This is a genomic window from Streptomyces prunicolor (genome assembly GCF_045162825.1).
GTDB classification, from domain to species: domain Bacteria; phylum Actinomycetota; class Actinomycetes; order Streptomycetales; family Streptomycetaceae; genus Streptomyces; species Streptomyces prunicolor.
Map to the genome: position 1 here is coordinate 3,474,753 of NZ_CP108676.1, position 56,972 is coordinate 3,531,724.

Below are 56,972 nucleotides of genomic sequence, written 5' to 3' on the forward strand. Positions count from 1 at the left end.
GACGTTCGGTGTCTCGCGGGCGACGACGCATCGCCGGTTCACCGCGCGGACCCGAGGCATACCGTTGACGACTCTCTCCCGCTGCGGTTGCCGGCCGGCATGTGCGTGGTGACGCTGTGCCGCGGTTGTCCCCGGAAAGGGGTAACCGCGGCACAGCACGCGTGGTGGTGCCTGGTGGTTGTGTCAGTGGCTACTTCATGTCGAGCGCGTATTCGCAGTGCACCTTCTGGGTGTACTTGGTGCTGCCTTGTGTGTAGTTCACGCGGCAGCCGCTGAGGTGCTTCTTGATGCGCCCGACAACCTTCACCTTGACCATTGCGTAGTAGTCACCACTGTCCTGATGACTCCGTATCACGATGGGTTTACCGGCGTAGTTGGGCATTTTGGTCATGTCCCTGGATCCGGATACGTCTTTGTCTCCCTCCTCACTGTCCAGGATGTATCCGTTCGTGTCCTTCATGGAATAGACCGGGTATCCCTCGACCCGCGCACCGGACGGAACATTGTCCAGCCGCACCGAGGTGATCCGCAGCGTCGTCTTCGAGTTGTTGGTGAACAGCGGGAAGGCGAATCTCCAGACGTTTCCGATCTTGGCGTTGGGAACACCCAGAATCCCGACAGAGGGAGGACCCCCCGCCGTGAGAGCGTGCCCTGTCGCAGGGGAGGAACTCGCCGGACCCGCACAGGAGGCGAGCAGGGTGGCGGCGACTCCCAGCAGCACGCATCGGCCAGTACGAGTAAAACGTGCCGGGCTTACCATAAAGTGTTCCCTTTGCTCCCCGGATGGCATGGTCCTCGGCCTTGTTTCCGGCCTCGATCTTCTGGGTGTGGGTGCCGTTGTATATCGTCTGCGAGGAGATACCGATACCGAAGACGGTGGCCCCCACGGTGTAGGTCATGGAATGCCCCGAGGAAAGAGAGAAGTACGTCCCGGGCCTCACGATTCCCCGGCGGCTGTTGGGCGCGTTGACATAGCCGTGGGATCCGTCGTACTTGGTGACTGTCTTGCCGTACTCGGCCACGGCGCCGCCGGAGGGAATCTTGTAGCCGAGAGGGCGGATCTCGTACGTCGTGCAGCCGCCGACGTGCAGGCAGGTCACCTTGGTCCGTACGTAGCCGTAGTTGATGGGCACGCGCCACTGGCGAGCGAAGCACGGGCCCTTCCCCGTGTACCCGGTGGAGTGCCCGGTGGACTTGGTCTCACTGACACTGCCGGAGATGGTCCAGCCCTTGCCGTCCGTACATCTGCAGATAGCTGCCCGACGAGGTGGCGTTCACCGCGGTGATGTCCACCGAAACGGCCGATACCCCGGAAGACGGCACGCCGCCCTGCCCGAGTACCTGGAATGAGCTGGTGGACGTCGCGCCGAGTGCGGCGCTGATGCCGAGGACCGAACGAGTGTCGACGATCTTGGCGGAAGGAGCGACGGGGAAGGAGTCGCCGCCGGAAGCAGTGGTGGCACCGGGTGCGTCTGGCCTGCGACATATGTGAACTCCCCTATGCATTTATGGACTTCACCTACCCGAACGACGACGACGCCGTGCCCTTCGGCTACAAGCAGCTCGTCGACAAGTACGGCTGGAACTACCTGGCCAAGCTGGTGAAGCAGAACCCCAAGTTGATCCGTGGCGTCCCGGGTTCGGCCGCCGGCGTGGCGAGCGGCGACTACCTCGCCTCCATCGCGGTCGGCGGCGACGCCCGCCCCAACGGCACCCAGGTCTTCTCGAACTCCGAGCGCTTCAACTCCTGGGCCCAGCGGGGCGCCATCTTCAAGAACGCGCCCCACAAGGCCGGCGCCAAGCTCTTCCTCAGCTGGCTCGACTCCCAGGCCGTGCAGAAGAACGCCATCGCCACCTGGACCTGGTCCGTCCGCAAGGACGTCGCCCCGCCGACCGGCCTCAAGCCCCTGGCCTCGTACAAGAACACCGACCCCGACGCCTTCGCGAAGTTCATGAGCAACCGCGCCGCCGTCGAGCGCTTCCGCTCCCAGGTCGAGCTCTGTTTCGGCCAGGTCAAGGGCGCCGACCCCGGCGACCCCGACGGAACTCTCGGCCGTACGCCCGGAGCGTTCTGACCCCTGCTCGTGCCAAACCCGGAGCGGTTCCACCACGGCAACGACGGTGGAACCGCCCTGCGGCATGCCCCCGTGACGTCCAGGGTGTACGGGCAGCTCATCCATGGTGTGGATAGGCGGGATAGAGGATTCGGATCACGCGGAGGATGGCGACCGGGCTCCTGACGACCGATAGTCGTTCCTACCCGCACGCCGCTGTCCGGCCAGCCGCCGGTGTGCGGCCGTCCCCGGCATGCCGTGCGTCCTCGGCGCCCGTGTCAGGCATGCCCGCTCCCGTACACCGTCCCTGGAGTCGCCATGCCCGGTTCCGTTCCGTCGCCGTCTCCCACCGCGGTCGACGATGCCGCTCCGTCCTCTGTCCCCGTCTCGGGCCCGGCTCATCTGCTGCGCGTGAGCCTGCTGATGGCGGGCAGTTGTCTGCCGATCCTGGGAGCGGTGCTCATCGCCCCGGTGCTTCCGAAGATGCAGGACCACTTCGCGTCCGTGCCGGGAGCCAAGGCGTTGGTGCCGCTCGCACTGACCGTTCCGGCGCTGGCACTGGCCCTGTTGGCCCCGTTCGCCGGGGTGATCGTGGACCGGCTCGGCCGCAAGCGGCTACTGATCGTGGCGACCCTGCTGTACGCCGTGTTCGGCACCGCGCCGCTCTGGCTGGACTCGCTGGGGGCGATCATCGCCAGCCGCGCCCTCGTCGGTGTCACCGAGGCCGCGATCATGACGTGCTGCACGACACTGATCGGCGACTACTACTCGGGCCACCGGCGGGTGAAGTACCTCGCCCTGCAGACCATGTGCGCCTCCGCATCGGCCACCGTCTTCTTCGTGCTCGGCGGCGCCGCCGGATCGGCGGGCTGGCGTGTGCCCTTCTGGGTCTACGCCGTGAGTCTGGTACTCGCCCCACTGATGGCCACCGTCCTGACCAACCCGGCACCCCGCACGGCCACCGAGGACACCTCCACCACAGTCAGGCTGCAACGCACCTTCCCCTGGCGGCAGTTGGCGGGCATCTGCGCCCTCACCTTCTTCGGGGCGATGGTCTTCTACACCGTCCCGGTCGAGATGTCGTACCTGCTCGACGACCTGGGGGTGGAGAACTCCGGCGTGATCGGCCTGGCCACCGCGATCGCGAGTGCCGCCACTGTGGGTGGTGCGGTCGCCTTCGCCCGGCTCAAGCGCTCTCCCGACCCGATGCTGCCCGCCGTTCTCGCACTCTGCGCGGTCGGCTTCGGGGTGATGTTCCTGGCGGGGAACGCCCCGCTGCTGGTCGTCGGGGCCGTCGTCAACTGCGTGGGCACCGGCCTGCTGCTGCCCGCCCTCCTCACCAGCGCCATGTCCCGGCTGGCGTTCGAGGACCGCGGACGCGGCACGGGACTGTGGATGGCGGCCTTCTTCGGCGGCGAGTTCATCTGCCCACTCGTGCTGCTCGCCGGGAAGTCGGCGGTGGGCAGCCTCGCCGGCGCGGTCGGCGTGCTGGGGCTGGTCGCCGCCCTCGTCGCGGCCGGATTGTGGGCATCCCGGCGCCGGGCAGGCACGGTCGATCCCCGACCTCTGCCGGAGCAACTGGCCTGACCTCAGCTTGACTCCGAACCGGGCGCTTCGGTCGTGCGTGTCAGCGCTCGATCCCGTCACTGTGTGGTCATGCCGGGGGACAGCGGTGCCGTAGATGACAGAGGTTCGGGCCAAAAGCTGTCAGGCAGACAGCAGGTAGCGCACCGCCGTCTCTGCCAGATCGGCGATGAACGCGTCGTCCTCGACAGGCACCGGCCGGGCGAATCCCGGGCCGTAGGCGACACGGATGACCGCCGCGGCGAAGACGGTGCTGAAGCAGGAGTGCACCGCGGTCTCGACATCGGGGAGCGTGATGGCGTCCGCCACCCGAAGGACCACCCTGGCGAATCCGTTCCCGAGCTCCTGGCTGTAGCGGGAACCTCGGCGCCGGATCTCAGGATGTGACGCGGAGGTCAGGACGACGGCCCGTAGGAACCGTTCGTGGCGCAGGAACATGCCGACCGTTTCGGCCACTGCTGCGCGGACGAGTTCGGCCGCGGACAGGTCTGCCCATCGGCTGTTGTCGGAGAAGACCTGCTGCTCCGCGCGCAGGTGCTGGATGCCGTGTTCGTAGACGGCAAGGAAGAGAGCGTCCTTGCTGGTGGTGCGGGCATAGATGGCCGGCGGCGCGACCTCGGCCCGCTCGCATACGGCGGCGATGGTGAACGCCTCGTACCCGCCGTCCTCCAGGATCGACACTCCGGCATCGAGCACCCGGTTCCACGCCTCGCGGCTGCGCCGCTGCTTGGGCGGCCGGATCTCCAGGTCGGCCGCTTGCGCTGCTTGGGCCTCGCCCATGGCCTCAGCCTCTCGTTCCCCGGGGTGCGTGCACAGGTCTTGACTGAACCGTAGTCCACACTACAGTCTGCGACCAACAGTAGTGCTCGCTACTGTTTCCTCTCGATGACGCGAGGTGTCCCCATGCTCATGCAGAACAACCCCGGTGGCCGAGTCGCCGTCCTCGGCGCCGGTCCGGCCGGTATGGCAGCGGCCCTGTCCATTGCCCAGGCCGGTCATGAGGTCGCCGTCTACGAGCGCTACCGCGAGGCGCGGCCGGCCGGCAACATCCTCAACCTGTGGCCGCCGCCCCTGAAGGCGCTCCGCATCCTCGGAGTGGACACCGAAGACCTCGGCTCCCCCACGGATTCCGAGTTCCGCAACCTCCGGGGCCACGTGCGCGCGCACGTCAGGCAAGACCCGGAGACCAAGCGCGCATACGGCGGCGGGTTCATCGGACTGCTACGGCCCGAACTGTACGAGCGGATGCTCGCCGCCATCCCACCGGACACCCTCCGGTTCAACCAGCAGGTGACCCGGATCGAGCAGAACGACCACGCGGTCACTCTGCACTTCGCCGACGGCACCACAGCCGAGCACGACGTACTGGTCGGCGCAGACGGCATCGACTCGCTGGTACGGCGCACGCTGTGGGGGGATACACCCAAGCGCGAGCACCGACTGCACATCTTCGGCGGATTCACCTTCACCGACGTCGACGGCACCGAACCGAACAAGTCCGTCCTGACGCACAGCAGGACGGTGCAGGGAAGCTGGACATCGATCCGGCACAAGGGCCGCGACGGCTTCCAGTGGTGGGTGCTCACCGCCACCGACCCCGACGCCCCGGCACCGTCCGACCTCAAGGCCGCGGCCACCGCGTTGGCCGCGGAGTTCCCCGCGCCCCTGCCCGGACTGATCGCCCGGACAGAGCCGGACAACGTCCAACGCTGGGTGCTGCGCGACCGGCCCCGTCTGCAGCAGTGGTCCAAGGGACGGTCCACCCTGGTGGGCGACGCGGCACACCCGACCTCCCCCTACGCCGCCTACGGCGCGGGTATGTCCATCGAGGACGGCTACTTCCTCGGCCGGGCCCTGCGCGGCATCGACCTCACCGACCTCAGCGCCGTACAGCGTGCGCTGCAAAGGTATGAGGACCCGCGCAAGCCCCACACCGCCCGGCAGGTCCAGCAGGCATACGTTCTCGGCCAGGTCTTCCACCACGCGCCGGCACCACTGCGGCCGGTCCGCGACTTCATCCTCGACCACACCCCGCTTCTGCAGAAGGTCGCAGGCGACACCAACCCCCGCGAAATCGAGAAGCAACTTGCCCTCATCCAGGACTGACGTACCGCTGGAGGGGATCTGGTCGATCCTGCGTCGCCTTCACTGAGAAGCCGCTCAACGGATCACGGACGTGCAGCTCGAACAGGGTTCCCGCCGGGGTGATCTTCCGGCGGTGCGCGCATGAAGACAGGGCCTCTCGGTCGCTCGGGGATGCGAATCCGACCGAGCAGTGCTGGGAGGCCCTGGTGTCGTTGTTGTACGCGTTCGAGCCCGTTCAGTTCAACTCGGCTGCTCCATCGTGTGATTGCCTCGCGCATCCGGCTGCGCCGCATGCCCCCACCGCCAGCTGCTGAACGTGATCCGCTCCTTGGCCGCAAGACGCGGCATGCCTCCCGCAGTCCAAGCCAGACCATGCCTGACCGACTGGAATCAATACGTCTCCACACTCGTTGTGGCTCCGCTCAGTCACCGCTCTCCATGAGCGTCGCCCCCACCTCCTCGGCCTTCCGGCGGAGCCAGATGTGGGCGGCGTCCTGGGTGTGCACCGGGTGCCACCACAGAGCTTCCTGCACGGGCACCGCCTCGAACGGGCAGGGCAGGACGCGCACCGCGGCCGAGCGGACCGCCCGGCGCGCCAGGCGCTCCTGGATCATCGCGACCCTGCGGGTGCCCTCGACCATGTGGGGAAGCAGCTGGAAGGTCTGCACCGAGACCTCCACCCGGGGGCTGATGCCGATCATGCTGAGCTGGCGGGCGGCGGGGGCGTCGTAGGGGCGCTGGTAGACGGCCCAGGGCAGACGGGCGAGCTGGTCGAGGGTGAGTTCGTCGCCGACATCGGGGTGGTCGTCGGCGACCATGCACAGCCAGCGGTCCTGGTGGAGGTCGACGGCGGGGAAGCCGTCGATGATGCCGTGCGGCAGCAGCAGACCGTCGACGGTGCTCAGCATCGCGGCGGTGTTCTCCACCGCCGCGGGCGTCGAGTGCTGGAACGCGAGCCGGATGCCGGGCGCCTCCTGATGCAGGGCGCGGGCGAGCGCGGAGCCGAAGACGGCGGCGCCGTAGTCGGAGGCGAGCAGGGTGAACTCGCGGCTCTCGGCGGCCGGATCGAAGTCGGCTTGGCTGGCGAAGACCCGTTCCAGCAGGTCGCAGGCGGTGGCGCTGCGATCCCGCAGGGCCACTCCGAGCGGTGTCAGCTCGTAGGCGTTGCCGGTGCGGGCGAGCAGTTCGTCGTCGAAGTGGCGGCGCAGCCGGGACAGCGCGGCGCTCATCGCGGGCTGGCTGAGTCCGACGCGCTCGCCGGCCCGGGTGACGTTGCGCTCCTCCAGCAGCGCACGCAGCGCGAGGACCAGGTTGAGGTCGAGTCGGGACAGGTTCACCAGGCACCACCAATGCGAGACCTTGCGAGCAAGAACCATCCACGCCATGGATTAGGCGCATCCACAGGATCTATTTCCGTGATTAGTCGATCGAGGCCACAGTAGACCGCAACCCAGCAGGAGGAAATCTGATGGCAACGCTCGCGCAACCTGCCGGCCCGTTCGCGCTCGGCACGTTCTCCGCCGAGGACGGTGATCCGTTTCCCGGCCTTCTGGCGAAGGAGCGCGTACTCGACCTGAGCAGTGCCCTGGACTGGGCACCGTCCGGACTGCGCGCCGTGGTGGAGCGGTGGGAGGAGACCCTCCCCGTCCTGCACTCCCTCGCGGACGACGACACCCTCGAATGGCGACCCCTGGAGGGCCTGCGGGTGCACGCCCCGATCGCGCCGCGCCAGATCTTCCAGTCCGGCGCCAACTACCGCCAGCACGTGATCGACCTGGAGGTCGCCCACCGCTCCCCCGACGACCCGCGCACGGTCGAGGAGGCGCGCGCGGAGATCGCCGCGGTCATGGACCGCCGGGCCGCCGAGGACCTCCCGTACGTGTTCATCGGCCTGCCTAGCGCGATCACGGGCCCCTACGACGATGTCGTACTGCCCTCCTGGGCCCGACAGCCGGACTGGGAACTGGAGTTGGCGGCCGTCATCGCCAAGCCCGCCCACCGGGTGTCCATCGAGGAAGCCCTCGAACACGTCGCCGGGTACACGATCGCCAACGACCTCACCGACCGCGCCACCGTCTTCCGCAGGGACATGAAGGCCATCGGCACCGACTGGCTGCGCAGCAAGAACGCCCCCGGTTTCACTCCGCTCGGCCCGTGGCTCGTCCCGGCCGGGTCGATCGCGGACCCCGGCGACCTGCGCGTCACCCTCAGGCTGAACGGCGAGACCATGCAGGACGAGTCCACCAAGGACATGCTCTTCGGCGTGGCGCGACTGGTGTCGTACGCCTCCCAGAGCGCCCAACTCCTGCCGGGCGACCTGGTGTTGACCGGCAGCCCGGCCGGCAACGGCATCCACTGGGGACGCCTGCTGCGCGACGGCGACGTCATGGAGGGGTCCATCACCGGCCTGGGCGTGCAGCGCACCCGCTGTGTGGCGGAGGGGTCGGCATGACCCTGGACCGCCACGACCCGGAGGGCGCGATCGCCGAGGCCGCCAAGTCGTACTCGAACTGGGGGCGTTGGGGCGAGGACGACGTGCTGGGCACGCTCAACTTCCTCGACGAGGCCAAGCGCCGCGAGGGGGCCGCACTGGTCCGCCGGGGCGTCAGTTTCTCGCTCTCGCAGTCCTTCGACATGGACGGCCCGCAGAAGGGCTGGCGCCGCCGCACCAACCCGGTGCACACCATGCTCGACACCGGCACCGACGCCGCCCTCGGCAACCAGGGCTTCCCGCACGGCATCGGCGGCGCGGACGACGTGATCGCGATGCCCTTGCAGTGCTCCACGCAGTGGGACGGGCTCGGGCACATCTTCGACCACGGCAAGGCGTGGAACGGCCGGCCGGCCGAGAAGGTCGTCACCTCCGACGGCGACCTCGTCACCGGCATCGAACACATGGCGCCGTACGTCGCCGGGCGTGGGGTGCTGCTGGACGTGGGGCAGGTCATCGGTGTCGACGGCGAGTTGCCCGACGGGTTCGCGATTACCGAGGAGCACCTGACCACGACCGCCGAGGCCCACGGGGTCGGCGTCGGCCGCGGCGACATCGTCCTCGTCCGTACCGGACGGCTCGCCCGCGCCCGACGGGACGGCTGGGGCGAGTACGCGGGCGGACCCGCACCCGGGCTGTCGTTCACCACCGCCGGCTGGCTGCACTCCACCGAGATCGCCGCCATCGCCACCGACACCTGGGGCTTCGAGGTACGGCCCAACGAGTTCGACCACGCCTTCCAGCCGCTGCACCAGGTCGCCATCCCCAACATCGGCCTGCTCATCGGCGAGATGTGGGACCTCGACGCACTCGCCGCCGACTGCGCGGCCGACGGAGTCCACGACTTCTGGCTCACCGCCGCGCCCCTTCCCATCACCGGCGCCGTCGGCTCCCCCGTGAACCCCATCGCCGTCAAGTAGCCCCTTCAGCCGCAGGACGCGCCCTTCCCCGGACAGCGAACGGCGTATCCGGCCCGCACCCCGCCCGCACCATGGCCCGCTACTCCCCGGCGGGCGAACCGCACCCCCGCCGCCCGAAGCCGCGCGGCCCAACCCGGGAGGTATCCCCCGACATGGCTGACAGCCCCACCTTCCCCCGGCCTCCGGCCGGGGAGGCACCCACCGTCCTGGTCATCGGCGGGGGCGCTTCAGGAAACGCCATCACCATCCTGCTGCGCCGCGCCGGCATGAACGTGGACCTGGTCGAGGCCAGGCCCGACTGGAACGCCACCACCGGCTCCGGCATCACCCTCCAGGGCAACGCCCTGCGGGTCCTGCGCGAACTGGGCGTGTGGGAACAGGTGGAAGCGTCCGGGTACGCCTTCGGCTCGCTGGGCGTGACCGCCCCCGACGGCACCGTCCTGTTCGTCGCCGAGGACATCCAGACCGGTGGGGAGAACCTGCCCGCCACCCTCGGCATGCAGCGCCCCCAACTCCAGCAGATCCTCATGGACGCGGTCCGCGCCTCCGGCGCCGGCGTTCGCCTGGGCACCACCGCCGAGATCCTGGACCAGGACGCCGACGGCGTCTCCGTACGCCTCAGCGACGGCACGACCGGCCGCTACGACCTGGTGATCGCCGCCGACGGCGTCAGCTCGACCACCCGCGCCGCGATCGGTATCACCGACAAACCCGAACCGACCGGCATGGCCATCTGGCGCATCGCCGCCCCACGGCCCGAGAGCGTGACACGCACCGACCTCGCCTACGGCGGCCCCGCCTACATCGCCGGCTACTGCCCCACCAGCGAGAACACCATCTACGCCTACCTCGTCGAGGCGTGCCGCGACCGCGCCGCCATCGATCCGGCCGCCCACGCCGACGAGATGCGCCGCCTGGCACAGGGCTACGGCGGTGCCTGGCCCGAGATCACCGCCCACATCACCGACCCGACGAAGGTCAACTACACCTGGTTCGACCGCCTGCTGGTCGAGGGCGCCTGGCACCGGGGCCGTGTCGTGCTGATCGGCGACGCCGCCCACTGCTGCCCGCCCACCCTGGCCCAGGGCGCGGCCATGTCCCTGGAGGACGCCGTCGTCCTCGCCGAGTTGCTGAGCAGTGGACAGGACTGGGGCGACGAGCTGTTCCAGGAGTACTACGACCGCCGCATTCCCCGGGTGCGCACCGTCGTCGAGGCATCCGTGCAGATCGGCCAGTGGCAGCTGGACGGCGTGCGCGATGCCGACATGCCCGGGCTGATCGGCCGCACCATGACGATGCTCAAGGAGCGCCCGTGACCGCCACCGCATCCTCCGCTCCGACGATCGACGTCCACGCGCACCTCCTTCTTCCCGAGGTCGAGGAGACCGTCGCCGGTCGTCCCGGCCTCGCCGAGGCCCGCGCCCTCGACGCCCGCCGCAACGGCCCGGCCGCCCTCACCGTGAACGGCCCGATGGTCGGCGCGCGTGTGCCGAAGCTGACGGACGCCGCCGTACGCCTCGCCGCCATGGACGCGCAGGGCGTGGACATCCAGCTGGTCAGCCCGTCCCCGTCGCACTACCACTACTGGGCCGAGCCCCAACTGGCCGCAACGGTCTGCCGGTTGGCAAACGAGGGCACCGCGGCGCACTGCGCGAAGGCACCCGACCGGCTGCACGGCCTGGGCCTGATCCCGCTCCAACACCCGGACCTCGCGGTCGAGTTGCTCGACCACGCGCTGGAGCAGGGACTCAGGGGTGTGGAGATCTCCTCGCACGCGCCCGGCCGCGAACTGTCGGACCCGGCCTACGAACCCCTCTGGTCGCGGGCCGAGGAGACGGGAGCCCTCCTGTTCCTGCACCCCTTCGGCTGCACGCTCGACGAGCGCCTGGACCAGTGGTACCTGTCCAACACCGTCGGCCAGCCCACCGAGAACGCCGTCGCCCTCTCCCACCTGATCTTCTCCGGTGTCCTGGACCGCCACCCGGGCCTGAAGCTGATCGCGGCGCACGGCGGCGGCTACCTCCCCACCCACATCGGCCGCTCCGACCACGCCTGGCGAGCCCGCCCCGACACACACGGCTGCGCACGGGAGCCGAGCAGCTATCTGCGGCAGCTCTACTACGACTCGCTCGTCCACGACCCGTACGTGCTACGGGAGTTGGTCCGAACCGCGGGCGCCGACCGTGTCCTGCTCGGCTCCGACTTCCCCTTCGACATGGGCACGGACGACCCGCTGGCCGCACTGCGCGCGGCGGATCTGACCAACCAGGACTTCCACTCCCTCCGCGGCGCGAACGCCGCCGCCCTGCTCAACCTCGTCTGAGGAGGACCCCCATGAGCAACCGCCTGCTCACCCATCTCCGGCACGTCGACCTCGCCGTGCCCGACTACGACAAGCAACTCGACTTCTACTCCGGCGTCTGGGGCCTGACCAAGGTCGCCGAGGACTCCGGCATCTCCTTCCTCGCCGCCGAGGGCAGCCCCGAGCAGTACGTCGTACGGCTGCGCAAGGCCGACGAGAAGCGCCTCGACCTGGTCTCCTACGGCGCCGCCTCAGCCGCCGACGTGGACACGCTCGCCGAGCAACTCCTCTCCGGTGGGGTCGAGTTGATCTGCCGGCCGGGCAAGGTGGACACCCCGGGCGGCGGGTACGGCTTCCGCTTCTTCGACGTCGACGGCCGCACCGTCGAGGTCTCGGCCGATGTGGAGGTCCGGCAGCACCGCAGGATCGAGGAGAAGGAGTCGATCCCGGTCAAGCTGTCGCACGTCGTCCTCAACTCGCCGGACCTCGACAGGACCCGCGCCTGGTACGAGCAGCACCTCGGCTTCCGGCACTCCGACACACTCAGCTCGCCGTACGTCGGTGACGTCATGCACTTCATGCGGATCAGCAACCAACACCACTCCATGGCCATCGCCAAGGGCCCGCACACCTCGCTGCACCACGTCTCCTTCGAGATGCGCGGCATCGACGAGTACATGCGCGGCTCCGGCCGGGTGATGCGGGCCGGTTTCAAGAAGGTCTGGGGTCCGGGCCGGCACATGGCGGGCGACAACACCTTCACCTACTTCCTCGACCCGCACGGCAACACCGTTGAATACACGACGGAGTTGGAGGAGCTGGACGAGGACACCTGGCACCCCCACGTCTACGACTTCTCCCAGCCCGAGGTCACCGACCAGTGGGGCACCGCCAACCCGATGAACGAGCTGATCGCCAAGGAGTCCTTCAACGACCCCGATCGCGGCGTGTTCGTCGCCCCGCCGGTCTGACCGGTCAGGCCCCCTGCCGCCGGGAACGCGGCGGTCATGCCATGCCCTGGCTCCCCGCCGCACCCCCGGCCGTGTTCCCCCGTCCTCCCGCCGACAGGACCCCGCCCATGCGTTTCGCCACGTACGAGTACCGCAACCGACGCCAGGTGGCCGTCGTCGAAGAGGACGGCACGCTCTACCCCCTGCCCGGTGTCAGCTCACTGACCGGCCTGCTCGCCGAGGGAAGGGGAGGCGGTCTGACCGAACTGCTCGACGCGGGCTCCGCGACGCTCGACGTCACGGCCGGCCCCCACGTCTCCGAGGTGCGACTGCTGCCGCCGCTCCAGCCGCCCACCGTGCGGGACTTCGTCACCTTCGAGGAGCATGTCGAGGGCGTACGGCGGTCCGTGGACGGAGCCGCCGGGGTGCCTGAGCAGTGGTACGCGGCGCCGACGTTCTACTTCGCCAACCCCTACGCGGTGTACGGCCCGCACGACGACATCCCCGTGCCCCCGGGTTCGAGCGTGCTCGACTTCGAACTCGAAGTCGCCGCCGTCATCGGCCAGGAGGGCCGCGACCTCACCCCCGAGCACGCCCGCGACCACATCGTCGGCTACACGGTCTTCAACGACTGGTCCGCCCGCGACCTGCAGTCCGCCGAGATGAAGGTCGGTCTCGGCCCGTGCAAGGGCAAGGACACCGCCACCACCCTCGGGCCGTACCTGGTGACCGCCGACGAGTTGGAGAGGTACCGCGACGCGGACGGCTTCCTCCGGCTGGCACTGACCGCCGAGGTGAACGGCCAGGTGGTCGGCAAGGACCTTCTCTCCAACATGAGTTGGACCTTCGAGGAGATGGTGGCCTACGCCTCCCGGGGTACCGTCGTCCGCCCGGGTGACGTCCTCGGTTCCGGGACCTGCGGCAACGGCGGCTGCCTCGCCGAGCTCTGGGGCGTACGAGGCGAGCAGGACCCGGGCCCGCTGAAGCCCGGCGACACGGTGACGCTCACCGCGGAAGGCATCGGGTCCGTCTCCAACACGGTCGTGAGCGGCGTCGATCCCGTGCCGGTTCCAGCCGGCCGGCGTCGGTCCCGGGAGCGGCCGTGACCGAGCGACTGCTGGGCAAGGTCGTCGTGGTGACGGGTGCGGCCGGCGGCCAGGGGGCCGCGGAGGCCGAGGCGCTCGCCCGCGAGGGCGCACGGGTGATCGCCACCGACGTGAACGAAGCACCCGGCTGCCGCCGCCTCGACGTCAGCAGCGACAAGGGGTGGGCCGAACTCGCCGCCGAACTGAGGGAGTCGTACGGCCAGGTGCACGGTCTGGTCAACAACGCGGGCGTCACCTGGCGGGCACGGATCGACGACGTACGTCCCGAGGACATGGCCCGAGTCCACGCGGTCAACGTCACCGGTCCCCTCCTGGGCATCCAGCATCTGACCCCGCTGATGCGGGCTGGGGCGTCGATCGTGAACGTCGGTTCGTCGGCGGCGCTGACCGCCCACTACCCCGTCGCGTACACGACCAGCAAGTGGGCGCTGCGCGGCCTGTCGAAGACGGCCGCCATGGAACTGGGACCGCGCGGCATCCGCGTCAACACCATCCACCCCGGATTCATCGAGACCACGATGACCGCCTCGGCGGCCCCCGCGTTCCGCGAGGGGAACCTCCGCGAAACACCTCTCGGCCGCACCGGAACCGTCGACGACATCACCCCGCTCGTGGTCTTCCTGCTGTCCGACGACGCGTCCTTCATCACCGGAGCGGACATCCCGGTCGACGGCGGCCTCACCTCGCACGGCGGCACCAAGTCGATCTCGGACGCCTTGCGCGCGGACGCCTGAACCAGCAACAACGTACGACAGAAAGGCTCTTCCGCCATGGACAAGGTCCGCGCGAGCGCCGCGGAGGCGGTCGCCGACATCCCCGACGGCGCGTCACTGGCCGTCGGCGGCTTCGGCCTCAGCGGCATCCCCGACGTACTCATCCAGGCCCTGCACGCGCAGGGAGCGACCGGCCTGCGGGTGGTGTCGAACAACTGCGGAGTCGACGGGCGCGGACTGGGAGTCCTGCTGTCAGCAACCCGGATCACCCGCGTGACGGGCAGCTACGTGGGCGAGAACAAGGAGTTCGCCCGCCAGTACCTGTCCGGCGAACTGGAGGTGGAACTGGTGCCCCAGGGCACCCTGGCCGAACGACTGCGCGCAGGCGGAGCGGGCATCCCCGCCTTCTACACCCCGGCAGGCGTGGGCACGCAGGTCGCCCGCGGCGGACTGCCCTGGCGTTACGCCGCCGACGGCACGGTCGCCCTGGCCTCCCCTCCCAAGGAGACCCGCGACTTCGCCGGCCGTGCGTGCGTGCTGGAGCACGGGATCACCACCGACTTCGCCCTCGTACGGGCCTGGCGCGGCGACCGCCACGGCAACCTCGTCTTCCGCAAATCGGCCGCCAACTTCAACCCACTCGCCGCGATGGCCGGGCGTGTGACGGTGGCCGAGGTCGAACAGCTTGTGGAACCAGGCGAGTTGAACCCCGACCAAGTACATCTGCCGGGCGTCTTCGTCCAGCGGATCGTGGCCCTCAGCCCAGCTCAGGCTGCCGACAAGCACATAGAGAAGAGGACGGTTCGCGCATGAGCACGCCCACGGGCTGGACCCGCGACCAGATGGCAGCTCGCGCCGCAGCCGAACTCACCGACGGTTCCTACGTCAATCTAGGCATCGGCCTGCCCACACTCATCCCCGGTCACCTCCCGCCGGGTGTCCAGGTGCTCCTGCACTCGGAGAACGGCATCCTGGGCACCGGCCCGTACCCGCACGAGAGCGAAGTCGACCCGGATCTCATCAACGCGGGCAAGGAGACGGTCACCGTCCTGCCCGGCGCCTCCTTCTTCGACTCGGCCCTCTCCTTCGGCATGATCCGCGGGGGCCATATCGACACCGCCGTGCTCGGCGCCATGCAGGTGTCCGCTGCCGGCGACCTGGCCAACTGGATGATCCCCGGCAAGATGGTCAAGGGCATGGGCGGCGCGATGGACCTGGTCCACGGCGCCCGCCGGGTCATCGTCCTGATGGAGCACACCGCAAAGGACGGCACTCCGAAGATCGTCAAGGAGTGCGCCCTTCCGCTCACCGGCGAGCGATGCGTCCACCGGATCATCACGGACCTGGGCGTCCTCGACGTCACACCGGAAGGCCTCGCGCTCGTCGAATGCGCGCCGGGCGTGACCGCGGAGGACATCGCCGACCGCACGGACGCGCCCCTGATCCGGAGAGCATGAGCAGTGAACACGTCGGGCGGGCACGGACCTTGGCCCGGGGGCCGGTCGCGGAACGCGGCTACCTGATCGTCCAGGTACTTGGCCGTCGCACTGACCTGTGACTTCGACAGTTGAGTGACGCCGGGGGACTCCGCTGGTTTCTCGACCCGGCGAGTGGAAACGCCCAGCCGGTGGGCGATGGCGACCACCCTGATCCGGGCCTGCTCGGCCCTGCGGCGTCGCTCCAGCAGCCAGTGCGGGAAACAACTGCCCTGACTCAGCTCGAGGATGGCCAGTTCGACGGTTCCGGCACGGGTGTCCCGCTCGCGTGGGCAGCAGCCGTCGCGGTGGTTGAAGCGTTCGTCGCCGACTTGCCCGTATTCGGCGTTGCAGAGGGCATCGACCGCCGCGGACATGAGCGCGTCGGCGAACGTCTTCACCATCGCGTGCAGCAGATCGGGACTCGCCGCGACGCGGGTGTCTTCCGCGAGGACGTGCAGGGGCACACTGCCAGGCGCGGTCATCGTGCTGATCTCCTTCGAGGCTTCGGCACTTCGAAGATCAGCCGGTGGCCGTTCAACTGTGCGGGCACCATCCCCATGCCGGAGCACACCCCCGGATCAGGTCAAACCCGTACACCATCTCCATGGACGCAAGCGGCAGTTCGGCAGGGCACCGGCAGACGCCGGCCCATCGCTCCGGTATCCGTTCCTGTAGCCGGCAGGCGTGGGTCGGCAGCGTATGGGTGTCGAGACCTGCGAGCACGGCGGGACGGATGTGTCACCTCGGGGTGTGCCCGCGGACCGTGTCGCGGAAGGCTATCGGGGTCTGGCCGGTGCGCTGGTGGAAGTACTTGCTGAAGTGGGTGGCACTGGAGAAGCCGAGGCGGCCGGCGATGCGGGCGGCACTCTGATCGCTGTGGGCCAGAAGGCGTTTGGCTTCGAGGACGACGCGGCGGTCGATGAACTCCTTGGCGCCCAGGCCTGCTGCGGCGAGGGTGGCGCGCGCGAGGGTGCGGGTGGAGTAGCCGAGCGCTTCGGCGTAGTCCTCGACCCGGTGGGTGCGGACGAAGTCCTTTTCCACGGCGTCACGCAAGCGCAGGTAGATGGCGTCGGGTTCGGGGGCGGGGCTGCCGGCAGGCGCGGTGAGGTGGGCCAGACGCAGGACGAGGACGGCCAGCAGGTGGCGCAGGGCCGCGGTGTGGATCTCCAGGGGCAGGCGTCCGAGGGCCTGGAACTCGGTAGCGAGGTGGTCGGCGGCCAGCCGCAGGGCCCGGGCGTCCTCGGGCAGGGGGCGGCGCAGGACCGGCGCGTGCGGATCTTCGGTGCGGGCGCCGGTGGCGGTGGCCGGGTCGAGGAAGTCCTGACGGAACAGGATCAGAGTGCCCTCGGCGTGGGTGAGGTCGCCCCACTGCTGCACCTGGCCTGGGCGAACCCACAGCCATGAGCCGGGTTCGAGGGCGTAGGCGGTGAAGTCGACCGTGTGCCACAGAGTTCCGCCGGTGAGAGCGATCAGGTGGTGGAAGTCCGGGCGCTGGGGAGCCGCCAGCCGCTCGCCTGGTACGCGGTGGCGCAGGCCGGCGAGAGAAAGCACCTCGACACCGGCGGGAGTGCCTGCGGGCGCCGCGAAGGAGATCTCCGGGACACCCCGGGCGGCATCATGTCGGTTTTTGACCATCATTAGTCGCCATCGCATCTGATTCACCCTGCTCAACAGCCCTAATTTAGAACTGTCAGCCACCCGGCGTCATTCGATGTCGGAAAGCAGCAATCGAGCGGTAGGAGAGGAGGCGTGTGATGCCTGCGCCGGAACGGGCCTCCCTGACATACGCCTTCGACGCGTACTGCGCCTGGTGCTACGGCTTCGGCCCCACCCTGCGAGCCTTCGCCGAGGACAACGCTCACCGCATCCGGATCGGTGTCGTGTCGGCCGGCCTCTACACCGGTGCCCGCGCGCTGCCTACTGCGGCCCATCCGCACCTGTCGGCCGAACGCGGCACCATCACGCAGCTGACGGGGGTCGCCTTCGGCACGGGTCACGAGCATGTCCTGTCGCGGGGTACGACCGTGCTCGACTCCGCCGCCGCGGCTGCGGGGCCGGCACCCCCCTTGTTGACCACTCTCCGCAGCCGCCTCGTACACCACCCCTGCCCCCGACGCAGTCAGCTGGGGTACCTCGCTGACCCGAGAGCCTCACCTTCATTCTCTGCACGAGTTCATTCTCTGCACGAGTTTGGCCGGCGGAGCAGAGTCTCCCGCTGCGCCCACTCCACGGTCACCGCCCTGAGGGGCGTCCACCGGGGCAGTGCACACGACTCAGTGTTGCGCGAAGCCAGTGTCGGGACGGATGCAGCCACCGGCGAGCCACTCCTCTCTCCCAAGCGGGTCGAGGAGCCGGAGTGTCGAGAAGCATCGAGGCGATCGCCCGGCGAGCGAGCAGGATCCGAGCAGTATCGAGGCGCGACTCCTGCATGACACAGCGGCGTAGGGCCGCCGCCGACGCCGCTCGAAGATCCCAGAGTTCGCGGCAGCCCAGGACTCGCGCGGAGAGCACATCCCCAGCGACTGGTCCGACACCGTCACCTCCGGTTCACCTCCGCTCGCGTAGAGAGCACCGGACAGCCCCACGCTGTACGGGCGGCCTTCTCGCACCAGCCCTCGTAGGCAGTGCTGCCCAGCCGGGCCCGGTACCAGGCGATCGCCCGGTCCGCGCCGCCCAGGACGGCATGCAGCCCGTCGCTCTCTGCGGCCGGGAGCAGGACCTGCGTCGGGGTGGCGAGGACGGGGTCCGCGATGTCGTTTTCGCCAATCGAGCTGAATGCCTCCAGCAGCAGGTCCTCGGACAACTGCGACGGCTCTTCCTTCGCCGCGTCCAGGCCGTCGCGGACAAGGGTGATCTCACTCATGGCATACCTCCATGCAGGTGGGTGGGGAGTCGCGGAGTGGCCGGCTGACCCGGCGGCCCCGCTGACCATCACGCTGCCCCACCTGCCAGGCCCCGCGCACCTGTTGACTCCCCCACTCCTGCCCCGAGTCCGAGAGGCCCCCTGGCCTGGGTTGATCGAGCACCGCGCCGTACGGGGCGTGAAACAAGAAGGGTCCGGCGGAAGGCCGGAGCACAGGCGGGGAGTAGGGGGCGAGCCGGCGGGTGGGTGTGTCGGCTCGGCCGGTCAGGCGGTGCGGCAGGTTGTGGTGGTGGCCTGCTGCGGTCCATGAGTTCGCCGTTGGCGGCACGGACGATCACGCCATGACCGACGGCGACAGGGAAGATCGCGGAGCTCCCGTCGGGCCTTACAACTGCCTGATCTTGAAGCGTGAGAACGCGTCAGCCTTGGTGCTTATGAGGCTCCTGTTTCAGTCGTTCCGTGCCAGGAGGCTCCGTTCCGCTTTGTTGATCGGAGGTGGATGATCGTCAACTCTCAGCCGTCTTTTGACATGCTCTTGATGATTCCTTTAATCGGCAACTTTCGGTCATGCACGCGCCACCCCCTGCCGACAGTTCCACTTCGCACCTAAGTTGGCACCGGCGTTCAAACGTTTGTGCGGATTGGGTGGGGCTCGGGGCGTCCTCCTGGAGGCGCCCGACCAGCGCCATCAATCCGTGTTCGTCCTGCTTCGAGGGGGAGTCAGTAACCATGTTCAAGCTCAGGGCAAGTCTGCGTGCCGTCACCGTTGCCGCGATGCTGGTCTTAGGCCTGGTGGCCGTACCGCAGGCGATGGCCGCCGACCAGCCGGCAGTACCGATCGCAAAGACGGCTGATGCGGCCACCCGGGCCATCGCCAAGGCCGACCCGCAACCCGCGGCGGCCGCGGCCACGGTGTGCGGGACCGGGTACAGCCTGTTCCATGCTGTACCGCTTCCGGAGGGGACGGACCCCAACCAGCGGCTCGCGACGTTGTTCTCCTACGAGAACAACGGCAAGGGCTGCGCCATCCTCGACAACAACGTCGGGGTGTCGCGTTACATGTACTTGCACATGTGCAAGGTGGACAACACCGGCTGCTCCACGGACTCGGGGAACTTCAGCGAATACGCCGGCCCTCTCTACGTAGCCAGCGATGTCTGTGCACCCGTGACCGCGAAGATGGGCGCGACTTCCAGCAGCTTGTACATCAACTACACGACCGAGTACATGTTCTCCTGTGACTGAGAACCTGCCCGGCAGAACCCGGGCCTCCGCGCGCTTCCTGTTAGTGGCGATAGCCGCAGGGCCGCTTGCTCTGACCGCCTGCGGCAACCAGGGAAGCCACCAGGCCGACACGTCGTCCAAACCGCACTCCCCGGCAACTGCCGCGGCCGTGGCCAAGCCGTCAGGCACGGCTGGCGCCCCCAACAAGGCAGCACAGAACGCGGCCGCTCAACGCGCGGCCGCCGCCGCCAGTGGAGATCCCGTCCAGCCGACGAACACGGCTGTCCCCGATCCCAAGGACTACGGATTCGGGAAGGCCGCGGCCACGGCAGCGCACGGTGAGGTCGTCGCGTACACGCCTCGCCTGGTGTCGGGACGGGTCGTGGTACCGCTGACCTTCCACAACAGCAGTGACAAACGCCTGGCTTACACCGTCACCGTGACGGTCGTGGGCGGCAAGCAGAAGTCCCCGTTCTCGGTCGTCGAGAAGGCCGGCAATGTCTGGCCAGGCACGACGTGGCCGACCCAGGCAGACATCACGGTCTCCGGCGCCACGGCGGGGACGAGCGACGCGAAGATCAGCTTGAAAGTCGTCCAGTACGACCCGTTCGCAGACACCCACTGACCTGTCACTCTCACCTCTCAGCGTCACCCACGCCTCGCACGTCGTGCGTAGTGCCACCGGCTCAACTCTCAAGTTCCCGCCCGCCCTTCAGGCCATTTCCGGCCGGGGCGGGCGGCCCCACTCGTGCCCGGTCGGAGGCCCCTGAGGCCATCGTCTGTGCGGCCCTCGACACCACCGGCGACACCCCCGGAAATACCACCGCCCGGCCCTCACAACCTTCGCGGGCCATAGGCGGGCGGAAACCGGCAGCTCAAACGCTCCATGCTCCCCTGCGCGTTCACCTGCATGAACGCCGACCCCGCCTCCCGCACCGACTACGACCGCCGGCGAGGCCGCGGAAAAACCCACACCCAGGCCATCCTCCGCCTGGCCCGTCAACGCATCAGCGTCCTGTTCGCCACGCTCCGAGACGGCACCTTCTACGAACCCCGCAGCCCCCAGGACGTCGAACTCACCGCATGCGCCCCATAAGGCAAACCACCCCAAACCGAAACCGGGCGCCCTGACGAAGGACGTAGAGGCCTCCGCACTCAACCAGTCACGCTCCTGACAGAAATGGTTCAATTCTGTGAGATACAGCAAAAAAGCACGAATATCTCTAGCTGCTATAGCAGCCGGAGGAGTCCTGGTCGGACTCCTCCAGTCCACCGCGTCGGGCCTTGAGCAACAGTCCGCAGACGCCCCTCCGACAAGCACACACCCGGCACACGATTCCACCGCCAGACCCCCCACCAGAATCGCAAAACCGGCCGGAACGTTCGGTTCGGACTGGAAGACGTCTACAGACCGGGCCGTCACCGCAGCCGCGGACAGCGACGGCCTCCATCTGCTGGTCGCCGACAGCGCATCCGCGTACACGTGGAAGACCGCGGCAGTCCTGAACGAACCGGGCATGCCCGGTGACACCTGGATCGGCAACGCGTGCGTCATCGACCACGCCCATGCGGCGGTCGTCTACGCCCCGCGCACCTTCACCAACCACCCCGACATGATGCTCGGGGGAGCCTTCACGGCGATCGTCGATCTCGACAAGGGAGTGGTGAACAAGCTTGCGTTCACCGCGTCTCTCGCCTACTTCAACCCCACCTGCAACCCGGCTACGCACACGGCGGCATTCACTTCGCAGCGGGACGACGAGTCACGACTGATGACGGTGGACACGTACGGCCGCACCGTGGCCGACACCGTCGCACAGGGGCAGGTCACCTCCCCGGTCCCCGTGAGCGACGGTGTGATCGCGGCGCTCGGCAACCAGCTCGTGCACATCGACCGCAAAGGCAGCACGAAAACCCTCGTCAAAACCAGCCGGGCCCCGTACGACATTCACGCGCTGCCGGGCGGGAAGATCACTTTCCTCGACCGCACGGGCAACACCACGACACACGCCAAGACATACACAGCGGGCAAGGTCGCCACTGTCGCCACCGGCAAGCTGGAGCAGCTCGCCCTGAAGCAGGCCGGCACCAGCCGGGTGTTCCTCACCGGCAAGCCCTCCGGCGCGACGCGTCTGTCGGGCAGCGGGGTAAGCCTGCTGGACGCGCCGGCAGAAGCCGACGTGTCGAGCCTGGGCCGACTGGCCGTCAACCCCGTCCTCTCCGATGCCGTCCAGAGGGGTCTGGACAACGTCAAGAACGCGGGCAAGGGCTTCACCAAGGGTGGTGAGCCCGTTCCCGCCGAGCCCGGCCACGCCCTCACCGTCACCGGCGTCGCGACAGCTACCGGGAAGCCCACCACACAGCTCGCCGCCGAGCCCGGCACGGCAGTGGGGGGCGCCAAGCTGTCCCCGGCCCTGGCCGGCACTCCCAGCGCCAAGGCATCGGTAGCCGCGGCCAGTATCGAGAACGACCCGGTGGACACCGACCGCTGGTGCTCGGTCCCCCGCAACGACGTCAGTCAGCTGGCCCTGCAGCCCACCCCCAACCAGGTGGAATGGGCCGTGGACATGGCAGTCCGCGGAAACCTGCGCTCCAACTACCTCACCCAGGGCGGCTGGCGCTCACAGACCGGTATCGGCACGATCGACCCGCAGGGTCTGTTCCCCATCCCGACCCTGAACGGCGGCAACGGCAGCGGCCGTATCCCCGCCCAGGTCGAACTCGGCATCCTGGCCCAGGAGTCCAACCTGTGGCAGGCGGAACAAGGCTCCATCCCGGGGCAGATGGGCAACCCGCTCGCCGCGGTCGACGGCTTCTACGGCCATGACGGCAAAGCGACCACGCTGGCCGCCCACTGGAAAATCAACTGGACGAAGTCCGACTGCGGCTACGGAGTCGGCCAGGTCACCGACGGCATGCGCCTGGCCGGTTACGAGAAGACCGACGACAACGGGAACAAGGAGACCGCCCTGTCGCCGACCCTGCAAAAGGCCGTGGCGCTCGACTACGCCACCAACATCGCCGCCTCGCTGAAGATCCTCGCCGACAAATGGAACGAGGTCCACACCAGCGGCCAGATGGTCACCGCCAACAACGACGACCCCTCGAAGCCGGAGAACTGGTTCACCGCCGTATGGAACTACAACCTCGGCTTCAACAAACCCGGAGCGGACACCAACTGGGGCCTGGGCTGGTTCAACAACCCCGCGAACCCCGACTACCCGCCCACCCGTAAAGCTTTCATGAACACCGACCTCGATGCGTTGGCCATCAAGGACGCGGCGCATCCGCAGGACTGGCCGTACGAGGAGAAGGTGCTGGGATGGGCCTCCTGGTCCATGGACAGTGGCCACTCCTATGCCACTTCCGGCCGTCAGGACTGGCCGGGCGAGTCCGGATTCTCCTCCGCCGGCTTCCGCCCCGCGTACTGGAACGGCACCGACCGGACCGTCGTGGACATCAACAGTGCGAAGTACAACCGGGCGCACGCCAACCCGACGCTCGATACTTTCTGCAACACCAAAAACAACTGCAGCGTGACCAGTCCACCCGACTGCCCCGACGCGGACTGCTACAAACAGTACTGGTGGCACGAGTCCAACGTCACCTGGAAGTCCGACTGCGCCACCACCTGCGGCTTCGAGAACATCAAGTACGTGACTTTGATCAGTGAGCCCGGCCGCGGCACCCGCCTGCAGTACGGAACCCCGCTCTGCTCGGGCGCGGCCAACGACGGCCGGCCCAACGGCTCCTGGTTGGTCGATTCCGTACCCGACGCCACCGAGACCTGGAGCAGCTGCGGGAAGTCCTATTCGAGTGGAACCTTCAAGTTCGCCTTCAACGCGGACCCGGCCGCAACCGGTCCCGGCCTCGGCCCGTTCGAGTCCAAGGCTGATCTGCATCAGGTCGGCGGTGGCTACCAGGGGCACTACTGGTACGCGCACACCCGCGATACGCCCCATCTCGGTGGCGCCGACGGGGCGATGACCATGAAGGGCACCTGGACGCTCAACCAGAACCTCAGCTGGGCCCGCGTCCTGGTGTATCTGCCCGACACCGGCGCCCAGACCCGGCAGGCCACCTATACCGTCGGGGGCTCGGACAGCACCAGCCCGGACAGGGCCATACTGCAGCGCGCCGGCGGCTGGGTCAGCATCGGGGCGTTCCACTTCACCGGGACGCCGACAGTGTCCTTGTCGAACTCGACGGCGGACGGCACAGGGGACGAGGACATCGCGTGGGACGCGGTGGCCTTCCAGCCCCTGACCGGAAAGCCGGCGAACTCCATCGTGGCAATGGGCGACTCCTACTCTTCGGGCGAGGGCGCCAGCGGGGCCGGCGGCACGGACTTCTTCCCGGAGACCGACCACATGGACAATGTGAACAGCGAGCTGATCGACAAGTGCCACCGCTCCAAGCTCGCCTGGTCCCGGCAGGCGACGCTGCCCGGCTCCGGCACGTCCATCGGAGCCCTGGCCGACAGCCTCGACACACAGACGGACTACCACTTCATCGCCTGCTCAGGTGCCCGCACCTACAACATTCTCACCAGCGGGCAGTCCCACGAAGTGCCCCAGATCGACGCCGGCTATCTCGACCAGAACACCACCCTGGTCACCCTGTCGGTCGGCGGCAACGACGCCAGGTTCTCGGATGTGTTCAAGCAATGCGCATACGGCGCTGTAACGGCGCAGTGCCAGAATACGGCGATAGGGAACAAGGACCCGATCACAGGCCAGGACGTTGCCGGAGACACCGGACCGCTCAAGGACTGGGCTCCCACGTGGCTGCACGACCAGGTCCGGCCACGCATCAGGGCGGTGCTGACGCGGATTCACGATGTGGCGCCGAACGCGAAGATCATCCTCATGGGATACCCGGAGCTTCTGTCGGGGGCCAAGGACTGCGTGGCGGGAATCGGCATGGAAGAGGAGGCTCCTTGGCTGAACTCGGTCGCAGACATGCTGGACACGGAGATGGCCGGCGCCGCGTCGGACGCCAAGTCCCAGGACGGGATCAACGCGGTGTTCGCTGATCCCCGCAACACGTTCTATGGCAAGACGGCGTGCGGGAATCCGGAGGATGTGAACGGCATCGTGGAAAACGGGCGCTCCCAGGTGGACAACGATGCACCCGACCCCGCCATGGCGTCGTTCCATCCGAAGATCGCGGGAGCCCGCCTCTACGCCGACGTGCTGCAGCAGTATCTGCCGTAGAGAGGTGAGGAAGTCCGGGGGAGGGGCCGAGTTCCAGGCCCTTCCCCCAGGCCGGGGCCTGAGTACGCGTACTCGGGCCCCGGCCATCCCCGCCCCCGAGTCGCGGCCGAGTTCGAGGGGCAGGCACGGAAGCTCACCGTGCTGATCACCGACGGCGAAACCGATCTCAAGGACCACGGCGCCTGTACCACTGGATCTTGAGTGCTTGCCACGGATCCTTGACCACGGCGCGTGGGAGTGTCCCATCACACCCCCGCACCCATTTTAAGTACGGATACTCATGACACCGCGTGCCTGCCGGACGGATTCTGACCGGGTGAGTACAGATCCTGAAAGTACTGGTCGGGCCGTGGCCATATCCGTGGGCCTGGCTGTTCTCGAGCTGTTAGCCCTGGGCCTGATCTGGTTCTTCTGGATTGCGTCCTACTGGTCGTCCTTTGGCGACCAGGCCTACGGCGCACCGCCGGGTCCCTACCTGCAGAAGGCTCTGTTCGTGGCCGCAGCCGCCCTGGTTGCGGCTGTCGTAGCCGGAGTCCGCCGGGTACCTGTGGTTGCTGTCACCCAACTCGTCATGGTCCTCGTCATTTGCGCGGCCCTGACCAGCGCGAAGACCGCCGGTGAACGCATTTACGACACCTCCTACCGGAATGCCTGTCTCTCAGGTCTGGACTGTGACGCACCTTCGCCCCCGCGATGAGCTGTTCCTGACGCAGATCAGGCTCCCACCGATCCAGGCACGTTGGGCGCTGCGGCGGGCCCGACGGCCACAGACCCGCCTCGGACTGCCTCAGCGTCGTCGGCCCCCCGATCTCCGCTGCCGACGACGCCAAGTCCGGGACACTAAATGACGTCCTGTAAGCGGATGTTGGAGAAGGCAAGTGCGGCGCCGAGGTGACGCTGATCCTGAAGTGCTCTCCGTGCGAGCGGAGGTGATCCGACGCGTCGGTACACGAACCGGCGGACGCTGTGGTGCTCTCCGCGCGAGCGGGGGTCAACCGGCCCCGGCTCACCGCCCGCTCCCCCAGGCCCTTGCCCTCCACAGGGCCGACGGATACGTACAGATCCTCGGCTCGGGCCAGGACAGCGCGGGCCCCCCAGACCGCAACCACAGCGAGCAGGACCGCGTCACGCACCGTAACAGCGAGATAGCGGGGGATCTGCCAGGGGAGAGACACCGCCCCGGAGCCCTGCAACACCGGCCTCCGCAGACGTTCGTCAGCACCACCGTGCTGACACGTCAGCACGGAAAAACGGGACCAAGAACCCCCATGACTGCATTTCCGCAGGTCAGAGGGGTACATCTTGTGGAGCCTGGGGGAGTCGAACCCCTGACATCTGCCATGCAAAGACAGCGCACGCCACTTGAACACACGGGAAACGGTCGCAGCCATCCCCGGGCCCACACCCCGCAGCAGCCGATCGGCCTGCACCCTCATGGCCGACTTCCCGGCCGAACGCGGCAGGACAACCTGCCCAGGAGAAAGGGCAATTGAAAGACGTCCTTGAACAGCACCGGTGGCCGGTAGACGGCACGTGGGACCGCGCCAGGACGCTCCCACGGGACACAGCGGGGAAAACCACAGGTCACAGCCACGCAAGCGTCACCCTGGGCGTACGCGAAGCAGGATTCGCTGCACCACGCGCAGCGTTCGCTGCACGCCACACACCCTAGGAAAACCGCATCCTCGCAGGTCAGAAGGTTTCTGCTCGGGTAGCGAAGGTGGGGCGGGTGGGACTCGAACCCACGGCCGACGGATTATGAGTCCGCTGCTCTAACCGGCTGAGCTACCGCCCCATTACGGCGCGTCGCGCACATTTGTACGCGCCGTCTGCCGCAGCATAGCCGCTCATACGATCTCCTGCTTCGGATGGTCGACTTCGCACGACCATGAGGACTGCCGCACGTCACGAGCGGTTCCGGGGGACATGAAAAAGGACCCCAACGGGGTCCTCTTCACTGCTTCCTCACTGTGCTCTCCCGACTGGACTCGAACCAGTAACCTGCCGGTTAACAGCCGGCTGCTCTGCCAATTGAGCTACGGAAGATCGAAGCTCCCCCGACTGGACTCGAACCAGTAACCTGCCGGTTAACAGCCGGCTGCTCTGCCAATTGAGCTACAGGGGAATGCCTCGTTGCATCGAACCTACCTCCCTGGGTATTCGCCAGGGGGCGTGCGCTCGCTGCGACACATACATTAGCGCAAGCAGGGGGGTGCTCCGCCAATCGGTTCCCCCGGCACCGATGCCGCGCCGGAGCCCCGGAGCCCACGCAGGGGAACCTACGCAAGGGAAGGATGGCCGTCATGCGCTACAAGCTCACGTTCGTCGTCGGACTGGCTCTGGGTTACGTGCTCGGCACGCGGGCCGGACGCGAGCGCTACGAGCAGCTGAAGAAGTCGGCGCGTCAGGTCGCGCAGAACCCCGCCGTCCGCAACACCGCCGAGACGGCGGCGCAGCAGGGGCGCCAGTACGCGGGCAAGGCGTACCACGCGGTCAGTGACAAGATCGGCGACCGGGTCCCCGACTCGGTCGCCCAGCGCGTACGGTCCCTGCGTGAGCGCAACGCGAACGGTACGAGCGAGGACGACTGGGGCACCAGCAACACCTAGGGAGTCCCGACCCGGCGCCGTCACCTCCCGCCGTACGGCAGAATTTCCGCCATGGGGATAGTCGCCGGGTTGGACAGTTCGCCCGATTTCACTCGTATCGTCGTCTGCGACACGGACACGGGGTCCGTGCTCAGGCAGGGATATGCGCCGCATCCGGTCGAAACCGAGACCGAGGGCGGCGGGCGGCCCTCCGATGTCGATCCACAGGCCTGGCTGTTGTCGCTGGGCGAGGCGGCCGGCGGGGGGCTGCTCGAAGGTGTGCAGGCCATCGGCGTCTCCGCGCAGCAGAACGCGCTGGTGCCGCTGGACTCGCAGGGCAACACCGTGCGGCCCGCGATGGTCGGCGGTGACAAGCGGGCGCAGGTCGCGGCGGCCGATCTGATCGACGCGCTCGGCGGGCGCGAGGCGTGGGCGCAGGCGGTGGGCTGTGTACCGCAGGCCGCTCAGCCCGTCACCAAGCTCCGCTGGCTGAACCGGACCGAGCCCGACAACGCCCGGCGGACGACCGCGCTGCTCCAGGCTCACGACTGGCTCGTGTGGCAGCTTCTCGGGCGGCCGGTGCGCAGGACGACCGATCGGGGTGGGGCCTCCGGGACCGGCTACTGGTCCGCCGCCAGCGGTGGTTACCGGCCCGATCTCGTCGAACTCGCCCTCGGCCACCAGGCCATGCTCCCCGAGGTGATCGGTCCCTCCGACGCGGCCGGTACGACCCCGGAGGGGCTGCTGATCTCCGCCGGTACCGGCGAGACCATGGCCGCGGCCTTCGGGCTCGGGATCGGGTTCGGGGACGCGGTCGTGTCGCTCGGCGCTTCCGGGTCCGTGATGGCCGTGCACCACGAGGCGCTCGTCGACCAGAGCGGGATGATCACCTCGCTGGCCGACGCGACCGGGATGCATCTGCCGGTCGTCACCACACTCAATGCCGTACGGACGCTGCGCGGGGCCGCCGAACTGCTCGGGCTGCCCGACCTGGAGAGCCTGTCCGAGCTGGCGATGAAGTCCACGCCGGGGGCGCACGGGCTCGTGTTCCTGCCGTATCTGGAGGGTGAGCGGACGCCCAATCTGCCGCACACCGCCGGGACGTTGGCCGGGCTGCGGCGGGAGTCGATGAAGGCGGAGCATCTCGCGCGGGCCGCCTTCGAAGGCATGTTGTGCGGGCTCGCCGACGCGCTGGACGTGCTGCGCGGACGAGGTGTGGCCGTACGCCGGCTCTTCCTGCTCGGGTCGGCCGCCGAGCTGCCCGCCGTGCAGGCCGCGGCGCCCGCGCTCTTCGGGACCCAGATCGTCGTACCGCAGCCCGCCGACTACGCCGCGCTCGGCGCCGCCCGGCAGGCCGCCTGGGCGCTCGGGGTCTCCCAGGGCACCCTCGACCCGCGCAACCCGCCGCCCTGGCAGGGACCGGTCGCCCAGGTCTTCGAGCCGGGTGACGAGTTGGCCGTAGGGCAGGCCGTGCGGCAGCAGTACGTGTCCGTACGGGAACAGACCCATCCGGGCGCGTTCCGCTCGTAGGGACGCACAGTCGGCGGCGCGAATAAGGCACTTAAGGGTGCATAAGGGGCCGTAGAGCACTGCTGTTGGCTTAATCGGTTGAGGTAACGCGGGTGGAGTGTTCGACGATGGGGGCGAGGGGCACACCGCCCGCCCTCCACCCGCCGACTCCGAGAGACCCAGCGTGCTCATACGACTTCTGCGGACCTATCTCAGGCCCTACAGGAAACCCATCACTCTGCTGGTGCTGCTGCAGTTCCTGCAGACCTGCGCCACCCTCTACCTGCCCACCCTGAACGCGCACATCATCGACAACGGTGTGGTGAAGGGGGACACCGGTTACATCCTGTCGTTCGGCGCCCTGATGATCGGGATCTCGCTGGTCCAGGTCGTGTGCAACACGGGTGCCGTCTACTACGGCGCGCGCACCGCGGCGGCCGTCGGCCGGGACATCCGGGGTGCCATCTTCGACCGGGTGCAGTCGTTCTCGGCCCGCGAGGTCGGCCAGTTCGGCGCGCCCTCGCTGATCACCCGGACGACCAATGACGTCCAGCAGGTCCAGATGCTGGCCCTGATGACGTTCACCCTGCTGGTGTCGGCGCCGATCATGTGCGTCGGCGGGATCATCCTGGCGCTCGGTCTGGACGTGCCGCTGTCCGGGGTGCTGATCGCGGTGGTGCCGACGCTGACCATCTGCGTGACGATCATCGTGCGGCGGCTGCGGCCGCTGTTCCGGTCGATGCAGGTGCGCCTGGACGCGGTGAACCGGGTGCTGCGCGAGCAGATCACCGGCAACCGCGTGATCCGCGCCTTCGTCCGGGACGAGTACGAGAAGGACCGGTTCCGGAAGGCCAACAGCGATCTCACCGAGATGCAGCTGAAGACCGGCAACCTGCTCGCGCTCATGTTCCCCGTGGTCATGACGACCGTGAACCTGTCGTCGATCGCCGTCGTGTGGTTCGGCGCGCACCGGATCGCCAGCGGCGGGATGCAGATCGGTGATCTGACCGCGTTCCTCGCCTATCTGATGCAGATCGTGATGTCCGTGATGATGGCCACCTTCATGTTCATGATGGTGCCGCGCGCGGAGGTCTGTGCCGAGCGCATCGAGGAGGTCCTCGACACGGAGAGCAGTGTCGTGCCGCCGGTGGCTCCCGTCTTCGAGCTGCGCCGGCACGGGCATCTGGAGGTCCGCGGGGTCGGCTTCTGCTACCCGGGCGCCGAGGAACCCGTACTGAAGTCCATCGACCTGGTGGCCCGCCCGGGCGAGACGACAGCCGTGATCGGCTCGACCGGCAGCGGGAAGTCCACCCTTCTGAGTCTGGTCCCGCGGCTCGTTGACGCGACCGACGGCGAGGTCCTCGTCGACGGAGTCGACGTGTCGACCATCGACCCGGTCCTGCTCGCCAAGACGGTCGGCCTGGTCCCGCAGAAGCCGTACCTCTTCGCGGGCACGGTCGCGACCAACCTTCGCTACGGCAATCCCGACGCGACGGACGAGGAGTTGTGGCACGCGCTGGAGGTGGCGCAGGCCAAGGGCTTCGTCGAGGGGCTGGAGAACGGGCTCGACTCCCCCATCGCGCAGGGCGGCACGAATGTCTCCGGCGGTCAGCGGCAGCGGCTCGCGATCGCGCGGACACTCGTGCAGCGACCGGAGATCTACCTCTTCGACGACTCCTTCTCCGCCCTCGACTACGCGACCGACGCGGCGCTGCGGGCGGCGCTCTCGCGGGAGACCGCCGAGGCGACCGTGGTGATCGTGGCGCAGCGGGTGGCGACGATCAGGGACGCGGACCGGATCGTCGTACTCGACGAGGGACGGGTCGTGGGGACGGGGCGCCATCACGAACTGATGGCGGGCAATGAGACGTATCGGGAGATCGTGCTCTCCCAGCTGACGGAAGCGGAGGCCGCCTGATGGCCGGGCCCATGGGGCGGATGATGGCCGGGGCGGGCCCCGACGCCCGTTCGATGGAGTTCAAGGTGTCCGGCAAGCGGCTCATCGGCCAGTTCAGGCCGGAGCGGCTGACCATCGGCATCCTGCTGGTGTGCGTGGTGATCAGCGTGGGGCTGAACGTGGTGGGGCCGAAGATCCTCGGCAACGCCACCGACCTGGTCTTCGCGGGCATCATCGGGCGGCAGATGCCGGCCGGGACGACCAAGGCGCAGGCCCTCCAGGCGATGCGCGACCGGGGCCAGGGTTCGGTCGCGGACATGCTCAAGAGCACGGACTTCACCCCGGGCAAGGGCATCGACTTCACCTCGGTGGGGCATGTGCTGCTGCTCGCGCTGGGCACGTTCCTGGTGGCCGGGCTGCTGATGGCGGTGGCGACCCGGATGGTCAACCGGGCGGTCAACCGGACCATGTTCCGGCTGCGCGAGAGCGTGCAGACGAAGATGTCGCGGCTCCCCCTGTCGTACTTCGACAAGCGCCAGCGCGGTGAGGTGTTGTCGCGTGCGACCAACGACATCGACAACATCGGCCAGACCCTCCAGCAGTCGATGGGCCAGCTCATCAACTCGCTGCTCACGATCATCGGCGTGCTCGCGATGATGTTCTGGGTGTCCTGGCTACTGGCCCTGGTCGCGCTGGTGACCGTGCCGCTGTCGTTCCTCGTCGCCACCCGCATCGGCAAGCGCTCGCAGCCGCACTTCGTGCAGCAGTGGCGCTCGACCGGCAAGCTCAACGCGCACGTAGAGGAGATGTACACCGGTCACACCCTGGTGAAGGTCTTCGGCCGCCAGGACGAGTCGGCGCAGCTCTTCGCCGAGCAGAACAACGCGCTCTACGAGGCGGGCTTCAAGGCGCAGTTCAACAGCGGGGTCATGCAGCCGCTGATGATGTTCGTGTCGAACCTCAACTACGTGCTGGTGGCCGTGGTCGGCGGCCTGCGAGTCGCATCGGGCTCACTCTCCATCGGTGACGTGCAGGCCTTCGTCCAGTACTCGCGCCAGTTCTCCATGCCGCTGACGCAGGTCGCGTCGATGGCGAACCTGGTGCAGTCCGGCGTCGCCTCGGCGGAACGGATCTTCGAACTCCTCGACGCCGAGGAGCAGCAGCCCGACCCGATGCCGAGCGAACGCCCGGAGGAACTCCGCGGCCTGGTCGCCCTGGAGCACGTCTCCTTCCGCTACGACCCCGACAAGCCGCTCATCGAGGACCTCTCGCTGACGGTGTCACCGGGCCACACGGTCGCGATCGTCGGCCCGACCGGCGCCGGCAAGACCACCCTCGTCAACCTCCTCATGCGGTTCTACGAGGTCTCCGGCGGGCGCATCACCCTCGACGGCGTCGACATCGCGCGCATGTCCCGGGACGAACTCCGGTCCGGGATCGGCATGGTGCTCCAGGACACCTGGCTGTTCGGCGGCTCCATCGCGGACAACATCGCGTACGGGGCCTCTCGCGAGGTCACCCGGGGCGAGATCGAGGAGGCGGCGCGGGCGGCGCACGCCGACCGGTTCGTCCGTACGCTGCCCGACGGTTACGACACGGTGATCGACGACGAGGGTACGGGGGTCAGCGCCGGTGAGAAGCAGCTCATCACCATCGCGCGGGCGTTCCTGTCCGACCCGACGATCCTGGTCCTGGACGAGGCGACGTCTTCGGTCGACACCCGTACGGAGGTGTTGATCCAGAAGGCGATGGCCAAACTCGCCCATGGGCGTACGTCGTTCGTGATCGCGCACCGCCTCTCCACGATCCGGGACGCGGACACGATCCTCGTCATGGAGAACGGCTCGATCGTCGAACAGGGCGGGCACGCGCAGCTGTTGGCGGCGGACGGGGCGTATGCGCGGCTGTACAAGGCACAGTTCGCGCAGGCGGTTGCCGAGGTGGACTAGCTGCGCTGCGGTGAGTGCCACGAGGGGTCGTCGTGCGTGTGACGGCCCGTCGTGGCTGGTCGCGCAGTTCCCCGCGCCCCTAAAAGAACGGGGCTGGCCCGAGTTTTCAGGGGCGCGGGGTGCCCCTGAAAGAACAGGGCGGGCCCGGGTCTTTAGGGGCGCGGGGGCCCTGGAAGAACAGGGCGCGCCCGGCGTTTTTTAGGGGCGCGGGGAACTGCGCGACCAGCCCCCACCGGGCCGCACCCGGCATCAGTCCAGATAACCCCTCAGCTGATCCGCAAAAGCATGATCCCGCAGCTTGTTGAGCGTCTTCGACTCGATCTGCCGGATCCGTTCCCGGGTCACGCCAAAGATCCGCCCGATCTCCTCCAGCGTGCGCGGACGCCCGTCCGCCAAGCCGTACCGCAGCTGTACGACCTTCCGCTCCCGCTCCCCCAGCGTCGACAGCACCGCTTCCAGGTGCTGCCGGAGAAGGATGAACGCGGCCGACTCCACGGGACTCGTCGCGTCGCCGTCCTCGATCAGGTCACCGAGGGCAACGTCGTCCTCCTCCCCCACCGGCGCGTGCAACGAAACCGGCTCCTGGGCAAGGCGCAGCACCTCGCTGACGCGCTCAGGCGCGAGGTCGAGATGGTCGGCCACTTCCTCCGGCGTCGGCTCGTAGCCGCGCTCCTGGAGCATCCTGCGCTGGACCCGGACGACCCGGTTGATCAGCTCGACGACATGCACCGGGACGCGAATCGTGCGGGCCTGGTCGGCGAGGGCGCGGGACATGGCCTGGCGGATCCACCAGGTCGCGTAGGTCGAGAACTTGTAGCCGCGGGCGTAGTCGAATTTCTCAACTGCCCTGATCAGGCCGAGGTTTCCCTCCTGGACGAGGTCGAGCATGGTCAGGCCGCGCCCGACGTACCGCTTGGCGACGGACACGACGAGCCGCAGGTTCGCCTCGATCAGGCGGCGCTTGGCCATCCGGCCCATGACGACCAACTTGTCCAGGTCGAGGGCGAGTTGGCTGTCCAGATCGGACGCGCCGGCGAGCTTCTCCTCGGCGAACAGGCCGGCCTCCACGCGGCGGGCGAGGTCGACCTCCTCGGCCGCGGTGAGCAGCGGGATGCGGCCGATCTCGCGCAGGTACTGCCGGAACAGGTCCGAGGAGGGCGCGCCGTTGTCGGCGGCGACCCGGCTGCGGGGCCGTACGGCGGGCTCGGGGGCCTCGGCGGTCTCCACCGCTTCGGCCGTCGGTTCTTCGAGCTCGGGCGGGCTCTCCGCCTCCACGGTTTCGAGGTGGTGCGCGGCACGGCTCTGCGGAGGGACGGTCGCGAGGACATCGGTCTCCGCTTCCGGTTCCGCGCCGTCCGTCGTGCTGGTCTCGGTCTGGTCGAGGGTCTGGGTCTGCACGGGGGCGACCTCCAGGATGATCGCTGCCAGGGGGTACGGCAGCGGTACTTCAGGGGCGGAGTGGGCGGCCTCGCCGCAATCCGTCCCGTACTCGATGAGCGGAACCGCGGGGGTGAAGGACCCGCTGGGAACGGATCGGCCGCGCTCCGAGGACTCAGGCACCGGAACCCAGTGTGGAGTACGACACATCGCCGCCACGAGGGGCGTGCGGTGACTTTTTGAGTCCGATCCGTGACTACGTGCTCAGAGCGCTGAGGCGCCGTGCACCTGGAGTGCCTGGTCGTACTGCTGAAGTACCCACAACTCGTTCTGTACGGCGGCCAGTTCGGCCGAGTCTCCGTGGCTGCCGAGGCGGGTGAGCGTGCCCTGGATGTCGCCGATGCGGCGTACTACGGCTCTTCGGCGGACGGTGACGAGCTGCTCGCCCGCGTAGTTCTCGTCGACCGTGCGGCGCATGATCGCCTCGACGGCCAGCTCGGTGACCATCGCGCGGACCGTGTCGTCCGGTGCCGCCTCACGGACGCGGACCAGGTAGTCCTGCGCGTCCTGGAGGCCGTACTCGGCGCCGCCCGCCTCGATGATCGCCTCGCGTACGGCCGCGTAGGGCGGGGCGGTGAACTCGTCGACGCCGTACGCGTCGAAGGCCGGGGAGACCAAGTCGGGGCGCTGGAGGGCGAGTTTGAGGAGTTCGCGCTCGGTGGCGAAGACCGGGTTGCGCAGGGTGAGGGCGGGGCCGCCGGTGGGGGTGCGGGGGGTGGTGTCGTACGGCTGCTGCTGTTGTCCGCCTCGGGTCGGCGCCGGGCCCTTGCCGCCGCGGTCGCGGGCCCAACGGGCCAGCTGGGCAACGCGTTTGACCACGAACTGGGTGTCGAGGATGCCGAGCATGCCGGCGAGCTGGACGGCGACCTCGTGCTGGGCGCCGCTGTTCTTGATGTGGGCGACGATCGGGGCGGCCTCGTCCAGGGCGGAGGCGCGGCCGGCGGGGGTGTCGAGGTCGTAGCGGACGACGATCTGGCGGAGCGCGAACTCGAAGAGCGGGGTGCGGGGTTGGACCAGGTCGGCGACCGCTTCGTCGCCCTTGGCGAGGCGGAGTTCGCAGGGGTCCATGTTGTCGGGCGCGATGGCGATGTACGTCTCGGCGGCGAACTTCTGGTCGTCCTCGAAGGCGCGCAGGGCCGCCTTCTGGCCGGCGGCGTCACCGTCGAAGGTGAAGATCACGCGGGCCGAGCCGTTGTCCATCAGGAGCCTGCGGAGGATCTTGATGTGGTCGGTACCGAAGGCCGTGCCGCAGGTGGCGATGGCGGTGGTGACTCCGGCGAGGTGGCAGGCCATGACGTCGGTGTAGCCCTCGACGACGACCGCGCGGGAGGACTTGGCGATGTCCTTCTTGGCGAGGTCGATGCCGTAGAGGACCTGCGACTTCTTGTAGATCGCGGTGTCGGGCGTGTTGAGGTACTTCGGGCCGTTGTCCGACTCGTAGAGCTTCCTCGCGCCGAAGCCGACGACCTCGCCGCCGATGTCGCGGATCGGCCACATCAGGCGGCCGCGGAAGCGGTCGATGGGGCCGCGGCGGCCCTCCTGGGCGAGGCCGGAGAGGAGGATCTCCTTGTCGGTGAAGCCCTTGCCGCGGAGGTATTTGGTGAGGTGGTCCCAGCCCTGCGGGCTGTAGCCGACGGAGAAGTGCTCGGCGGCGGACTGGTCGAAGCCGCGCTCGGCGAGGAACTTGCGGCCGGTGTCCGCCTCGGGGCTGACGGCGAGCTGCTCCACGTAGAAGTCGGCGGCGACCTTGTGGGCCTCGACCAGGCGGATGCGCTCGCCGCGCTGATTGGCGGGGTTGTACCCGCCCTCCTCGTACCGCAGCGTGATGCCGGCCTGGGCGGCCAGGCGCTCGACCGACTCGGAGAACGTGAGGTGGTCGACCTTCATCACGAACGTGATGGTGTCGCCGCCCTCCTGGCAGCCGAAGCAGTGGAAGAGACCCTTGCTGGGGCTGACCTGGAAGGACGGCGACTTCTCGTCGTGGAACGGGCAGAGGCCCTTGAGGTTGCCGCCGCCCGCGTTCCGCAGCTGGAGGTACTCGGACACCACGGCGTCGATCGGGACCGCGTCCCGAACCGCCTTCACGTCCTCGTCGTTGATCCGTCCAGCCACGCGTGAATTCTACGGGGCCGGACTGACACCAGTGACGACGAGGACCGCTAGACGCCCAGGCTGTCCAGTGGAACGTGTGGGTCCGCGAGGGCGTCGGTGTCCACGCGCGCGCGGGAGCGGATGAGCTGCTGGATGGGCTCTGTGACGTCCCACACATTCACGTTCATCCCGGCCAGCACGCGTCCCTCCTTCAGCCAGAAGGCGATGAACTCCCGCTTGCTCGCGTCTCCCCGGATCACCACTTCGTCGTAGGAGCCCGGGGGCGCCCAGCCGGAGTACTCCATACCCAAGTCGTACTGGTCGGAGAAGAAATAGGGCACGCGGTCGTAGGTGACGTCCTTGCCGAGCATCGCGCGGGCCGCCGCCGGGCCGCCGTTCAGGGCGTTCGCCCAGTGCTCCACCCGTAGGCGGATGTCGAAGAGGGCGTGGTGGAAGGCGGCCACGTCACCGGCCGCGTAGATGTCGGGGTCGGAGGTGCGCAGCTGTTCGTCGACCGCGATGCCGCCGCCGTGCGCGCGGTCGGCCAGCTCCAGGCCCGCCGCCTCGGCGAGCGCGGTGCGCGGGGCCGCGCCGATCGCCGCGAGGACGTCGTGCGCGGGGTGCTCCTCGCCGTCGTCCGTACGGGCGGCCAGCACCATGCCGTCCTGGCCGACGATCTCGGTGAGCCGGGCGCCGAAGTGGAAACGCACCCCGTGCTCGGCGTGCAGGTCGGCGAAGAGCTGGCCCAGTTCGGGGCCGAGGACGCCGTGCAACGGCGTCTGGGACGGTTCCACGACGGTGACCTCGGCACCGTACTCCCGGGCCGCCGCCGCGACCTCCAGGCCGATCCAGCCGCCGCCGGCGATCACCAGATGGCCGTTGTCCCGGCCCAGGGACGCCAGCACGTTCTTGAGGCGCTCGGCGTGCGAGAGGCGGCGCAGGTGGTGGACGCCCGCGAGGTCCGTGCCCGGGATGTCGAGGCGGCGGGGCTCGGAGCCGGTGGCGATGAGCAACTTGTCGTAGCGGACCAGGGTGCCGTCGTCTCCGAAGCGCACCGTCTTCGCCGTACGGTCGATGGCGTCGACGGTCTGGCCGAGGTGCAGCTCGATGTCGTTCTGCGCGTACCAGGCGGGTTCGTGGACGAAGACGCTGTCGCGCTCCTCTTTACCGAGGAGGTAGCCCTTGGACAGCGGCGGGCGCTCGTACGGGTGGTCGCGTTCGTCGCAGATCAGTATCACGCGGCCGGTGAAGCCCTCCGCTCGGAGCGTCTCGGCCGCCTTGGCGCCGGCCAGGCCTCCTCCGATGATGACGAACGTCTGATCCGCGTCGACCACTTGATGCCTCCTCGTAATGGTGCCGCCATAAGCGAGCGTCCCGCACGCAGTGTGATGCGGGAAGGGGGTGTGGCCCGATCAGGCCACGGAGGGTCACATTCGGGCTTGTTTCGCGTCACTGTGCCCCAGCGACGTGAGATGCGCGTGAAGAGATCGCGCCGACGCGTCGGTGAGTGACGCGATCTGATCGACGATCACCCGCTTGCGGGCGCGGTCGTCGGGCGCCTCGTCGAACTGCGCGCGGAACTGCGGCTCCAGACCGTCCGGGGCGCGCGTCGTGAGCACCTCGGCGAGTTCGGCGACCACGATGCGCTCGTCGGCGCGGATGCGCTCCTGCTCCGCGCGCTGCATCACGTAGCGGTCGGCGACCGCCTTGAGGACCGCGCACTCCAGCCGTGCCTCGTGCGGTACTACGAGTTCGGCGTCGTAGCGGGTGAGGCGGCCGGTGCCGTACGCCGCGCGCGTGGCGGACTCGGCGGCCAGGCAGAAGCGGCCGATGAGCTGGCTGGTGGCGTCCTTGAGGCGGGCTTGGGCGACGGCCGAGCCGTCGTAGCCGTGCGGCCACCACGGCTCGTTCTGGAGCCGGTCCAGCGCCTCGGCGAGTTCCTCGGGGGCCGTGTCCGCGGGGACGTAGCGGCCGATGGCCACCTTGAAGATCTCCTGGCGTTCCGGTTCGGCGTGCAGGCAGTTGGGGTCGATGTGGCCCGCGTGCAGGCCGTCCTCGACGTCGTGCACGGAGTACGCCACGTCGTCCGACCAGTCCATGACCTGAGCCTCGAAGCACGTGCGGGTGCCGGGGGCGCCCTTGCGGACCCAGTCGAAGACGGGCCGGTCGTCGTCGTAGACACCGAACTTCGGGGACTTGGGGTCGGTGGGGTGCGCTCCGCGCGGCCAGGGGTACTTGGTGGCGGCGTCGAGGGTGGCACGGGTGAGGTTGAGGCCGACGCTCACCAGGTCGCCGGTCGTCGCGCTCTCGTCGCCTGTCGTGTCTCTTCTTACGAAGCGCTTCGGTTCGATGCGGGTGAGGAGTCTGAGGGACTGGGCGTTGCCCTCGAAACCGCCGCAGTCGTCGGCGAATTCGTTCAGTGCCTGCTCGCCGTTGTGGCCGAAGGGTGGGTGGCCCAGGTCGTGGGAGAGGCAGGCCGCCTCCACCAGGTCCGGGTCGCAACCCAGGGCCGCGCCCAGCTCTCGGCCTACCTGGGCGCACTCCAAGGAGTGGGTGAGGCGGGTGCGGGGGCTGGCGTCCCAGGCCTGGCTGCGGGTTCCTGGGGTGACCACCTGGGTTTTGCCGGCGAGCCGTCGTAGGGCGGCGGAGTGGAGGATTCGGGCGCGGTCGCGTTGGAAGGCGGTGCGGCCGGGGCGTTTGTCGGGCTCGGGTGCCCAGCGGTCTACTGACGTCGGGTCGTAGGGGTGGGGTGCTGCTGTGCGTGTGCCTGCGGTGCCTTCCATGCTTCGACAGTAAGCGGCGGTAGTGACAATTCGGGAGTTGCGGGGCGCCTATGCGGTTGCCGGGTGCGGTTCGTTTGCGGGTGCGGGTCGCCTGCGGCTGGTCGCGCAGTTCCCCGCGCCCCTTAGGGAGATGACCCCGCCGTTGGTTGCCAGGGTCTGGTCGTAGCGGTGGAGGATCAGCCTCGTCATCGCGGGGTGGGCTCCCAGGGGGGCCGATGCGATCCACGGGGCCTGTTCCGCGCACTGGGTCGCGAAGCGGCCCGGGGCCGTGAAGCAGGATGCCACTGCCACCCTGTGGTGGCCTCGGGCGGTGAGGGCGCGGATCGCCTCGGGGACCGTGGGGGTCGCTGCGGAGGCGTAGGCCGGGATCACGGGGACGCCCAGGCGGGCGGCCAGGAGGTGGGCCGTGCGGGTGGTGTCGAGCTTGGAGTCGGGGTCCCGGGAGCCTGCCGCGGCCAGGACCACTGCGCTCGCCCGGCGGGTCCGGTCGTCCATCCTCGTTCGCCAACCCGCCTCCACCAGGCGGTCGTAGAGGGTCTCTACGAGGAGAGGGTGTGGGCCCAAAGGGGGTGCCACGCGCGTGCGTGCCTGGGCCCTTGCCTTCGCGGCCAGCTCGGGGATGTCCTGCTTGACGTGGTAGCCGCGGGACAGGAGGAGGGGGACCAGGACGGCTTCCGCGGGGACCAGTTCGGTGAGGGTGTCCTGGAGACGGGGCTCGTTGAGTTCGATGTGGCCCAGGTGGACGGGGAGGCCGGGGCGGAGTTCGCGGACGCGGGCCATGAGGGCTCGTACGGTGCTCAGGGCGCGTGGATCGCGGCTGCCGTGGGCCACCAGGACGAGCGCGGGCGGGGCGGGCGGGACGGGGCGTCTGGTGCCGTTCAGGGAGACGAGGCTGAGCTGGTCGGCGAGTTGGCTGCTGATCCGGTTCATGAGATGCGCCGTACTGTCGAGGGTCGTGGACTCGTCGTGAGGGTGGTTCGACGCCGTCATGGAGTGATGGTGGCGGTGGGAGGTTGCCGCCCCGTTGCACGGGAATGACGGGTCTTTTCCGGGGGTTCACGATGGGGTTCGGGGGGTGTGTGAGGTGACGTGACCTGCGACTTACGGGCTCACAGTGAAGCCGGTCACACTGCGGACGGCGAACCGGAGGACGTTACGGCGCGTCTGTGACTGTCGAACCTGTTCGGGGAGGGGACCCCTTTTGAGAACTCCGATGCGCCTGATGCCTCGCCTGAGACTTCGGCGACCGCGACCTCGGCTGCCACGCACGCGTGCCGGGTGGCGGCAGTTCGTGCAGGTGGTGGCCGCCGGTTGTGTCCTCGCGCTGCTTCCGGCGACCTGGTTGTGGGTGTCCACGGCCGACCGGTTGCGGACCCTTCAGGACGCGCCGCGCACCGATGTGGCCGTGGTCTTCGGGGCGGGGCTGTGGGACGGCGAACCGTCGCCGTATCTCGCGCACCGGCTGGACGCGGCGGCGGCGCTGTACCGGGAGGGCCGGGTGAAGGTCGTCCTGGTGACCGGCGACAACAGCCGCAAGGACTACGACGAGCCGGACGCGATGCGCGTCTACCTGGCGAAGCACGGGGTGCCACGCGCGCGCGTGGTGACCGATTACGCCGGTTTCGACACCTGGGACTCCTGCGTCCGCGCCAAGAAGATCTTCGGCGTCGACAAGGCCGTACTCATCAGCCAGAACTTCCACATCCGGCGGGCGGTCGCGCTGTGCGACGCGGCGGGGGTCGACTCGTACGGCGTCGGGGTCGACGAAGCGCACAACGCGACCTGGTACTACGGCGGTACGCGCGAGGTGCTCGCGGCGAGCAAGGCGGCGCTGGACCTGATGTTCCACCCCGATCCGCACTTCCTCGGGCCGAAGGAGAAGGGCATCACACGGGCGCTGGCCTCCGGCAACTGAAGCCCGCGGCAACTGATGTCCCTTCAGGGCTGTTTCAGCGGCGGTTGATCCAGTCGCCGCCCTCGATCAGCTTGCCGTGGGTGCGGAGGCGGGCGGTGACGGTGGGGGCGGCGAGGTACACCCAGGCGCGTACGGATGTGCCGTCGGCGTCGGCGTCGGCATGGACATCGGCATCGGCATCGCGGGTGACCCGGAGCTCGACGCGTTCGTAGAGGTTGGCCGGGTCGCCGGGGGCGTAGTCCTCAAGTCGGTCGAGGGCGATGAGGAGTTGGGGGTAGGCCTCGGGGCGCGCGGTGACGAGTTCGCCGACGATCACCGCGCCGGGGGCCTCGACGGCGTACGGGTAGCCGGGGCCGTCGTAGAGGGCGGCGTCGTGGAGGCGTGCCGGCTCCTCCGACTCCGTACGGCCGCGCAGGAAGCGGTCGTGGTTGGGCTCGCCGGGGCGGAGCGTGCCGTAGACGAAGAAGGGGAGGGGCGTCGAGGGGGTCGTCATCGCTCTCCTTGATCCCGGAGGTCTTTGCACGCGCTATGGACATGACATGTCATGGGCCCTTTAAATCTCATTCAACATCAACGCAACGCAGCCCCCACGCCCCCCACTTGCGTTCTTGAGGAGAGCCATGAGTCGGACACGGCACATTCGAGGTTCCCGTCTCGCCACGGCCGGTGTCGCCGCCGGCGCCGCGACCCTGTTGGCCGCCACCCTCGCCCCCACCGCCCACGCGGCCGACCGGCCGTCCCGGACCACCGCGATCGCGAACGCCGCGTCGGCGTTGGTGGCCCATGCGGCGGGCTTGGGGCTGACGGCCGCGGAGGACACGTCCGTTCGTGACGTGATCGTCGACGCGGACGGCACCCAGCACGTGCGCTACGACCGGACGTACCGTCAACTCCCCGTCCTCGGCGGCGACTTCGTGGTCCACCTGGCCCCCAACGGCAGTTACCGGAGCGCCGACCGCGCGACCCGGAACTCCATATCCCTGTCGTCCGTGACGCCGAAGGTGGCTGCTCCGAAGGCGGCGGACCTGGCGGTGAACGCGTTGCGGGCGGCGAATCTCGGTGAGGCGCTGAAGGGGGTAACCGCCAAGTCCCAGCTGATAGTTGATGCCTTGCACGGCGCCCCGAAGCTCGCCTGGCGGACGAATGTCGTCGCCAAGGACTCGCTCGGCAACCCGGTCGCCCGTACGGTGCTGACCGACGCCCGTACCGGCACCCAGATCGACGCCTGGGACAGCGTGGAGACGGCGACGGGCGACGGGAAGTCGCTGTACAGCGGGACCGTGCCGTTGGAGACGACGCTGTCGGGATCGACGTATCAGCTCAAGGACGCTACGCGCGGCGGGACTTACACCGGTGACGCGGCGAACAAGACCGACCTGTGCATTCTCGGCATCTGCATCAGCCGCGCCCCGTCCACGGTGTTCACGGACACCGACAACCACTGGGGAACGGGGGCGAGTTCGGACCGTTCGTCGGCGGCGGTGGACGCGCAGTACGGCACGAACGAGACGTGGGACTACTACAAGAACGTCCACGGCAGGAACGGCATCGCGGGCGACGGCAAGGGCTCGTACAACCGCGTCCACTACGGCAACAGCTACAACAACGCGTTCTGGGACGACACTTGCTTCTGCATGACGTACGGCGACGGTGACGGGACGCAGCTCGGTCCGCTGGTGGCGCTGGATGTCGCCGGGCACGAGATGACGCACGGCGTGACGTCCAAGACGGCCGCGCTGACGTACTCGGGCGAGTCCGGCGGGCTGAATGAGGCGACCTCGGACATCATGGGCACGCTGGTGGAGTGGTACGCCAACAACTCCTCCGATCTCGGGGACTACTTGATCGGCGAGAAGATCGTGCGGTCGGGCTTCGGCAAGGCGGCGCTGCGGTTCATGGACCAGCCGTCCAAGGACGGTAATTCGGCGGACTGTTGGAGCTCGTCGGTCGGGAATCTCGACGTGCACTATTCGTCGGGTGTCGCCAACCACTTCGCGTATCTCCTCGCGGAGGGCAGCGGCGCGAAGACCATCAACGGCGTCAGCTACAACTCGCCCACGTGCAACAGCTCTTCGGTGAGCGGGATCGGCCGGGACAAGCTCGGGGCCATCTGGTACCGGGCGTTGACGGTCTACATGACGTCCTCGACGAACTACGCGGGAGCCCGGACGGCGACGCTCAGCGCGGCCAAGGACCTTTACGGGGTGGGGAGTTCGGAGTACGGCGCGGTGGGCGCGGCGTGGAGCGCGGTCGGCGTGGGGTGACGCTCAGTTCCTGTTCCGATCTGGCCGGTCGTACTCGGCCAGCAGGTCGGCCTTGGCCTTGGTGAGCCGTTCGATGGCAGCCGGGTACCTCGCATCCGTGTCTTCGACGGCCCGGTCGAGGGCCCGGACCGCCTCGTCGACGCGCCCCTGCGCAGCCAGCAGCGCGGCGAGTCGCTCAGGTGCGGACCCGGTGCCCCGCAGAATCCTGATCGCGTCCTCGGGGCGACCCTGTTCGTCCAGCAGCCGGGCAACGCCCAGTTCGGCGGTGGAGGTCGATCGGCGCCAGGACCGCATGCCCTTCAGGGCGGTGACGGCCTGGTCGGCGCGGCCCTGTTCCACCAGGAGCTGGATCAGCCAGTCGCGGGAGTGCTGCTCGTCGGCGTCGACGCGCTCCTGCAGCACCGCGACCCCCTCGTCTACGCGCCCCTGAGCGACCAGTGCGCGGGCCAGCAGGAGAGCGAGACCCGTAGAGCTGCCAGGAGTGACGAGTGTCCGCAGCTCGTCGATCCGTCCCTGCTCGGCGAAGTGGTACGCCACCATGGAGCGCGCGTCGCGACGGGGGCCCCGTTCCTCATAGGCCATCAACTGGACGTCTTTGACGCGGCCTTGGAGGAGTAGCAGACGGACCAGCAGGTTCCATTCGACGTGTTCGTGCGTGTACCGCTGGAGGAAGGTGATGGCCTGATCGATGCGGTCCTGTGCGCGGAGCAGCTCGATCAGCTCGTCGCGGGCGTCCTCCTCGTCGACCTGAAGGCGCACCTTCATCACCGCGACCTTGGCTTCGAGGTCGCCCTGCCCGGCCAGTGTGTCGGCCAGCAGGAGCGCCAGGCCCTCGTTCTCGGACCCGGCGAGTGCCCGCAACTCCTCGATCCGGCCCTGCGCGGCGTAGATCTCCGCCAGACGCGCGCGGGCCAGGGCCGTACCGGTCGAGGCGGCCGACCGCAGCTCTTCGATGCGGCCTTCCTCAACGAGCCTGCTCACGTGCTGACTTGCCCACGCTTTGTAGTCGTGCCGTTCGACCGAGCCCGTCTCGCCCCAGTCGATGCTCGCCTGCGGTTCACCCATCCATCGAGTCTCCGTTATGCGATCTCACTCCACCAGACCATGCCGGACCACGCCATGATCTCGTCAAGGTGGTTGGAGATCGGGCGGGTCCTGAGCGAGCCTGGGGTGAGTCTTGCCGGATGACGACTGCCGGTGCCGTCGGTAGGGAGTCCCGTGTCGGATCAGCGGTGGGTGCGGGAGGCGTCCCGCGTCGCATGGGAGGCCATGAGCCGGAGCGAACACGCGGCCGTCGTCCGAGCCGTCCGCAAGGGCGAGCCGACGCGGGACCCGGCCATCGCGCTGCCGGCGCTGCACTGGGCCTGGGCCGTCATCGGGCCGCCCGGTGCACGCAGGCGCTACCCCTGGCGGGCCGCGCTCCTCGACGTCAGGCCCACCGCCTTCCTCACCGACGTCTACGACGGCGACCCGCGCAACGACGTCCGCGCATACGTCCGCCGCGACGCCCGGCGGGTTGAGGCGGCGTACTTGCCGTTCCTGGAATCCCTGGATACTTGACGTCATGGCTGATCAGAGCAAGGTTTCCATCGTCCGCCGGCCGGGCCGGACCCTCTCCGCCGAGGACGGGCTGGGCGCGCTGCTGGCGGCGTACCACCTACGGACCGAGGCGGAGAAAGGGCAGCCCGTCGCCGACGTGGACGCGCTGCCGGACCGGTACCGGGCGGAGATCTCGGACCCGCGGACCGCGTTCGCCGACGATGTCGTGCTGATGGCTCTGAGCGGGAGCGCCGCGGTGGGTTGTCTGGTGGTGACCGCCCCCGCCGACGGGCAGTTGGAGATCAAACGGCTCTGGACGGACCCTGCGTTCCGGGGCAGGGGAGTCGCCTCGGGCCTGCTCGGTGACGCGCTCGCGCATGCGGCGGACAGCGGCGCGGGCGCCGTGCGGTTGTCGGTGTGGAAGTGGCGGACCGGGGCCATCGCCCTCTACGAACGGTTCGGCTTCGCCGTCACCGAGTCATGGGACGAGCGGGATCAACTGGTCTGCATGGAGCGGGCCTTGTGAGTGGTGTCGTACGACGTCCAACTCGCACCACACCGCCTTGCCCACGGTGAGTTCGCGCACGCCCCAACGGTCCGCGATCTGACCGACGATCAGCAGTCCCCGCCCGAACATGTCGTCCTCGGTGACCTCGCGGAGGTTCGGCCGTAACTCACCCTTCGGGTCGGACACCGCGATGCGTACGGCGCGTTCGGTGAGGGTGAGTTCGACTCGGAAGAGTCGGTCACGCAGGCATCCGTGCAGTACGGCGTTGCCGCCCAGCTCGGAGACCAACAGGGCGGTGTCGGGGGCGAGTTCGGGGTGACCCCACTCGGTGAGGAGCCGGTGCGCTCGGCGACGGGCGAGGGTGACGCTCTTGGGGAGCGGGGTGTAGTCGAGGCGGTCGTGATGGAGGGGGACTTCAGGGGCGTTGTCGGCCGTCTCCTGGAACTGGCGAGAATCGATCGGGAGCGGCGCAAGGCAAAGGGATGGTGGGACGACTACACGACCCTCGGCGTCATGCAGGAGTACGTCACGCTGGAGAGCGCGGCAACGGCCATCAAGGCCTGGCAGCCCGCGTACCTCCCCGGGCTCCTCCAAACCCCCGAATATGTGCGCGGGGTGAGGGGAACGCCATTCGGCGCCACAAAGCCGGCCCGGCGAAAGGGCCCTGACGAGGAGTTCGTCACCGCACGACTCGCCCGACAGCGGCGGCTCACCTCCGATCCGCCGCTCGCCCTGAAGGCAGTGCTCTACGAAGCCGTACTGCGGAACTTCCCCGGCGGAGTCGAGACGGCCCGCGGTCAGCTCGACCACCTGGTGAAGATGACAGACCTGCCCAACATCTCCCTCCAGGTCTCCCCCTTCACCGGCGGCACGCACCAAGGGCTGAACGGCGCGTTCAACATCATCTCCTTCGCCGAGCCCGGGGCGATGGACGTCGTCTACGCCGAAGCCGCCTTCACACAGTCATGGATCGAAGGCGGCGAAGGGGCCGCAGCCCACAACGAGTTGTTCGAGATGATCGCCGAACGCTCCCTGAACGAACGGGAATCCCTGCTGTTTCTCCACGACCTCCGCCAGGAACTATGAGCCGTGCCCAATTTCCGCTACCGCAAGTCCAGTTACAGCGACAGGCTGGCCGAGTGCGTCGAGGTCGCCACCAACATCGTCACCACCGTCGCCGTACGCGACTCCAAGAACCCCAACGGCCCCTCCCTCCGCCTCCACCCCGCCACCTGGAGAGCCTTCCAATCCTCCCTGCCCGCAGGGCACTCGACCTACTAACCCCGATCGCCCACCCCCAGTCGAAAAAGTGTGACACTTCCCGCAAAAGTGTCACACTTTCCCGGCTTCAGCCCTTCGGCGCGTGAGCCATCGCGATCGTCGATCGTGGTCATCAACGCGAGCTCGAAACGCCCGGGCTTCTCTAGCGTCGGGCGCAGGAACGGGGAGTCGTGCCGGTTCGCGCCGGCAAGTAGGTGGCCTCGTCCTGGTCGAGTTCGATGTCCACCGCGGCGACCGCGTCGGCCAGCTGGGCCGGCTTGGTGACCCCGACGATGGACGAGGTCACCACCGGGTTGCGCATGGCCCAGGCCAGGGCGACCTGGGCCGGGGAAAGACCCCGCTTGCCCGCGATCTCGTGGACGCGCTCGGCCGCTGCCTGGTCCTCGTCGCGGTAGAGGATCTTGCCGCCCGCGTCGGTCTCGGCACGCGCCGTGGCGGTGTCCCGGGCCCGCGTCAGCCTGCCCCGCGCCAACGGGCTCCACGGGATCACGCCGATGCCTGGTCGGCGCAGAGCGGGAGCATCTCCCGCTCTGCTTCTCGGTGGACGAGGTTGCAGTGGTCCCGCATCGACACGAACCGGGTCCAGCCGTGCAGGTCAGCCAGGTACAGGGCCTTGGCGAACTGCCAGGCGCGCAGGGAAGAGGCTCCGATGTAGCGGACCTTTCCGGACCTGACCGCGTCGTGCAGCGCCTCCAGGGTTTCCTCGATCGGGGTGTCGTAGTCCCAGCGGTGGATCTGGTAAAGATCGACGCAGTCGGTCCCCAGTCGCTTCAGGGAGGCGTCGAGCTCGGCGAAGATCGCCTTGCGGGACAGCCCGGCGCCGTTCGGGCCGGGGCGCATCCGCATCCAGACCTTGGTGGAAAGAACGACCTCCTCGCGCCGCGTGAAGTCCTTGACCGCCTGGCCGACGATCTCCTCGCTGCTTCCGGCGCTGTACCCATTGGCCGTGTCGAGGAAGTTGACGCCGCCATCGAGGGCCTGCTTGATGATGTCCCGGCCGGCGTCCGCGCCCAGCGACCAGGGCTCGCCGCCCCGGTCCGGCTCGCCGAAGCTCATGCGGCCGAGGGTGATGGCGGAGACTTCCAGTCCGGTCGTTCCGAGTTTGATGTATCGCATGCTTTTGAACCTGGGAGTCGGAGTGCGCTCTAGCGCACATACGAGGTTGGTGGGCGTGAACTCCGCCTGCGGGTGGGAGAGATGGGGCGGTTCGTCTGCTCATCTTCTCCGTGGAGGTGGCTGCGCCGTCGGTGCTCGGAATGCTGGAGGCCCGGGAGAAGGAGTCTTCATGCGCCGACGCCGCGGCGATCACCCGATCGGAAGCCTTCTCAAAGACAGGAGCGGCAGCGGCAGCGGCAGCGGGGTGGCACTACCGCCCAATGGTCACCAGTCCACCGATACTCCAGGGCGGGGTCCCGAAGGCCCGTTGTGGGAGTCGAATCGCCCCAAGCACATCTGTGTCGGTAGCAGTGAACCGGTCATGCCGCCTGAGCGGGTCGCTCGAGTAGGTCACCATCTGTCCTATATGGCCTCTAGCCTGCGGTTTATGCAGGAACACGAGGGCGGCGTCGAGATCCTTGTCCCCGCGAGCCCGGCCGAGCTGGAGGCGTGGCTCGAAGAGCATCACGGGGAGAAGGCCGTGCTCTGGGTGAAGATCGCCAAGAGGCATACCGGCATCTCGTCGCTCACCTGGGAAGAGATGGTCGACACGGTGCTCTGCTTTGGCTGGATCGACGGTCAGCGGCGAGGTTTCGACGACTCGTACTTTCTGCAGCGCACGACACCCCGCCGCCCCCGCTCCGCCTGGTCGCGGGTGAACGTCGACAAGGCCGAGGCCCTGATCGCGGCAGGCCGGATGCGCCCCCGCGGCCTGGCCGAGGTCGAGGCGGCGCGGGCGGACGGCCGCTGGGAGACGGCATACGCCTCGCAGAAGAACGCCACCGCACCACCGGATCTCATCGAAGCCCTCGACGCGAACCCCGCAGCGCGGGTGTTCTACGACACGCTCGGCAAGTCCGACCAGTTCGCCCTGTACCTCGGTCTGGTCACCGCTCGTACCGAGAAGACGCGGCTGGCCCGCTTGGAGCGGATGGTGGCGTCGATGGCAAGGTCCGAGCGGCCCTCATGATCGACCGCTCGGTCAACGCGCAGATAAGGAGACACGATGACCAATTCCAGCGATTTCCCCAAGCCCACCCTTGTTCCGGTCAACGGCGTGGAACTCGAAGTCTTCGAAGCAGGACGAGAAAACAAGGGAAAGCCCATCGTGCTCTGCCACGGCTGGCCTGAGCACGCGTACTCCCGGCGTCATCTGACGTCGAGCACCTGTCGGGCGACCTCGTCGCGCTCCTCGACCACTACGGATACGAAGACGCCACCTTCGTCGGCCATGACTGGGGTGCGTTCCTCGTCTGGGGACTGACCCTGCTGCACCCCAACCGCGTGAACAAGGTGATCAACCTGTCCTTGCCTTACCAGGTGCGCGGTGAAACGCCGTGGATCGAGGTCATGGAACAGTTCCTCGGCGGCGACTTCTACTTCGTCCACTTCAATAGACAGCCGGGCGTTGCGGACGCCGTGCTCGATGCGAACACAAGCCGGTTTCTCCGCAACCTCTACCGCAAGAACGTTCCCCCCGCGCCCCCTGAGCCGGGCATGGTGTTTATCAACCTCGCCCTGGCGGAAGCACCGCTCGGTGAGCCTGTCATGAGCGACAGCGACCTGGCCGTCTACATCTCCGGGTTCGAAACGTCGGGATTCACGGGCGGCATCAACTGGTACCGGAACCTCGACCGCAACTGGCACCAGCTGGCGGACGTGGACCCGATCATCCAGCAGCCCGCCCTCATGATCTACGGCGACCGGGACCCCTTCGGCCCGAGGTCCGAAAACCTGCCAGAGTTCGTGCCCAACGTGGAAGTTGTCGGCCTGGAATGCGGGCACTGGATCCAGGAGGAAATGCCTGAGGAAACAAACCAGCTGATCACCAAATGGCTGGACCAGCAGGATGCCACCGTCTGAGAAGGCTTCCGCCCAAAGGGCAAGTTCATCACCCGGCTGACGTGTTAGGCCTCGCCTGCCAGGTCGGCCGTCTCCAGGTACACCTCGGCCAGCACCTGCAACTCCGTGCCCTCCGCCGTGACTTGCTCGCCCGGGCGCAGGCGGCCCGTCAGGTCGTCCGGGCGGCCTGGGACCGTCACCGTGCGGGACGACTGCTCCCCCGTCAACGTCAGCCATTCCCCCGCGAGTTGAGCCGTCAGCACCTGGTCGAAGTCCGGCGGGCCGGTCAACACATGCGCCAGGTAGAGCTGTTCGCGGCCGAAGAGGACGTAACGGAGGGGCGCCGGTTCGATAGTGGGCTCGGTCGGGTGGCCCACGTACAGCCGCTCCTCGATTCCCACCCTCACCTCCCCCAGCAACTCGCCCTCCCTCCCGAAGCGGCCGAAGTAGAGGTCGGCGGGGAAGGACGCGCCCGGCTCAAGGTCCTTGAGGAGGAGAGTGCGTGGGCTGAGCGTGAACAGTGCCGACGTGCCGTAGCGCTTGCGGGCCGTGCGGTAGGTGTCCGTGTCCGGGGTGACGCGGAGGACGGCCTGGAAGTCGTAGGGGGTGGTGAACGTGGGCATGTGGACGGCGTAGACGGTGTCCGTGCCCAGCAACACCAGGCCGTGGACGGCGAGTCCGGGGTTCGTTTCGGGGGTCACCATGCCAGGGCTCACCATGACAGTGCCGGGTCAGGGTCCGGGCTCTTCGGGAGCTGTCGGCACACGAACCCCGCGAGGAACACGTCATCCGGACCGGTGACCGTGCTCTGCGTCGCTGACGTCGCCTGTTGGTAGGCCACCCAGCGGAGTTGGAGGTCGTAGCCGTACTGGACCACCTGCACCTTGGCGAAGCGGCCCTCCGTCGTGCGTACGGCGAACACGTCCCCGGTGACCAGTTGGTTGCTCGCGTTCGGGTTGCCGGTGAGGGGGGTGCTGCCGTAGGTGAGGGTCGAGAGGCGGTGGCCGTCGAAGGCGTCGTAGTCGACCTGGCCGAGGTTGACGATTCCGGCGTGCGAGCTGGGGACCAACTGGGCCGTCGTCTCCGTCATCCACTCCCACCAGAGGTCGGCGGTGTTCATGTCGCCGCCGGCGATGCCGTTGTCGAGGTCGAGGGTCCAGGTGCCGTGGAGGGTGGTCTCGCCGGGGGTCTGCGTGTAGCCCACGGCCTGGCGGATCAGTTCGACGTTGCGGGCGAGGGCGACCGACTCGACGTACGACGGGCAGCGGCCGTGGGGTGGGGACGCGCCGTCGCTCAGGGCGGCGACGCCTGACGAGAGGCGCCAGGCTCGGGAGGCGAAGAGTTCCATCGGTGGGTCCAGCCAGGGGCGGACGACCGACACGACCCGGTATTCGAAGGCCAGGGAGAAGACCGTGTCGTCGGTGGCTCGGTCGCCGAACGCCGATTTGAGTTCCGCGGGGGCCTGGGTGGCCAGGGTGCGGAGCATGTCGTCCGAGAGCACGACTCTCGACCAGGGGTCGTCCAGCGCGCCGTCCGGTGAGTAGTAAGTGGGCGCGAAACGCGTGCCGTTGGGGGCGGTCGTGTACTGGTCGGGGAGGTTCGGGTTGAAGGTGTCCCGGTGCCGTTTCCAGATGCTGGAGGGGGCCTTGGAGGCCAGTTCGGAGGTCTCGCGCAGGGCGTCCTCCACCTCGGCCTTGTGACCGGCGGTCTGCCAGGCGTCCATGGCGTCGTCCCTGGCCTGGCGGAGCCGGGGTTCGTCGACGTGGGTCCAGTGGTCGCGGGCTGCCGGGTCGGTCGACATGGCCGCCGTCTGATCCGCCTGGTGGTAGTCCGTGTCGGCCTGGAGCCAGGCCTGGCGGGCCGTGCGGTAGTCGCGCAGGGCGGGTGAGGGGACGAAGACTCCGTCGGGGCCGGTGTCGTAGAGGTAGGCGACTGCCGTGTCGTAGCGCTGGTGTTCCTCGGGGGTGAGGGTGGAGCGGGCCAGGTCGGCGGCCAGTACCTCGCCGTAGATTCCCCACAGGTGGACGGTCGACGGGGGTGCCCAAATCGGTTGGGTCGGGACCCTGTTGACCAGTTCGCAGAACTCGGACCAGACCGTGGCCCGGGGTGCGTCCAGGGCGCCGCCGAAGCGGAACATGCTGTCCTGGTGGACCACCGGCGTCACCGGTACGGACACCAGGTGGTCGGGGTCGGTGAGCAGGCCTCGGAAGTACGCGCCCAGGCCGAACATGGCCGCCGCGTCCACCGGGGACGCGGCCCACACTGCAGCGGTCTCGTTCATAACTGGCCGCCGCCCTAGACGAGTTGGTCGGGGTCGAGGCCGTCGAGCAGGTTCGGTGTCTTGTCCAGCAGGTGGTTGACGAAGCCGATGATCTGCATGCCGGGGACGGTGATGGTGGCGCCGTCGTTCTCGGAGTGGAAGTGCTGGTCCGACTCGGAGTGGCTGTAGCTGCCCTTCACGGAGAACGGGCCCCAGCCGACACTCGCGTTGACCGACACGGAGCTCTGATGGGTCTGCAACGCCTGGGCCAGCGAGGCGGAGTGGATGGTGAGGTTCCTGATGAACAGGGCCTGGAGCGGATAGCCGATGAAGCGGCCCTGGGGCGGGTTGCCGCCGTCGGACGGCATCTGGTCGTAGTTCCAGCCCTGCCCCTGGCGCAGGTCCCAGCCGCGGTTCTCCAGGAACTCCGGGTAGAACCAGGGCCGTACGACCTGTACTTGCGCCATCTCGAAGGACATCGAGAAGTCGTCGACCTGGAAGTTCTCGCTGTAGTCCTGGGAGTTGGTGGTGACGCCCGCGCTCGTGCTCCACAGGCCGAAGTTGAGACCGCCGCCCGCCGACCAGGATGTCGTCTCGTAGTGGCTGTGCGAGTCCACCATCTGGTGGTACATCGAGTACCCGGTCCAGCCGTTCGAGGTCGCGAAGTCACCGGGGACGACCGTCGTGTAGTAGAAGGACTGGCCCGGGCCCAGCGCGTTGGTGTTCGCCTCCTCGTAGAAGCGTTCCAGGTTGCGCTTCCACAGGAGCATCGACTTCTCGGTGGTCTGGTCGATGTAGGCGTTGATCTCCTCGACCTCGTTGCGGTACCCGCTCGACGTCCAGTCGTCCATCGCGGCGGCGACCTGCATCGAGTACAGCTGCGCGTTGGCCGCCCAGTCCGCGACCGCCTGCTTGCCGGACTCTCCCACGGCCGCCTGGGCCGCGATGCGCTTGTTGTTGTACGACAGCGCGGCGGTGACGTACGCCTGCATGCACGCCTTGTAGGCCTTGAGCATGGGGCTGTCCTCGGTGACCTGCTTCTCCTGCTCGGTGACGATGTCCTTCACCGTGCGCGTCACCCTCAACAGGCCCCGGAACCGCTCCAGTTTGGCCTTCTGGTCGTCGGTGAGCTGATCGTCGACGACCTTGGAGAACTTGAGGATCTGGCCGTAGATCTCACTCAGCCGGGCACCGCTCGCGTTGCGCCACACCCCGTCCTGGCGGCCCGAGGAGTACGCCGAGGTCACGTCCGGGATGAAGTCGATGAGCGAGGAGAAGTTGTACGCCTGCTGGAGCAGGAGCTTGTCCTCCGCCGCGGTCGCGCCGGTGCCGATGCCCTGCGCGGCGAACGCGAAGTCCGCCTCCTGGTACGGCAGTCCGGGCATGCACCAGGTGATGAAGCTGGACTTGGACGGCGGGACGCTGCCGTCGCCGCCGGTGAGCACGTTGTACATCTGGTCGCGGAACGTCCGCCCCAGATCCCCCAGTTGGTATCCCATGGCCCCGTCCTGCCCGGGTCATATGACACCTAGACGGCAGCTTGTGGGCCTTCACCCGGATAAGTGAATCGCCCGCCACTTCAGGCAGCGGCCTCGATGTGGCGCATCTCGGAGGCCGGCGAGTCGTATCGCCGTTTCGCCGGTGGTGGCGATCCAGTCGGCGGTGACTCCCGTCCGGGCCGCGCCGAGTTGCCGGTCCCGGGCCGGGTCGGCCGTGTCCGCGGCGAGGTCGTCCGTGGACACGGTGGCCCCGACGGTGACGTAAGCCCTGTCCACACTCATGCCGGGATGCATGCTCCGGCGGTGCGGTTCTTATGGCGTGACACGAGGTCCCGTTCGAGTGAATCAACGGGTGATCCACGTGGCGTCAGCGAGGTGGCATCCCGTTTCCAGTGATCGTTTAGGCGTTGATCGGCCCGACGCGCCCGGTTTCCGGCGCGTCATCCAGAGATCTTTGGGAGTAGTCAATGCGTATGCGCTCTGCCCTGACCACGTCCGTCCTCGCCGTCGGCATCCTGCTCGGTGGCGCCGGTGCCGCCCTCGCCCACGACAACGGCCCGTTCCCCCACGACGACGGCGCGCTCGTCCAGGGCACCGGTTCCCAGGGCTCCGGGCACGTCGACAACACGATGTTCGCCGGTGTCATCAACCACGTCGGGCCCGTCTACTCCTCGACCACCAAGACGGACCACGACTGGGACCGTGGCACGTTCGAGGGCATCTTCGGTTTCTGACACGTCCGCCCGGCGCACCAGCCCGGGCAGCGCACCGGGCCACCAGTGACGGTGTGGTGTGGTGTGAAAGGGGCGGCCGACCTGTGTCGGCCGCCCCCCTTTCTTTGCGTCAGATCAATGGACGTACATCGCGCGCCTCTCTCAACGCCAGCCCCCACCAGACCAGTTGGTCCAGCATCGCCTTCGCCGCCGCATCCGGGGCCGTGGGGTCCTTGAGGCGGCCGTCGTCGTCGAAGGACGCGCCCGCGTTGTGGAAGGAGACGGTGTCGCGGACCGTCACGGCGTGGAGTTCGGCGAAGACCTGGCGCAGGTGTTCCACCGCGCGCAGGCCGCCCGCGAGGCCGCCGTAGGAGACGAGGGCGACGGGCTTGGCGCGCCACTCGGTGAAGTGCCAGTCGATCAGGTTCTTGAGGCCCGCCGGGTAGGAGTGGTTGTACTCGGGGGTGAGGACGACGAAGGCGTCCGCGGAGGAGAGTTTCGGGGTGATGTCGGCGAGTGCGGCCGTCGCCTCCGGGGTCGGGGCGAGGGTCGTGGGCAGGTGGCCGGTGTCGGCCACGTCGACGACCTGGAGGGCGAGGTCGGGGTGGTCGCGGACGTGGGTGAGGAGCCAGTCGGCGACGACCGGGCCGAAGCGGCCGTGGCGGTTGCTGCCGATGACGACGGTCACGGTCAGGGGGCGTGCGGGAGCGGTCTCGGTGTCCATGCCGGTCAGCCTGTTACCTCAACCATTCTTGAGGTCAAGTCACCCATTCCCGAGGTCGGGCCTGACCGGTCGTCACCCGTTCACCCGCGCGGCGTGCGCTCTTCGGGTACTCGTTCGGGGCGAGGTCGCCGTACCCCTATGACCTGCTGAAACAGCGAGCTGACGGGCCGCCGCGGCCGCTTCCTGACACCCATTCACCACACTTCTGACGCACGTTCAGGAAGCGCGCTCGGCCCGGTGCCACTTTCCTCGGAAGGGCAGCCAACCACAGCTCGGAGGAGCACCGATGCGTCGTACCGCCCGTCTGCTGACCGGCACCGCGCTCGTCGTCGCCGCCGCGGGTCTCGCGACCGCGCCGGCGTACGGCGGCGAGAGCGCCGGTCTGGAGGTGTTCCCGTCGAACGCCGTGCCGGGCGGCGACGTCACGGTGAACACGGCGGCGTGCGGCGACGACGGTACGGCCGCCGGTGATGCCAGCGCGGTGGGCGCCGGCACGTTCACGCTGGCGCCGAGTGCGCACGAGGGCGATGCGATCGGGCAGTTCAAGGTGCCGCCGAGTGCGCAGCCGGGGACGTACGAGATCGTCGCGAAGTGCGCGGACGGCAAGCAGGTCAGCGGCGATCTGATGGTGACGCTGGCTTCGATGCGGCAACAGGTGCAGCCGCGCGGAAGTGTGAAGACGGGGGTCGGTGGCGCCTTGGGCCCCGACCCCGTGCAGACCGCGGCCGGTGTGGCGGCTCTCGCCGTCGCCGCCGCGGGCGGTACCTGGCTCCTGCATCGCCGGGCGAGAGGCGACAGGTTCTGACGGACACCCTCCGCTGTCCGTCCGCCGGTACCGCACGTCCCCTCCCCCTCCGGGTCCGACGCCCCTCGTGACCCGGAGGGGGGCGCGGGGCCAGTTACTGGAGAGGGGTTGATTCCTCATGCGCCGTCGTAGCTACGGCAACACCGCGACCGGGGCCAACACCGCGATAGGGGTCGTCACCGTGGTCGCCCTGTGCGCGGGCGCGTGGCTGTTGACCAGCGGTTCCGGTACGAACGCGCCGCCGCAGCCGTCCGCCGCCGAGGCCCGGCCCGATCCGGTCGCCGGGCGTACCGCGGCGCGTGCGTTGCCGCCGTCGCCGCCGGACCGCATCCGGATCCCGGCCATCCATGTGAACGCCCCGCTGATGGGCCTCAAGCTGACGAGCACCGGCAGCCTGGACGTGCCCCCGGCCGCGAAGAAGAACCTCGCCGGTTGGTACGAGGCCGGGACGACCCCCGGTGAGAGCGGAACGGCGATCGTCGCGGGGCATGTCGACAACGCGGATGGCCCCGCCGTCTTCTATGACCTCGGCGCCCTGAAGAAGGGCAACGCGATTGAGCTGGACCGGTTGGACGGGAGCGTCGCGTTGTTCACGGTGGACGCGGTGGAGGTCTATCAGGCGAGCCGGTTTCCCGATCAGAAGGTGTACGGGGCTGCGCGGCGGCCCGAGTTGAGGGTGATCACGTGTGGGGGCGGGTATTCGCGGGCGACGGGGTATCAGGGGAATGTGGTGGTGTTCGCGCATCTGAGTGGGAGTCGGTAGGGCTTCGGGGGAAGGGTCGTGCGTCGTCTGCGGGTCCGTCGTGGCTGGTCGCGCAGTTCCCCGCGCCCCTATGGGGCGCAGGCTGAACGCCAGGTTCGCAGTGTCAGGTTCACCACGACGGCTGGGACCGGCGTCAGCGGCCATGCCCCGCACGCAACCGCTCCCCTACTTCAGGACCGCGGTGAGCGCGAGGACCAGGAACGTACCGGTGCCGGGGCCCACGAGCCCGTCGTAGAAACCGATGCCCAGGCCGGCGAGGCCGATCGCGGCGAGGATCTGGCGGCGGGTGGCCGGGCCGGGGTGGGGACCGTGCCGAAGGCCAGGCGGAGGATGACGAAGGTGGCTACCGCGAGCAGCACGACCATGATCACCGGCTTGAGTACGTCGGTGCTCATACCGGCCGCGAAGAAGGCACCGGCGGAGGAACCGGCGAGGGCCGCCAGGCCGATGCGTACGGCGAGGCC

At 68.5% G+C, this 56,972-nt stretch carries 48 protein-coding genes, 3 tRNA genes and 6 pseudogenes (2 of these 57 cut by a window edge); 33 read left to right on the plus strand and 24 right to left on the minus strand.

Features of this window, described 5'->3' with window-relative positions:
• On the plus strand, positions 1–112 hold the final stretch of the coding sequence (locus tag OG588_RS15540) for a transposase (RefSeq protein ID WP_405947803.1). The gene continues 185 nt to the left of window position 1, outside the view; the window shows 112 of its 297 coding nt (coding positions 186–297); its start codon lies off the left edge, out of view; its stop codon occupies positions 110–112.
• A 78-nt stretch (positions 113–190) separates the two neighbouring features.
• Here the strand turns inward: OG588_RS15540 and OG588_RS15545 are convergent, their stop codons facing one another.
• Positions 191–721: a hypothetical protein gene (locus OG588_RS15545; RefSeq protein ID WP_405947804.1), complete on the minus strand. Its 531-nt coding sequence runs from the start codon at positions 719–721 to the stop codon at positions 191–193.
• A 787-nt stretch (positions 722–1,508) separates the two neighbouring features.
• On the opposite strand from OG588_RS15545, the gene OG588_RS15550 reads away from it, so the two are divergent.
• On the plus strand, positions 1,509–2,075 hold the full coding sequence (locus OG588_RS15550) for a hypothetical protein (RefSeq protein WP_405947805.1): 567 nt from the start codon (positions 1,509–1,511) through the stop codon (positions 2,073–2,075).
• A 297-nt stretch (positions 2,076–2,372) separates the two neighbouring features.
• Positions 2,373–3,641, plus strand: coding sequence for an MFS transporter (locus OG588_RS15555; protein WP_405947806.1), 1,269 nt, complete (start codon positions 2,373–2,375; stop codon positions 3,639–3,641).
• 120 nt (positions 3,642–3,761) lie between these two features.
• Here the strand turns inward: OG588_RS15555 and OG588_RS15560 are convergent, their stop codons facing one another.
• The gene (locus OG588_RS15560) at positions 3,762–4,418 is read right to left on the minus strand and encodes a TetR/AcrR family transcriptional regulator (protein WP_405947807.1); all 657 of its coding nucleotides are present in this window, start codon (positions 4,416–4,418) and stop codon (positions 3,762–3,764) included.
• A 123-nt stretch (positions 4,419–4,541) separates the two neighbouring features.
• Here OG588_RS15560 and OG588_RS15565 point away from each other — a divergent pair, with 123 nt between their 5' ends.
• Positions 4,542–5,744, plus strand: a complete 1,203-nt coding sequence (locus tag OG588_RS15565; RefSeq protein WP_405947808.1) for an FAD-dependent oxidoreductase — start codon at positions 4,542–4,544, stop codon at positions 5,742–5,744.
• A 401-nt stretch (positions 5,745–6,145) separates the two neighbouring features.
• Here OG588_RS15565 and OG588_RS15570 read toward each other — a convergent pair whose 3' ends face one another.
• Complete coding sequence (locus OG588_RS15570; RefSeq protein ID WP_405947809.1) at positions 6,146–7,060, minus strand: LysR family transcriptional regulator; 915 nt, start codon at positions 7,058–7,060, stop codon at positions 6,146–6,148.
• A 131-nt stretch (positions 7,061–7,191) separates the two neighbouring features.
• On the opposite strand from OG588_RS15570, the gene OG588_RS15575 reads away from it, so the two are divergent.
• The 9 genes from OG588_RS15575 (at position 7,192) to OG588_RS15615 (ending at position 15,662) form a co-directional block, all read left to right on the plus strand.
• Positions 7,192–8,175, plus strand: a complete 984-nt coding sequence (locus OG588_RS15575; RefSeq protein WP_405947810.1) for a fumarylacetoacetate hydrolase family protein — start codon at positions 7,192–7,194, stop codon at positions 8,173–8,175.
• On the plus strand, positions 8,172–9,134 hold the full coding sequence (locus OG588_RS15580; RefSeq protein ID WP_405947811.1) for a cyclase family protein: 963 nt from the start codon (positions 8,172–8,174) through the stop codon (positions 9,132–9,134). Before OG588_RS15575 ends, OG588_RS15580 begins: the two co-directional genes overlap by 4 nt.
• A 152-nt stretch (positions 9,135–9,286) precedes the next feature.
• Positions 9,287–10,450: an FAD-dependent oxidoreductase gene (locus tag OG588_RS15585; protein ID WP_405947812.1), complete on the plus strand. Its 1,164-nt coding sequence runs from the start codon at positions 9,287–9,289 to the stop codon at positions 10,448–10,450.
• The gene (locus OG588_RS15590; protein ID WP_405947813.1) at positions 10,447–11,457 is read left to right on the plus strand and encodes an amidohydrolase family protein; all 1,011 of its coding nucleotides are present in this window, start codon (positions 10,447–10,449) and stop codon (positions 11,455–11,457) included. Before OG588_RS15585 ends, OG588_RS15590 begins: the two co-directional genes overlap by 4 nt.
• Positions 11,458–11,468: 11 nt before the next feature.
• Entirely contained in the window at positions 11,469–12,407 is a 939-nt protein-coding gene (locus tag OG588_RS15595; protein WP_405947814.1) for a VOC family protein, read from the plus strand.
• 107 nt (positions 12,408–12,514) lie between these two features.
• The gene (locus OG588_RS15600; protein WP_405947815.1) at positions 12,515–13,492 is read left to right on the plus strand and encodes a fumarylacetoacetate hydrolase family protein; all 978 of its coding nucleotides are present in this window, start codon (positions 12,515–12,517) and stop codon (positions 13,490–13,492) included.
• On the plus strand, positions 13,489–14,226 hold the full coding sequence (locus OG588_RS15605; RefSeq protein ID WP_405947816.1) for an SDR family oxidoreductase: 738 nt from the start codon (positions 13,489–13,491) through the stop codon (positions 14,224–14,226). The genes OG588_RS15600 and OG588_RS15605 overlap by 4 nt, the downstream gene beginning before the upstream one ends.
• A gap of 36 nt (positions 14,227–14,262) precedes the next feature.
• Entirely contained in the window at positions 14,263–15,018 is a 756-nt protein-coding gene (locus OG588_RS15610) for a CoA transferase subunit A (RefSeq protein WP_405947817.1), read from the plus strand.
• Entirely contained in the window at positions 15,015–15,662 is a 648-nt protein-coding gene (locus OG588_RS15615; protein ID WP_405947818.1) for a CoA transferase subunit B, read from the plus strand. Before OG588_RS15610 ends, OG588_RS15615 begins: the two co-directional genes overlap by 4 nt.
• Before the next feature lie 23 nt (positions 15,663–15,685).
• On the opposite strand, the pseudogene OG588_RS15620 reads toward OG588_RS15615, so the two are convergent.
• From OG588_RS15620 to OG588_RS15630, 3 genes and pseudogenes are all read right to left on the minus strand, one after another.
• Positions 15,686–16,165: pseudogene (locus OG588_RS15620) on the minus strand (transposase); the annotation flags it as partial.
• A gap of 256 nt (positions 16,166–16,421) precedes the next feature.
• A complete protein-coding gene (locus OG588_RS15625; RefSeq protein ID WP_405953132.1) occupies positions 16,422–17,318 on the minus strand; it encodes a helix-turn-helix domain-containing protein in 897 nt (298 codons plus the stop codon).
• A gap of 901 nt (positions 17,319–18,219) precedes the next feature.
• Entirely contained in the window at positions 18,220–18,546 is a 327-nt protein-coding gene (locus tag OG588_RS15630; protein ID WP_405947819.1) for a hypothetical protein, read from the minus strand.
• A gap of 729 nt (positions 18,547–19,275) precedes the next feature.
• Between OG588_RS15630 and OG588_RS15635 the strand changes: the two genes are divergently transcribed.
• From OG588_RS15635 to OG588_RS15655, 5 genes and pseudogenes are all read left to right on the plus strand, one after another.
• Positions 19,276–19,791 carry a hypothetical protein gene (locus OG588_RS15635; protein ID WP_405947820.1) on the plus strand — a complete coding sequence of 172 codons (516 nt, stop codon included), beginning with the start codon at positions 19,276–19,278 and terminating at the stop codon, positions 19,789–19,791.
• A complete protein-coding gene (locus tag OG588_RS15640; protein ID WP_405947821.1) occupies positions 19,784–20,395 on the plus strand; it encodes a hypothetical protein in 612 nt (203 codons plus the stop codon). Before OG588_RS15635 ends, OG588_RS15640 begins: the two co-directional genes overlap by 8 nt.
• Positions 20,396–20,629: 234 nt before the next feature.
• A pseudogene (locus OG588_RS15645) lies at positions 20,630–20,866 on the plus strand (IS110 family transposase); the annotation flags it as partial.
• A 421-nt stretch (positions 20,867–21,287) separates the two neighbouring features.
• On the plus strand, positions 21,288–24,986 hold the full coding sequence (locus tag OG588_RS15650) for an SGNH/GDSL hydrolase family protein (RefSeq protein ID WP_405947822.1): 3,699 nt from the start codon (positions 21,288–21,290) through the stop codon (positions 24,984–24,986).
• 349 nt (positions 24,987–25,335) lie between these two features.
• Complete coding sequence (locus OG588_RS15655; RefSeq protein WP_405947823.1) at positions 25,336–25,683, plus strand: DUF6234 family protein; 348 nt, start codon at positions 25,336–25,338, stop codon at positions 25,681–25,683.
• A 1,024-nt stretch (positions 25,684–26,707) separates the two neighbouring features.
• On the opposite strand, the gene OG588_RS15660 is transcribed toward OG588_RS15655, so the two are convergent.
• From OG588_RS15660 to OG588_RS15670, 3 genes are all read right to left on the minus strand, one after another.
• A tRNA-Ile gene (locus tag OG588_RS15660) sits at positions 26,708–26,781 on the minus strand.
• A gap of 178 nt (positions 26,782–26,959) precedes the next feature.
• Positions 26,960–27,032, minus strand: a tRNA-Asn gene (locus OG588_RS15665).
• A gap of 6 nt (positions 27,033–27,038) precedes the next feature.
• Positions 27,039–27,111 (minus strand) — tRNA-Asn (locus OG588_RS15670).
• A gap of 178 nt (positions 27,112–27,289) precedes the next feature.
• Between OG588_RS15670 and OG588_RS15675 the strand changes: the two genes are divergently transcribed.
• From OG588_RS15675 to OG588_RS15690, 4 genes are all read left to right on the plus strand, one after another.
• A complete protein-coding gene (locus OG588_RS15675; RefSeq protein WP_405947824.1) occupies positions 27,290–27,595 on the plus strand; it encodes a YtxH domain-containing protein in 306 nt (101 codons plus the stop codon).
• A 51-nt stretch (positions 27,596–27,646) separates the two neighbouring features.
• Positions 27,647–29,104, plus strand: a complete 1,458-nt coding sequence (locus OG588_RS15680; protein WP_405947825.1) for an FGGY-family carbohydrate kinase — start codon at positions 27,647–27,649, stop codon at positions 29,102–29,104.
• Between the two features lie 163 nt (positions 29,105–29,267).
• Positions 29,268–31,001 (plus strand): ABC transporter ATP-binding protein, encoded by a 1,734-nt coding sequence (locus OG588_RS15685; RefSeq protein ID WP_405947826.1) that lies wholly within the window; start codon positions 29,268–29,270, stop codon positions 30,999–31,001.
• Positions 31,001–32,929, plus strand: coding sequence for an ABC transporter ATP-binding protein (locus OG588_RS15690; protein WP_405947827.1), 1,929 nt, complete (start codon positions 31,001–31,003; stop codon positions 32,927–32,929). Before OG588_RS15685 ends, OG588_RS15690 begins: the two co-directional genes overlap by 1 nt.
• A gap of 249 nt (positions 32,930–33,178) precedes the next feature.
• Here the strand turns inward: OG588_RS15690 and OG588_RS15695 are convergent, their stop codons facing one another.
• The 5 genes from OG588_RS15695 to OG588_RS15715 form a co-directional block, all read right to left on the minus strand.
• On the minus strand, positions 33,179–34,489 hold the full coding sequence (locus tag OG588_RS15695; protein ID WP_405947828.1) for an RNA polymerase sigma factor: 1,311 nt from the start codon (positions 34,487–34,489) through the stop codon (positions 33,179–33,181).
• Between the two features lie 81 nt (positions 34,490–34,570).
• Entirely contained in the window at positions 34,571–36,478 is a 1,908-nt protein-coding gene (gene dnaG, locus OG588_RS15700; protein WP_405947829.1) for a DNA primase, read from the minus strand.
• A gap of 47 nt (positions 36,479–36,525) precedes the next feature.
• The gene (locus OG588_RS15705) at positions 36,526–37,791 is read right to left on the minus strand and encodes an NAD(P)/FAD-dependent oxidoreductase (RefSeq protein ID WP_405947830.1); all 1,266 of its coding nucleotides are present in this window, start codon (positions 37,789–37,791) and stop codon (positions 36,526–36,528) included.
• A 93-nt stretch (positions 37,792–37,884) separates the two neighbouring features.
• Positions 37,885–39,240, minus strand: a complete 1,356-nt coding sequence (locus OG588_RS15710; RefSeq protein WP_405947831.1) for a deoxyguanosinetriphosphate triphosphohydrolase — start codon at positions 39,238–39,240, stop codon at positions 37,885–37,887.
• A 48-nt stretch (positions 39,241–39,288) separates the two neighbouring features.
• Positions 39,289–40,230 carry a sirohydrochlorin chelatase gene (locus tag OG588_RS15715; protein WP_405947832.1) on the minus strand — a complete coding sequence of 314 codons (942 nt, stop codon included), beginning with the start codon at positions 40,228–40,230 and terminating at the stop codon, positions 39,289–39,291.
• A 223-nt stretch (positions 40,231–40,453) separates the two neighbouring features.
• On the opposite strand from OG588_RS15715, the gene OG588_RS15720 reads away from it, so the two are divergent.
• Positions 40,454–41,155, plus strand: coding sequence for a vancomycin high temperature exclusion protein (locus OG588_RS15720; RefSeq protein WP_405947833.1), 702 nt, complete (start codon positions 40,454–40,456; stop codon positions 41,153–41,155).
• 34 nt (positions 41,156–41,189) lie between these two features.
• On the opposite strand, the gene OG588_RS15725 is transcribed toward OG588_RS15720, so the two are convergent.
• A complete protein-coding gene (locus OG588_RS15725) occupies positions 41,190–41,648 on the minus strand; it encodes a gamma-glutamylcyclotransferase family protein (protein WP_405947834.1) in 459 nt (152 codons plus the stop codon).
• A gap of 127 nt (positions 41,649–41,775) precedes the next feature.
• Between OG588_RS15725 and OG588_RS15730 the strand changes: the two genes are divergently transcribed.
• Complete coding sequence (locus OG588_RS15730) at positions 41,776–43,419, plus strand: M4 family metallopeptidase (protein WP_405947835.1); 1,644 nt, start codon at positions 41,776–41,778, stop codon at positions 43,417–43,419.
• Positions 43,420–43,422: 3 nt separating this feature from the next.
• On the opposite strand, the gene OG588_RS15735 is transcribed toward OG588_RS15730, so the two are convergent.
• Positions 43,423–44,484, minus strand: a complete 1,062-nt coding sequence (locus OG588_RS15735; RefSeq protein ID WP_405947836.1) for a tetratricopeptide repeat protein — start codon at positions 44,482–44,484, stop codon at positions 43,423–43,425.
• 153 nt (positions 44,485–44,637) lie between these two features.
• Here OG588_RS15735 and OG588_RS15740 point away from each other — a divergent pair, with 153 nt between their 5' ends.
• The gene (locus tag OG588_RS15740) at positions 44,638–44,979 is read left to right on the plus strand and encodes a hypothetical protein (RefSeq protein WP_405947837.1); all 342 of its coding nucleotides are present in this window, start codon (positions 44,638–44,640) and stop codon (positions 44,977–44,979) included.
• A gap of 4 nt (positions 44,980–44,983) precedes the next feature.
• Positions 44,984–45,484, plus strand: coding sequence for a GNAT family N-acetyltransferase (locus OG588_RS15745; protein WP_405947838.1), 501 nt, complete (start codon positions 44,984–44,986; stop codon positions 45,482–45,484).
• On the opposite strand, the gene OG588_RS15750 is transcribed toward OG588_RS15745, so the two are convergent.
• The gene (locus OG588_RS15750) at positions 45,437–45,985 is read right to left on the minus strand and encodes an ATP-binding protein (RefSeq protein WP_405953133.1); all 549 of its coding nucleotides are present in this window, start codon (positions 45,983–45,985) and stop codon (positions 45,437–45,439) included. The genes OG588_RS15745 and OG588_RS15750 overlap by 48 nt on opposite strands.
• Between OG588_RS15750 and OG588_RS15755 the strand changes: the two genes are divergently transcribed.
• On the plus strand, positions 45,869–46,552 hold the full coding sequence (locus OG588_RS15755; protein WP_405947839.1) for a DUF5753 domain-containing protein: 684 nt from the start codon (positions 45,869–45,871) through the stop codon (positions 46,550–46,552). The two genes, OG588_RS15750 and OG588_RS15755, sit on opposite strands and share 117 nt — an antisense overlap.
• Before the next feature lie 3 nt (positions 46,553–46,555).
• Positions 46,556–46,747 carry a DUF397 domain-containing protein gene (locus OG588_RS15760; protein ID WP_405947840.1) on the plus strand — a complete coding sequence of 64 codons (192 nt, stop codon included), beginning with the start codon at positions 46,556–46,558 and terminating at the stop codon, positions 46,745–46,747.
• Positions 46,748–46,860: 113 nt separating this feature from the next.
• On the opposite strand, the pseudogene OG588_RS15765 reads toward OG588_RS15760, so the two are convergent.
• A pseudogene (locus OG588_RS15765) lies at positions 46,861–46,947 on the minus strand (IS5/IS1182 family transposase); the annotation flags it as partial.
• Positions 46,935–47,863 (minus strand): annotated as a pseudogene (locus OG588_RS15770) (aldo/keto reductase); the annotation flags it as partial. The pseudogenes OG588_RS15765 and OG588_RS15770, both read right to left, overlap by 13 nt.
• Before the next feature lie 427 nt (positions 47,864–48,290).
• Between OG588_RS15770 and OG588_RS15775 the strand changes: the two are divergent.
• Positions 48,291–48,872: a YdeI family protein gene (locus OG588_RS15775; protein WP_405947841.1), complete on the plus strand. Its 582-nt coding sequence runs from the start codon at positions 48,291–48,293 to the stop codon at positions 48,870–48,872.
• Positions 48,873–48,908: 36 nt separating this feature from the next.
• Positions 48,909–49,765 (plus strand): annotated as a pseudogene (locus tag OG588_RS15780) (alpha/beta fold hydrolase).
• Positions 49,766–49,809: 44 nt separating this feature from the next.
• On the opposite strand, the gene OG588_RS15785 reads toward OG588_RS15780, so the two are convergent.
• Genes OG588_RS15785 through OG588_RS15795 form a run of 3 tightly spaced genes read right to left on the minus strand, consistent with a single transcriptional unit; the run spans position 49,810 to position 53,503 of the window.
• The gene (locus OG588_RS15785) at positions 49,810–50,448 is read right to left on the minus strand and encodes a hypothetical protein (RefSeq protein ID WP_405947842.1); all 639 of its coding nucleotides are present in this window, start codon (positions 50,446–50,448) and stop codon (positions 49,810–49,812) included.
• A gap of 8 nt (positions 50,449–50,456) precedes the next feature.
• The gene (locus OG588_RS15790; RefSeq protein ID WP_405947843.1) at positions 50,457–52,025 is read right to left on the minus strand and encodes a hypothetical protein; all 1,569 of its coding nucleotides are present in this window, start codon (positions 52,023–52,025) and stop codon (positions 50,457–50,459) included.
• A gap of 14 nt (positions 52,026–52,039) precedes the next feature.
• Positions 52,040–53,503, minus strand: coding sequence for a hypothetical protein (locus OG588_RS15795; protein WP_405947844.1), 1,464 nt, complete (start codon positions 53,501–53,503; stop codon positions 52,040–52,042).
• Positions 53,504–53,970: 467 nt separating this feature from the next.
• Here OG588_RS15795 and OG588_RS15800 point away from each other — a divergent pair, with 467 nt between their 5' ends.
• Positions 53,971–54,237, plus strand: coding sequence for a hypothetical protein (locus OG588_RS15800; RefSeq protein ID WP_398846844.1), 267 nt, complete (start codon positions 53,971–53,973; stop codon positions 54,235–54,237).
• A gap of 109 nt (positions 54,238–54,346) precedes the next feature.
• On the opposite strand, the gene OG588_RS15805 is transcribed toward OG588_RS15800, so the two are convergent.
• A complete protein-coding gene (locus OG588_RS15805; RefSeq protein ID WP_405947845.1) occupies positions 54,347–54,940 on the minus strand; it encodes an NADPH-dependent FMN reductase in 594 nt (197 codons plus the stop codon).
• A gap of 286 nt (positions 54,941–55,226) precedes the next feature.
• Between OG588_RS15805 and OG588_RS15810 the strand changes: the two genes are divergently transcribed.
• Positions 55,227–55,745 (plus strand): hypothetical protein, encoded by a 519-nt coding sequence (locus tag OG588_RS15810; protein WP_019064171.1) that lies wholly within the window; start codon positions 55,227–55,229, stop codon positions 55,743–55,745.
• A 118-nt stretch (positions 55,746–55,863) separates the two neighbouring features.
• Positions 55,864–56,508: a class F sortase gene (locus OG588_RS15815; RefSeq protein ID WP_019064170.1), complete on the plus strand. Its 645-nt coding sequence runs from the start codon at positions 55,864–55,866 to the stop codon at positions 56,506–56,508.
• 171 nt (positions 56,509–56,679) lie between these two features.
• On the opposite strand, the pseudogene OG588_RS15820 reads toward OG588_RS15815, so the two are convergent.
• A pseudogene (locus OG588_RS15820) lies at positions 56,680–56,972 on the minus strand (TSUP family transporter) (its annotated part continues 213 nt past the right edge of the window); the annotation flags it as partial.

What these genes read in the sequence shown, in the direction of transcription:
- OG588_RS15550 (WP_405947805.1), top strand. Translation starts at nt 1,509, where the DNA reads ATGGACTTCACCTACCCGAACGACGACGACGCCGTGCCCTTCGGCTAC.
- OG588_RS15555 (WP_405947806.1), top strand. Translation starts at nt 2,373, where the DNA reads ATGCCCGGTTCCGTTCCGTCGCCGTCTCCCACCGCGGTCGACGATGCC.
- OG588_RS15560 (WP_405947807.1), bottom strand. Translation starts at nt 4,418, where the DNA reads ATGGGCGAGGCCCAAGCAGCGCAAGCGGCCGACCTGGAGATCCGGCCG.
- OG588_RS15565 (WP_405947808.1), top strand. Translation starts at nt 4,542, where the DNA reads ATGCTCATGCAGAACAACCCCGGTGGCCGAGTCGCCGTCCTCGGCGCC.
- OG588_RS15575 (WP_405947810.1), top strand. Translation starts at nt 7,192, where the DNA reads ATGGCAACGCTCGCGCAACCTGCCGGCCCGTTCGCGCTCGGCACGTTC.
- OG588_RS15580 (WP_405947811.1), top strand. Translation starts at nt 8,172, where the DNA reads ATGACCCTGGACCGCCACGACCCGGAGGGCGCGATCGCCGAGGCCGCC.
- OG588_RS15585 (WP_405947812.1), top strand. Translation starts at nt 9,287, where the DNA reads ATGGCTGACAGCCCCACCTTCCCCCGGCCTCCGGCCGGGGAGGCACCC.
- OG588_RS15595 (WP_405947814.1), top strand. Translation starts at nt 11,469, where the DNA reads ATGAGCAACCGCCTGCTCACCCATCTCCGGCACGTCGACCTCGCCGTG.
- OG588_RS15600 (WP_405947815.1), top strand. Translation starts at nt 12,515, where the DNA reads ATGCGTTTCGCCACGTACGAGTACCGCAACCGACGCCAGGTGGCCGTC.
- OG588_RS15610 (WP_405947817.1), top strand. Translation starts at nt 14,263, where the DNA reads ATGGACAAGGTCCGCGCGAGCGCCGCGGAGGCGGTCGCCGACATCCCC.
- OG588_RS15615 (WP_405947818.1), top strand. Translation starts at nt 15,015, where the DNA reads ATGAGCACGCCCACGGGCTGGACCCGCGACCAGATGGCAGCTCGCGCC.
- OG588_RS15625 (WP_405953132.1), bottom strand. Translation starts at nt 17,318, where the DNA reads ATGGTCAAAAACCGACATGATGCCGCCCGGGGTGTCCCGGAGATCTCC.
- OG588_RS15630 (WP_405947819.1), bottom strand. Translation starts at nt 18,546, where the DNA reads ATGAGTGAGATCACCCTTGTCCGCGACGGCCTGGACGCGGCGAAGGAA.
- OG588_RS15635 (WP_405947820.1), top strand. Translation starts at nt 19,276, where the DNA reads ATGTTCAAGCTCAGGGCAAGTCTGCGTGCCGTCACCGTTGCCGCGATG.
- OG588_RS15650 (WP_405947822.1), top strand. Translation starts at nt 21,288, where the DNA reads ATGCCCGGTGACACCTGGATCGGCAACGCGTGCGTCATCGACCACGCC.
- OG588_RS15675 (WP_405947824.1), top strand. Translation starts at nt 27,290, where the DNA reads ATGCGCTACAAGCTCACGTTCGTCGTCGGACTGGCTCTGGGTTACGTG.
- OG588_RS15680 (WP_405947825.1), top strand. Translation starts at nt 27,647, where the DNA reads ATGGGGATAGTCGCCGGGTTGGACAGTTCGCCCGATTTCACTCGTATC.
- OG588_RS15690 (WP_405947827.1), top strand. Translation starts at nt 31,001, where the DNA reads ATGGCCGGGCCCATGGGGCGGATGATGGCCGGGGCGGGCCCCGACGCC.
- OG588_RS15710 (WP_405947831.1), bottom strand. Translation starts at nt 39,240, where the DNA reads ATGGAAGGCACCGCAGGCACACGCACAGCAGCACCCCACCCCTACGAC.
- OG588_RS15715 (WP_405947832.1), bottom strand. Translation starts at nt 40,230, where the DNA reads ATGACGGCGTCGAACCACCCTCACGACGAGTCCACGACCCTCGACAGT.
- OG588_RS15720 (WP_405947833.1), top strand. Translation starts at nt 40,454, where the DNA reads ATGCGCCTGATGCCTCGCCTGAGACTTCGGCGACCGCGACCTCGGCTG.
- OG588_RS15725 (WP_405947834.1), bottom strand. Translation starts at nt 41,648, where the DNA reads ATGACGACCCCCTCGACGCCCCTCCCCTTCTTCGTCTACGGCACGCTC.
- OG588_RS15730 (WP_405947835.1), top strand. Translation starts at nt 41,776, where the DNA reads ATGAGTCGGACACGGCACATTCGAGGTTCCCGTCTCGCCACGGCCGGT.
- OG588_RS15735 (WP_405947836.1), bottom strand. Translation starts at nt 44,484, where the DNA reads ATGGGTGAACCGCAGGCGAGCATCGACTGGGGCGAGACGGGCTCGGTC.
- OG588_RS15745 (WP_405947838.1), top strand. Translation starts at nt 44,984, where the DNA reads ATGGCTGATCAGAGCAAGGTTTCCATCGTCCGCCGGCCGGGCCGGACC.
- OG588_RS15755 (WP_405947839.1), top strand. Translation starts at nt 45,869, where the DNA reads ATGGAGGGGGACTTCAGGGGCGTTGTCGGCCGTCTCCTGGAACTGGCG.
- OG588_RS15775 (WP_405947841.1), top strand. Translation starts at nt 48,291, where the DNA reads ATGCAGGAACACGAGGGCGGCGTCGAGATCCTTGTCCCCGCGAGCCCG.
- OG588_RS15785 (WP_405947842.1), bottom strand. Translation starts at nt 50,448, where the DNA reads ATGGTGACCCCCGAAACGAACCCCGGACTCGCCGTCCACGGCCTGGTG.
- OG588_RS15790 (WP_405947843.1), bottom strand. Translation starts at nt 52,025, where the DNA reads ATGAACGAGACCGCTGCAGTGTGGGCCGCGTCCCCGGTGGACGCGGCG.
- OG588_RS15795 (WP_405947844.1), bottom strand. Translation starts at nt 53,503, where the DNA reads ATGGGATACCAACTGGGGGATCTGGGGCGGACGTTCCGCGACCAGATG.
- OG588_RS15800 (WP_398846844.1), top strand. Translation starts at nt 53,971, where the DNA reads ATGCGTATGCGCTCTGCCCTGACCACGTCCGTCCTCGCCGTCGGCATC.
- OG588_RS15805 (WP_405947845.1), bottom strand. Translation starts at nt 54,940, where the DNA reads ATGGACACCGAGACCGCTCCCGCACGCCCCCTGACCGTGACCGTCGTC.
- OG588_RS15810 (WP_019064171.1), top strand. Translation starts at nt 55,227, where the DNA reads ATGCGTCGTACCGCCCGTCTGCTGACCGGCACCGCGCTCGTCGTCGCC.
- OG588_RS15815 (WP_019064170.1), top strand. Translation starts at nt 55,864, where the DNA reads ATGCGCCGTCGTAGCTACGGCAACACCGCGACCGGGGCCAACACCGCG.